General features: G+C 69.1%; 55 protein-coding genes and 1 tRNA gene (2 of these 56 cut by a window edge). 14 read left to right on the top strand and 42 right to left on the bottom strand.

Features of this window, described 5'->3' with window-relative positions; all coding sequences use genetic code 11:
* The 9 genes from KZC51_RS01265 to KZC51_RS01305 form a co-directional block, all read right to left on the bottom strand.
* Nucleotides 1-293, bottom strand: partial view of a tripartite tricarboxylate transporter permease gene (locus KZC51_RS01265; protein WP_247628210.1) — the beginning only. Its footprint begins 1,363 nt before the window's first position; the window shows 293 of its 1,656 coding nt (coding positions 1-293); the start codon lies at nucleotides 291-293; its stop codon lies off the left edge, out of view.
* Nucleotides 290-829 carry a tripartite tricarboxylate transporter TctB family protein gene (locus KZC51_RS01270; protein WP_247628211.1) on the bottom strand — a complete coding sequence of 180 codons (540 nt, stop codon included), beginning with the start codon at nucleotides 827-829 and terminating at the stop codon, nucleotides 290-292. Before KZC51_RS01270 ends, KZC51_RS01265 begins: the two co-directional genes overlap by 4 nt.
* 82 nt (nucleotides 830-911) lie before the next feature.
* Entirely contained in the window at nucleotides 912-1,880 is a 969-nt protein-coding gene (locus KZC51_RS01275) for a tripartite tricarboxylate transporter substrate binding protein (RefSeq protein WP_247628212.1), read from the bottom strand.
* Between the two features lie 79 nt (nucleotides 1,881-1,959).
* Entirely contained in the window at nucleotides 1,960-2,628 is a 669-nt protein-coding gene (locus tag KZC51_RS01280; RefSeq protein WP_247628213.1) for a GntR family transcriptional regulator, read from the bottom strand.
* A gap of 62 nt (nucleotides 2,629-2,690) precedes the next feature.
* Complete coding sequence (locus KZC51_RS01285) at nucleotides 2,691-3,119, bottom strand: heat shock protein transcriptional repressor HspR (RefSeq protein WP_247628214.1); 429 nt, start codon at nucleotides 3,117-3,119, stop codon at nucleotides 2,691-2,693.
* A 33-nt stretch (nucleotides 3,120-3,152) separates the two neighbouring features.
* The gene (locus tag KZC51_RS01290) at nucleotides 3,153-4,136 is read right to left on the bottom strand and encodes a DnaJ C-terminal domain-containing protein (protein WP_247628215.1); all 984 of its coding nucleotides are present in this window, start codon (nucleotides 4,134-4,136) and stop codon (nucleotides 3,153-3,155) included.
* A 7-nt stretch (nucleotides 4,137-4,143) separates the two neighbouring features.
* On the bottom strand, nucleotides 4,144-4,782 hold the full coding sequence (locus tag KZC51_RS01295; protein WP_247628216.1) for a nucleotide exchange factor GrpE: 639 nt from the start codon (nucleotides 4,780-4,782) through the stop codon (nucleotides 4,144-4,146).
* 2 nt (nucleotides 4,783-4,784) lie between these two features.
* Nucleotides 4,785-6,650, bottom strand: coding sequence for a molecular chaperone DnaK (gene dnaK / locus KZC51_RS01300; protein ID WP_247628217.1), 1,866 nt, complete (start codon nucleotides 6,648-6,650; stop codon nucleotides 4,785-4,787).
* 135 nt (nucleotides 6,651-6,785) lie between these two features.
* Nucleotides 6,786-8,096 (bottom strand): HNH endonuclease signature motif containing protein, encoded by a 1,311-nt coding sequence (locus tag KZC51_RS01305; RefSeq protein WP_247628218.1) that lies wholly within the window; start codon nucleotides 8,094-8,096, stop codon nucleotides 6,786-6,788.
* Between the two features lie 394 nt (nucleotides 8,097-8,490).
* Here KZC51_RS01305 and KZC51_RS01310 point away from each other — a divergent pair, with 394 nt between their 5' ends.
* The 4 genes from KZC51_RS01310 to KZC51_RS01325 all read left to right on the top strand — a co-directional run bounded on the left by KZC51_RS01310 (nucleotide 8,491) and on the right by KZC51_RS01325 (nucleotide 11,794).
* Nucleotides 8,491-9,246 (top strand): sirohydrochlorin chelatase, encoded by a 756-nt coding sequence (locus tag KZC51_RS01310; RefSeq protein ID WP_247628219.1) that lies wholly within the window; start codon nucleotides 8,491-8,493, stop codon nucleotides 9,244-9,246.
* Complete coding sequence (cobA, locus tag KZC51_RS01315) at nucleotides 9,246-10,007, top strand: uroporphyrinogen-III C-methyltransferase (RefSeq protein ID WP_247628220.1); 762 nt, start codon at nucleotides 9,246-9,248, stop codon at nucleotides 10,005-10,007. Before KZC51_RS01310 ends, cobA begins: the two co-directional genes overlap by 1 nt.
* A 110-nt stretch (nucleotides 10,008-10,117) precedes the next feature.
* Complete coding sequence (locus KZC51_RS01320) at nucleotides 10,118-11,047, top strand: NAD(P)/FAD-dependent oxidoreductase (protein ID WP_247628221.1); 930 nt, start codon at nucleotides 10,118-10,120, stop codon at nucleotides 11,045-11,047.
* A 72-nt stretch (nucleotides 11,048-11,119) separates the two neighbouring features.
* Nucleotides 11,120-11,794, top strand: coding sequence for a hypothetical protein (locus KZC51_RS01325; protein ID WP_247628222.1), 675 nt, complete (start codon nucleotides 11,120-11,122; stop codon nucleotides 11,792-11,794).
* Nucleotides 11,795-11,819: 25 nt separating this feature from the next.
* Here KZC51_RS01325 and KZC51_RS01330 read toward each other — a convergent pair whose 3' ends face one another.
* Complete coding sequence (locus tag KZC51_RS01330) at nucleotides 11,820-12,281, bottom strand: DUF3817 domain-containing protein (RefSeq protein ID WP_247628223.1); 462 nt, start codon at nucleotides 12,279-12,281, stop codon at nucleotides 11,820-11,822.
* Nucleotides 12,282-12,381: 100 nt separating this feature from the next.
* Between KZC51_RS01330 and KZC51_RS01335 the strand changes: the two genes are divergently transcribed.
* Nucleotides 12,382-13,293, top strand: coding sequence for a helix-turn-helix domain-containing protein (locus KZC51_RS01335; protein ID WP_247628224.1), 912 nt, complete (start codon nucleotides 12,382-12,384; stop codon nucleotides 13,291-13,293).
* 20 nt (nucleotides 13,294-13,313) lie between these two features.
* Here the strand turns inward: KZC51_RS01335 and KZC51_RS01340 are convergent, their stop codons facing one another.
* The gene (locus tag KZC51_RS01340) at nucleotides 13,314-14,501 is read right to left on the bottom strand and encodes an MFS transporter (RefSeq protein WP_247628225.1); all 1,188 of its coding nucleotides are present in this window, start codon (nucleotides 14,499-14,501) and stop codon (nucleotides 13,314-13,316) included.
* Between the two features lie 260 nt (nucleotides 14,502-14,761).
* Between KZC51_RS01340 and KZC51_RS01345 the strand changes: the two genes are divergently transcribed.
* Nucleotides 14,762-16,168, top strand: a complete 1,407-nt coding sequence (locus tag KZC51_RS01345) for an MFS transporter (protein ID WP_247628226.1) — start codon at nucleotides 14,762-14,764, stop codon at nucleotides 16,166-16,168.
* Nucleotides 16,169-16,332: 164 nt separating this feature from the next.
* Here the strand turns inward: KZC51_RS01345 and KZC51_RS01350 are convergent, their stop codons facing one another.
* Entirely contained in the window at nucleotides 16,333-16,887 is a 555-nt protein-coding gene (locus KZC51_RS01350) for a MarR family winged helix-turn-helix transcriptional regulator (RefSeq protein WP_247628227.1), read from the bottom strand.
* 103 nt (nucleotides 16,888-16,990) lie between these two features.
* On the opposite strand from KZC51_RS01350, the gene KZC51_RS01355 reads away from it, so the two are divergent.
* Nucleotides 16,991-17,725, top strand: coding sequence for a winged helix DNA-binding protein (locus tag KZC51_RS01355; protein WP_247628228.1), 735 nt, complete (start codon nucleotides 16,991-16,993; stop codon nucleotides 17,723-17,725).
* 61 nt (nucleotides 17,726-17,786) lie between these two features.
* Here the strand turns inward: KZC51_RS01355 and KZC51_RS01360 are convergent, their stop codons facing one another.
* From KZC51_RS01360 to dcd, 3 genes are read right to left on the bottom strand one after another with little or no spacing between them, the layout of a single operon-like run.
* Nucleotides 17,787-18,218 carry a GNAT family N-acetyltransferase gene (locus KZC51_RS01360; protein ID WP_247628229.1) on the bottom strand — a complete coding sequence of 144 codons (432 nt, stop codon included), beginning with the start codon at nucleotides 18,216-18,218 and terminating at the stop codon, nucleotides 17,787-17,789.
* Between the two features lie 8 nt (nucleotides 18,219-18,226).
* Nucleotides 18,227-19,228: a hypothetical protein gene (locus tag KZC51_RS01365; RefSeq protein ID WP_247628230.1), complete on the bottom strand. Its 1,002-nt coding sequence runs from the start codon at nucleotides 19,226-19,228 to the stop codon at nucleotides 18,227-18,229.
* Nucleotide 19,229: 1 nt separating this feature from the next.
* A complete protein-coding gene (gene dcd / locus KZC51_RS01370; RefSeq protein WP_247628231.1) occupies nucleotides 19,230-19,835 on the bottom strand; it encodes a dCTP deaminase in 606 nt (201 codons plus the stop codon).
* A gap of 95 nt (nucleotides 19,836-19,930) precedes the next feature.
* On the opposite strand from dcd, the gene KZC51_RS01375 reads away from it, so the two are divergent.
* Nucleotides 19,931-20,004, top strand: a tRNA-Gly gene (locus KZC51_RS01375).
* Between the two features lie 99 nt (nucleotides 20,005-20,103).
* On the opposite strand, the gene KZC51_RS01380 is transcribed toward KZC51_RS01375, so the two are convergent.
* Nucleotides 20,104-20,730 carry a TetR/AcrR family transcriptional regulator gene (locus KZC51_RS01380; protein WP_247628232.1) on the bottom strand — a complete coding sequence of 209 codons (627 nt, stop codon included), beginning with the start codon at nucleotides 20,728-20,730 and terminating at the stop codon, nucleotides 20,104-20,106.
* Between the two features lie 15 nt (nucleotides 20,731-20,745).
* Between KZC51_RS01380 and KZC51_RS01385 the strand changes: the two genes are divergently transcribed.
* Nucleotides 20,746-21,879, top strand: a complete 1,134-nt coding sequence (locus KZC51_RS01385) for a zinc-binding alcohol dehydrogenase family protein (protein WP_247628233.1) — start codon at nucleotides 20,746-20,748, stop codon at nucleotides 21,877-21,879.
* Nucleotides 21,880-21,930: 51 nt separating this feature from the next.
* Here the strand turns inward: KZC51_RS01385 and KZC51_RS01390 are convergent, their stop codons facing one another.
* Nucleotides 21,931-22,197 (bottom strand): hypothetical protein, encoded by a 267-nt coding sequence (locus KZC51_RS01390; RefSeq protein ID WP_247628234.1) that lies wholly within the window; start codon nucleotides 22,195-22,197, stop codon nucleotides 21,931-21,933.
* A gap of 175 nt (nucleotides 22,198-22,372) precedes the next feature.
* Here KZC51_RS01390 and KZC51_RS01395 point away from each other — a divergent pair, with 175 nt between their 5' ends.
* Nucleotides 22,373-24,232, top strand: coding sequence for an AMP-dependent synthetase/ligase (locus tag KZC51_RS01395; protein WP_247628235.1), 1,860 nt, complete (start codon nucleotides 22,373-22,375; stop codon nucleotides 24,230-24,232).
* Nucleotides 24,233-24,248: 16 nt separating this feature from the next.
* Nucleotides 24,249-25,175, top strand: coding sequence for a DUF1295 domain-containing protein (locus KZC51_RS01400; protein ID WP_247628236.1), 927 nt, complete (start codon nucleotides 24,249-24,251; stop codon nucleotides 25,173-25,175).
* Between the two features lie 178 nt (nucleotides 25,176-25,353).
* On the opposite strand, the gene KZC51_RS01405 is transcribed toward KZC51_RS01400, so the two are convergent.
* Nucleotides 25,354-25,557, bottom strand: coding sequence for a hypothetical protein (locus tag KZC51_RS01405; RefSeq protein ID WP_247628237.1), 204 nt, complete (start codon nucleotides 25,555-25,557; stop codon nucleotides 25,354-25,356).
* Between the two features lie 125 nt (nucleotides 25,558-25,682).
* Here KZC51_RS01405 and KZC51_RS01410 point away from each other — a divergent pair, with 125 nt between their 5' ends.
* Nucleotides 25,683-27,644 carry a hypothetical protein gene (locus tag KZC51_RS01410; RefSeq protein WP_247628238.1) on the top strand — a complete coding sequence of 654 codons (1,962 nt, stop codon included), beginning with the start codon at nucleotides 25,683-25,685 and terminating at the stop codon, nucleotides 27,642-27,644.
* Between the two features lie 304 nt (nucleotides 27,645-27,948).
* On the opposite strand, the gene KZC51_RS01415 is transcribed toward KZC51_RS01410, so the two are convergent.
* Genes KZC51_RS01415 through KZC51_RS01425 form a run of 3 tightly spaced genes read right to left on the bottom strand, consistent with a single transcriptional unit; the run spans nucleotide 27,949 to nucleotide 30,462 of the window.
* Nucleotides 27,949-28,410: a hypothetical protein gene (locus tag KZC51_RS01415; RefSeq protein ID WP_247628239.1), complete on the bottom strand. Its 462-nt coding sequence runs from the start codon at nucleotides 28,408-28,410 to the stop codon at nucleotides 27,949-27,951.
* A 51-nt stretch (nucleotides 28,411-28,461) separates the two neighbouring features.
* Complete coding sequence (locus tag KZC51_RS01420; protein WP_247628240.1) at nucleotides 28,462-29,262, bottom strand: GAP family protein; 801 nt, start codon at nucleotides 29,260-29,262, stop codon at nucleotides 28,462-28,464.
* A gap of 27 nt (nucleotides 29,263-29,289) precedes the next feature.
* Nucleotides 29,290-30,462, bottom strand: coding sequence for a MalY/PatB family protein (locus KZC51_RS01425; protein ID WP_247628241.1), 1,173 nt, complete (start codon nucleotides 30,460-30,462; stop codon nucleotides 29,290-29,292).
* Nucleotides 30,463-30,569: 107 nt separating this feature from the next.
* On the opposite strand from KZC51_RS01425, the gene KZC51_RS01430 reads away from it, so the two are divergent.
* Nucleotides 30,570-31,253: an SGNH/GDSL hydrolase family protein gene (locus KZC51_RS01430; RefSeq protein ID WP_247628242.1), complete on the top strand. Its 684-nt coding sequence runs from the start codon at nucleotides 30,570-30,572 to the stop codon at nucleotides 31,251-31,253.
* Nucleotides 31,254-31,265: 12 nt separating this feature from the next.
* On the opposite strand, the gene KZC51_RS01435 is transcribed toward KZC51_RS01430, so the two are convergent.
* The 7 genes from KZC51_RS01435 to KZC51_RS01465 all read right to left on the bottom strand — a co-directional run bounded on the left by KZC51_RS01435 (nucleotide 31,266) and on the right by KZC51_RS01465 (nucleotide 42,961).
* Complete coding sequence (locus KZC51_RS01435; RefSeq protein WP_247628243.1) at nucleotides 31,266-33,701, bottom strand: DUF6923 family protein; 2,436 nt, start codon at nucleotides 33,699-33,701, stop codon at nucleotides 31,266-31,268.
* Between the two features lie 254 nt (nucleotides 33,702-33,955).
* Nucleotides 33,956-35,671: a sigma-70 family RNA polymerase sigma factor gene (locus tag KZC51_RS01440; protein ID WP_247628244.1), complete on the bottom strand. Its 1,716-nt coding sequence runs from the start codon at nucleotides 35,669-35,671 to the stop codon at nucleotides 33,956-33,958.
* Between the two features lie 141 nt (nucleotides 35,672-35,812).
* On the bottom strand, nucleotides 35,813-39,226 hold the full coding sequence (locus tag KZC51_RS01445; protein ID WP_247628245.1) for a CLIPPER-2 domain-containing protein: 3,414 nt from the start codon (nucleotides 39,224-39,226) through the stop codon (nucleotides 35,813-35,815).
* Nucleotides 39,227-39,353: 127 nt separating this feature from the next.
* Nucleotides 39,354-40,346 carry a class C sortase gene (locus KZC51_RS01450; protein ID WP_247628246.1) on the bottom strand — a complete coding sequence of 331 codons (993 nt, stop codon included), beginning with the start codon at nucleotides 40,344-40,346 and terminating at the stop codon, nucleotides 39,354-39,356.
* A 78-nt stretch (nucleotides 40,347-40,424) separates the two neighbouring features.
* Nucleotides 40,425-41,945: a SpaH/EbpB family LPXTG-anchored major pilin gene (locus KZC51_RS01455; protein WP_247628247.1), complete on the bottom strand. Its 1,521-nt coding sequence runs from the start codon at nucleotides 41,943-41,945 to the stop codon at nucleotides 40,425-40,427.
* Between the two features lie 312 nt (nucleotides 41,946-42,257).
* Complete coding sequence (locus tag KZC51_RS01460; RefSeq protein ID WP_247628248.1) at nucleotides 42,258-42,704, bottom strand: BLUF domain-containing protein; 447 nt, start codon at nucleotides 42,702-42,704, stop codon at nucleotides 42,258-42,260.
* Nucleotides 42,701-42,961, bottom strand: coding sequence for a hypothetical protein (locus tag KZC51_RS01465; RefSeq protein ID WP_247628249.1), 261 nt, complete (start codon nucleotides 42,959-42,961; stop codon nucleotides 42,701-42,703). Before KZC51_RS01465 ends, KZC51_RS01460 begins: the two co-directional genes overlap by 4 nt.
* Before the next feature lie 99 nt (nucleotides 42,962-43,060).
* Here KZC51_RS01465 and KZC51_RS01470 point away from each other — a divergent pair, with 99 nt between their 5' ends.
* Nucleotides 43,061-43,891, top strand: a complete 831-nt coding sequence (locus KZC51_RS01470; protein WP_247628250.1) for an SDR family NAD(P)-dependent oxidoreductase — start codon at nucleotides 43,061-43,063, stop codon at nucleotides 43,889-43,891.
* On the opposite strand, the gene KZC51_RS01475 is transcribed toward KZC51_RS01470, so the two are convergent.
* The 14 genes from KZC51_RS01475 to KZC51_RS01540 form a co-directional block, all read right to left on the bottom strand.
* A complete protein-coding gene (locus tag KZC51_RS01475) occupies nucleotides 43,860-44,693 on the bottom strand; it encodes a sugar nucleotide-binding protein (protein WP_247628251.1) in 834 nt (277 codons plus the stop codon). The genes KZC51_RS01470 and KZC51_RS01475 overlap by 32 nt on opposite strands.
* Before the next feature lie 69 nt (nucleotides 44,694-44,762).
* Nucleotides 44,763-45,542, bottom strand: coding sequence for an amino acid ABC transporter ATP-binding protein (locus KZC51_RS01480; RefSeq protein WP_247628252.1), 780 nt, complete (start codon nucleotides 45,540-45,542; stop codon nucleotides 44,763-44,765).
* Entirely contained in the window at nucleotides 45,535-46,479 is a 945-nt protein-coding gene (locus tag KZC51_RS01485; protein WP_247628253.1) for an amino acid ABC transporter permease, read from the bottom strand. Before KZC51_RS01485 ends, KZC51_RS01480 begins: the two co-directional genes overlap by 8 nt.
* 61 nt (nucleotides 46,480-46,540) lie before the next feature.
* Complete coding sequence (locus KZC51_RS01490; protein ID WP_247628254.1) at nucleotides 46,541-47,479, bottom strand: ABC transporter substrate-binding protein; 939 nt, start codon at nucleotides 47,477-47,479, stop codon at nucleotides 46,541-46,543.
* Between the two features lie 30 nt (nucleotides 47,480-47,509).
* Nucleotides 47,510-48,712 (bottom strand): cysteine desulfurase-like protein, encoded by a 1,203-nt coding sequence (locus KZC51_RS01495; protein WP_247628255.1) that lies wholly within the window; start codon nucleotides 48,710-48,712, stop codon nucleotides 47,510-47,512.
* A gap of 438 nt (nucleotides 48,713-49,150) precedes the next feature.
* Nucleotides 49,151-50,239, bottom strand: coding sequence for a zinc-binding dehydrogenase (locus KZC51_RS01500; RefSeq protein ID WP_247628256.1), 1,089 nt, complete (start codon nucleotides 50,237-50,239; stop codon nucleotides 49,151-49,153).
* Nucleotides 50,236-50,904, bottom strand: coding sequence for a TetR/AcrR family transcriptional regulator (locus KZC51_RS01505; protein ID WP_247628257.1), 669 nt, complete (start codon nucleotides 50,902-50,904; stop codon nucleotides 50,236-50,238). Before KZC51_RS01505 ends, KZC51_RS01500 begins: the two co-directional genes overlap by 4 nt.
* Nucleotides 50,905-50,972: 68 nt before the next feature.
* Entirely contained in the window at nucleotides 50,973-51,248 is a 276-nt protein-coding gene (locus tag KZC51_RS01510; RefSeq protein WP_247628258.1) for a DUF6510 family protein, read from the bottom strand.
* Nucleotides 51,248-51,994: a ferredoxin reductase gene (locus KZC51_RS01515; protein ID WP_247628259.1), complete on the bottom strand. Its 747-nt coding sequence runs from the start codon at nucleotides 51,992-51,994 to the stop codon at nucleotides 51,248-51,250. The genes KZC51_RS01510 and KZC51_RS01515 overlap by 1 nt, the downstream gene beginning before the upstream one ends.
* Complete coding sequence (locus KZC51_RS01520; protein ID WP_247628260.1) at nucleotides 51,970-52,563, bottom strand: sulfite oxidase-like oxidoreductase; 594 nt, start codon at nucleotides 52,561-52,563, stop codon at nucleotides 51,970-51,972. Before KZC51_RS01520 ends, KZC51_RS01515 begins: the two co-directional genes overlap by 25 nt.
* Nucleotides 52,564-52,672: 109 nt before the next feature.
* On the bottom strand, nucleotides 52,673-53,344 hold the full coding sequence (locus KZC51_RS01525; RefSeq protein WP_247628261.1) for a GOLPH3/VPS74 family protein: 672 nt from the start codon (nucleotides 53,342-53,344) through the stop codon (nucleotides 52,673-52,675).
* 125 nt (nucleotides 53,345-53,469) lie between these two features.
* On the bottom strand, nucleotides 53,470-54,120 hold the full coding sequence (locus KZC51_RS01530; protein WP_247628262.1) for an MIP/aquaporin family protein: 651 nt from the start codon (nucleotides 54,118-54,120) through the stop codon (nucleotides 53,470-53,472).
* A gap of 214 nt (nucleotides 54,121-54,334) precedes the next feature.
* Nucleotides 54,335-55,351, bottom strand: a complete 1,017-nt coding sequence (corA, locus tag KZC51_RS01535; RefSeq protein ID WP_247628263.1) for a magnesium/cobalt transporter CorA — start codon at nucleotides 55,349-55,351, stop codon at nucleotides 54,335-54,337.
* 39 nt (nucleotides 55,352-55,390) lie between these two features.
* A protein-coding gene (locus tag KZC51_RS01540; protein ID WP_247628264.1) for a serine hydrolase domain-containing protein crosses the window boundary here: on the bottom strand, nucleotides 55,391-55,751 show its 3' end. Its footprint extends 920 nt past the window's final position; only the last 361 of its 1,281 coding nucleotides appear in the window; the start codon falls outside the window, past its right edge; its stop codon occupies nucleotides 55,391-55,393.

The following is a 55,751-nucleotide window of genomic DNA, read 5'->3' on the forward strand; positions in this document are numbered from 1 at the left end:
GCCATGGGGTATCCGTCGAGGGTGGTCGCGATGGAGGCCGGAGTGCCCGGCGTGTTGATGAGGATCGAGGGCACCCGGTCGCCGAAGTTCGCGGCGACGTAGATCGTCAGCAGCACCGCGAGGCCCTGCACGGGTTCCAGTGTCATCGTGAAGCCGGCGGCGAGGGCGACCGCCATGGTCGCGGTGATGCCGGGGAAGGCTCCCACCATGAAGCCGAGCACGAGGCCGACCAGCATGTAGAGCAGGATCGAGATGTCGAGGAGCGAGTTCAGCCCCTCCATGAGCGCGTTCACAGGGGAATCCTCAGGAGCATGCCGAACACGACGTAGACGAACGCCGTGACGGAGGCGGAGTAGATGATCAGGCTCAGCCAGCGACGGTGGCCGTAGAGGAGCATGAGGGCGGCCATCAGGAGAGCGGCGGCGACGGGGAAGACCTCGATGCGGTAGCCGAAGAGGATGACGGTGCTGAGCGACCACACGGCGATGAAGGCGCCGGTGATGGCGAGCGTGGCGATGACGCGGACGTAGCCGCCCGGCTGGATGCGCTCGAGGTCTTCTCGGGTGGGCGCAGGGCGGGTGAGCGCGATGGCGAGCAGCGCGATCGCGACGACGACGCCGGTGATGCCGATCACGAGCGGCCAGAACCGGGCGTCGATCTGTCCGGGGGCTACTTCCCGGCGCAGCGAGATCTGCGTGGTGAGGAACAGGTAGCCGGCGGTGAACGCCAGCGCGACGACGGCGAAGGCGATCTCCAGGCGCCGCGAGGCGGGGGCGCCCTGGTACTGGTCCTGCCCTGCGGTCTCGACCGGGGTCTCGGAGGGGGACATGATGCTCCTTGCGTGAACGGAGTGCGAGTCGCGCTGCGGGGCCGGCGATGAGTCCGGCCCCGCAGCGTCGGAGTCTCGGCGCTCAGCCCAACAGGTCCTTGAACAGCGTGAACTGCTCGTCGACGAAGGTGGTCCACTCGGCGGAGTCGCGGTAGACGACCAGGTTGCCCGCGTCCTTCTGGAACTGCTGGTAGGTGTCGGACTCGACGGCTTCCTTGACGGCGGCCTCGAGCTCGCTCTTCACATCGTCCGGCAGACCCTTCGGGGCGTAGATGCCGCCCCAGCCGCCGAACACGACGTCTTCGCCGATGGCCTCGTCGACCGTGGGCACGTCTTCTGCGTCGGGGTGCCGCTCGTCGTTCATGACGGCGAGGATGCGCACGGCCTCGCCCTGCGCGAGCGCCTCGCCGAGTCCGGAGACGGCGGCGACGGTCTCGCCCGAGGCGGCAGCGGCGACCGCGGTCGCACCACCGTCGTAGGGGACGGGGGTGAAGGTGGCGTCGGTGGCGGTGCCGAGGCCGACGGTCGCGGCCTCCCAGATCGAGCCGGCGCCGGAGTTCGCGACCGTGACGGCTCCGGACTTCGCCTGAGCGACGAGGTCTTCCAACGACTCGATGCCACTGTTCGCACCGACCGTGATGACACCCGGCGCGAGCATGATCTGGCCGAGCAGGTCGAAGTCCTCGGGGAGCACGTTGGCGCCCTGCGTGGTGTTCAGCATCGCGATCTCGACGGGGGCGAAGCCGATGACGTAGCCGTCCGGGTCCTGCGCGCCGACGTACTCCATCGCGAGCGCGCCGGCGGCACCCGGCATGTTCTCGGGGATGATGCTGACGCCGAGGATCTTCTCGAGCTCGGTGGCCAGGGCACGCGACGAGAGGTCGGAGCCTCCGCCGGGGTTGGCCTGGATGATCAGGCGGATGTCGCTCTCGGGGAAGGTCGACGCGGCGTCCTCGCCCTCTTCGACCTTGGTGCAGGCCGAGACGATGAGAGCGGTGGCTGCGAGGGCGGCGATCGCGGCGGCCGCCCGGGTGATGCGCTTGCGGGGCATCTTTGCTCCTCTACGTGGGTCGACCGTGTTGTCGACACCGCGAGGCTATCAGTGTTGACTGTTAACAGTCAACACTGTCTCAGTGCGCGGGCCGGTCTTCGAGCTCGCTCAGCATCCGATCGCGCGCACCGTCGAGGTGCGCCGTGAGCACCTCCGCCGCCTGCTCCGGCGTGCCGCTGCGCATCACGTCCATGAGCTTCACGTGGTCGCCCGAGGACTCGTGCAGATCCTCATCGTGGTTGATGGTCACCTCGAGGAGTGCGGTGAACGTCGGCAGGTATTGCGCCCATGCGCCTTCCAGGCGCGGATGATCGGCGAGCGCATAGATCTGCGAGTGGAACTCGAGGTCGGCAGCCACGAACGCGGCGTGATCACCCGCGTCGGCCGCCGCCCCCATGCGCCCCACCGCAGCGGCCATCGGCGCCCAGCGCGCGGCATCGTCGACACGCATGGCCCGCGAGAGCGCGAGCTGCTCGAGCGCGCCGCGCAGGCTGTAGAGCTGATCGACGTCGTCCTGCGTGAGGCCGACGATGTACACACCGCGCGGACGCTGTACCTCGATCAGCTTCTCGAAGCTGAGCTGCGTGAGGGCGTCGCGGATCGGACCGCGGCTCACGGCGAACTCCTCGGCGAGCGCCTCCTCGGTGATACGGGCCCCCGGCGCGAGCTCTCCACGCACGATACGGTGCCTGAGCACCTGAGCCACTTGGGCTCCGAGGGATTCTCCGCGCTTGACAGTCTGCGTCACGGCGACCTCCTGTTGACTGTTGACAGGATACACACGTCGCCGCTGCGGGGCAGGATACGGGTTCAGCGACCGCCGCGCGGGCTCCAGAGCACGACCTCGGTCGAGCGGCGCAGACGTCGTCCGCTCGGCATCGGCACGACGCCGGATGAACCGGCGGCGAACACCCGCACGCCGGGACGGTTCTCCCGTTCGGAGCGCACGGCGGCTTCGAGCTCGGCGACGCGGCGGCGGAGCATCCGGTTCTCGTCTTCGAGGTCGAGCAGCCGCGCGATCGCGGGCAGGCTCACTCCCTCGGCCGAGAGCTGAGCGACCTGGCGCAGCTGCTCGATGTTGCGGGTGGAGTAGCGGCGCGAACCGCCCGACGTGCGACCGGGCACCACCAGCCCTATGCGGTCGTACTGGCGCAGGGTCTGCGGATGCATGCCCGCGAGCTCGGCCGCGGCGGCGATCGCGAACACCGGGGTGTCGGCATCCATGCGGCGTTCAGCCATGGCCCTCCACCTCCTGCCCCGGTGTCGCGTTCATCATCGCCGCGCCTTCGCCATCAGCTCGGCCCGCGGGTTCTCCGTGGGCTCGAGCGCCTGGTACTTCTCCAGCGCTTCCCGGGCGGCATCATCGAGGTGCGAAGGCACCGCGACCTGCAGCTCGGCGAGCAGATCGCCGGTGCCCTTCGAGGTCTTGACCCCGCGTCCCTTGACGCGGAGCACACGCCCGGAGGGGGTACCCGGTGCGACACGGAGCTTGACCGTGTCGCCACCGAGCGTGGGCACCTCGATCGTCGCGCCGAGGGCGGCCTCGGTGAAGGTCACCGGGACCGTCACCCGGAGGTTCAGCCCGTCACGGGTGAACACCGGATGCGGACGCACCGAGATCTGCACGACGATGTCGCCGTTGTCCCCGCCGTCTGGCGAGGGGCGACCCCGGCCGCGCAGACGGATCTTCTGCCCGTCGGCGACCCCCGCGGGGATCTTCACCTTGAACGGCTTGCCGTCGTCACCCTGCAGCGAGATGGTCTCCCCCTGCACGGCTGTGGCGAAGTCGAGCGTGGTGCGCGCGGTGACGTCGGCGCCGCGCTGCGGACCGCCGTATCCGCGGAATCCGCCGGACGTCTGCCCGAACCGACCGGAGCCGAAGGAACCGCCCTGACCCTGGTTGAACATCGCGAAGATGTCCTCGAAGTCAGCGGCCTGTCCGCCACGACTCTGACCGAAGCGGCTGAAGACGTCTTCGAACCCGCCGGCACCCGAGCCGCCCGCCGTGAAGCGGGCGCCAGAGCCCATCGCGCGGATCTCGTCGTACTCCTTGCGCTGGTCGGCGTCGGAGAGCACCGAATACGCCTCGCTGATCTCCTTGAACGTGGCCTCGGCCTTGGCATCACCCTGATTGGAGTCCGGGTGGTACTTGCGCGCGAGCTTGCGATACGCCTTCTTGAGCTCAGCCTCGCTGACGTCCTTCGAGACCCCGAGGGTCTTGTAGAAGTCCTTGTCGAACCAATCCTGGCTAGCCATTGATCACCTACTCTGCAGGGACAGCGACGACGACCTTCGCAGGACGCAGCTCGACGTCTCCGAGGCGGTAGCCCACCTCGATGACCTCGAGGATCGTGGTCTTCTCGGCGCCAGGGGTGGGCTGCTGGAAGATCGCCTCGTGGCGCTGAGGGTCGAATTCCTCACCCTTCTCGCCGTACGAGACCACACCGAGGCGCTCCACGACCGCTCGCACCTTCTCGGCGATCGCCGCGAAGGGGGTGCCCTCCACGAGATCGCCGTGCTGATCGGCACGATCGAGATCGTCGAGCACCGGCACCAGGCCCTTGGCCGCCTCGCCCTTCGCGCGCTCGACCTCCAGCTGACGCTGGTCCTCGGTGCGGCGACGGTAGTTGGCGTACTCGGCCTGGAGGCGCTTGAGGTCGTTCAGCAGCGTCGACTCGAGGTCGGCGAGCACGGCATCCTCCGCAGCGGCTTCACCGGTCTGCGTCGCGCCGAGGATGTCGTCGACCGTGAGGTCGTCGTCAGAGCCCTCGGCCGCAGCGGCCTCGGTGGAGTCGGGGTTCTGCGGCGCGGGGCCGGATGCCTGAGCATCCGACCCCTCACCGTGAACCCCGCCCGCGTGCTGATCCTTGTCAGGCACTTCGTCGAAGTTCTTGTCCGTCATGATTACTTCTTGTCTTCTTCGTCGTCGACGACCTCGGCGTCGATGACATCCTCCTCAGAGGAGGCGCCATCGGCCGCGGGAGCCTCGCCGTCAGCCGGAGCCCCGGCTGCGGCATCCGCCTGGGACTGCGCGTAGATCGCCTCGCCCAGCTTCGTCTGCGACTCGTTGAGCTTGTCGAACGCGGTCTTCACGGCGTCGTCGTCCTCGCCGGCGAGAGCCGTCTTGAGGGCGTCGACATCGGCCTGGACCGACTCCTTGACGTCGGAGGGGAGCTTGTCCTCGTTCTCCTTGATCAGCTTGTCGATCGAGTAGGCGAGGGTCTCGGCCTGGTTGCGGACCTCGGCGGCCTCACGGCGCTTCTTGTCCTCGGCCGCATTCTCCTCGGCCTCGCGCACCATGCGCTCGATGTCGTCCTTGGACAGCGAGGAGCCGCCCGTGATCGTCATCGACTGCTCCTTGCCGGTGCCCTTGTCCTTGGCGGACACGTGCACGATGCCGTTCGCGTCGATGTCGAAGGTGACCTCGACCTGCGGAATGCCCCGAGGAGCCGGCGCGATGCCGGTCAGCTCGAACGTACCCAGCGGCTTGTTGTCACGCGTGAACTCGCGCTCGCCCTGGAAGACCTGGATCGCGACGGACGGCTGGTTGTCGTCGGCCGTGGTGAAGGTCTCGCTGCGCTTGGTCGGGATCGCGGTGTTGCGCTCGATGAGCTTGGTCATCATGCCGCCCTTGGTCTCGATACCGAGGCTCAGCGGGGTGACGTCGATGAGCAGGACGTCCTTGCGCTCGCCCTTCAGCACACCGGCCTGGAGCGCAGCGCCGACCGCGACGACCTCATCGGGGTTGACCCCCTTGTTCGCGTCCTTGCCGGTCTCGCGCTTGACGAGCTCGGCGACGGCGGGCATACGGGTCGATCCACCCACGAGCACGATGTGGTCGATGTCGGCGACCTTGATGCCGGCTTCGCGGATGACATCCTCGAACGGCTTCTTGGTGCGGTCGAGCAGGTCCTTGGTCAGGTCCTCGAACTTCGCGCGGGTGATGGTCTCGCTGAGCGAGACGGGGCCGGAGTCGGTGAGCGACAGGTACGGCAGGTTGATGCTGGTGCTGGTGGAGCTCGAGAGCTCCTTCTTCGCCTGCTCCGCCGCTTCCTTCAGACGCTGCAGGGCGATCTTGTCACCCGAGACGTCGACGCCCGTGGTCTCCTTGAACTGCTTGATCAGGTAGTCGACGAGGCGCTGGTCCCAGTCATCTCCACCGAGACGGTTGTCACCGGCGGTCGAGCGCACCTGGATGGTCGAGAAGTCGTCGTCCTTGCCCACTTCGAGCAGGGAGACGTCGAACGTTCCACCACCGAGGTCGAAGACGAGGATGAGCTCGTCCTCCTTGCCGCGGTCGAGACCGTAGGCGAGCGCCGCAGCGGTGGGCTCGTTGATGATGCGGAGCACGTTGAGGCCCGCGATCTCGCCGGCTTCCTTCGTGGCCTGACGCTCGGCGTCGTTGAAGTACGCCGGGACGGTGATGACCGCGTCGGTCACGGTGTCACCCAGGTACGACTCGGCGTCGCGCTTCAGCTTCATGAGGATGCGCGCGGAGATCTCCTGCGGCGTCCACTTCTTGCCGTCGATGTCGAAGCTCCAGTCGGTGCCCATGTGGCGCTTGACGGAAGAGATCGTGCGGTCGACGTTGGTGACGGCCTGGCGCTTCGCGGTCTCGCCGACGAGCACCTCGCCGTCCTTCGTGAATGCGACCACCGACGGGGTCGTGCGGAAGCCTTCGGCGTTGGCGATGACCTTCGGCTCGCCACCCTCGAGGACGCTGACGACGGAGTTCGTCGTTCCGAGGTCGATTCCCACAGCACGTGCCATGTGTTTTCTCCTTTGTTGAGGACGTTTGATCGGTTCAGAAACTTGCGGCGATCAGGGAAACCTGAGTCGCGATGACTCAACTGTACTCCGACCCTCGGATGCTGTCAAACAAAGTTGATATGAATTGGCTCAACTTTAGAACGGAGGCGCGATCGAGTCCCGGAACCTCACGGTGTTCGGCGGCTGCGGCCTGTCGACATAGGTTCGTCCGGCGGGACTCGTCCACGACAGAACCCCGCCGTCGAGGCGCTCCACGTGCCACGGGGTGTGATGCTTCAGCATGTGGTGTCGGCGACACAGGTGCGCGAGGTTCTGTTCCTGCGTCGCCCCGCCGAGCGCCGCATCGTGCGTGTGGTCGATGTCGCTCTCACTCGGAGACCGCCCGCACCCCGGGAATCGGCATCGCTGATCCCTGGCTCGGAGGTGCCGCCGCAAGCGCGCACTCGGTCGATAGCGATCCACCGCGAGGACGGATCCGTCGACAGGGTCGGTGAGCACCCGATCCCACCCGGATGCCGCACCCGCCAGCCGCCGCGCGGTGTCGATGTCGATCGGCACGCATCCGTCGAGTTCGGCGGCGACATCGTCACGCCCCACCATCGTCATCACGGGAATCGTCACGGAGATGTGAGCCGCGATGGCACTGAGCGCCCCCGCGTGCCCGTCATGTCCGGCAGGAGCACCGGTGAGCAACAGGTCGAGCGCGAGGTCGGCCCGGACCTGATCCACCGTGCGCCCGTCGACCGTCGCAGCGAGCGCATCGGGCTCAGCGGAACGACCGCCATCACGATCCGCGGCGTTCGCAGCCTTCACCGCGTCGGCCATGCCCGTCAGCCGATCGAACACCCCGTGCACCAGCGCGGCCGGGCCCAGCAGCCCCAGCTTCGCCATGCCGTCGGCCGCGTCCGTCACCCAGACGCCGCGCTGCTCGCGCGCATCGCGATGACGCTCGTCGAGCGACCGCGGCTGGAAGCGCTCGGCAGCGCGACGAGCCATCCGCCCCAGCCGGTTCGGGGACTCCACCTCGGCGAGGGCGATCATCTGAGTCGAGTAGGCGTCGCGATCATCCGCCGCATCGAGGTGCTCGGCCGCGTCGACGATCACCCTCGCATGAGCCGCACTGATGCGCCCGGAGCCCTGCGCCGCCCAGACCAGCGGAAAGCGGGTCACCAGCCAGTCGGCGTCGACCATGCGCCGCTGGATCGTGCGGTCGCTCATGCGCAGAGCAGTGGCCATCTCAGCCGCCACGGAGCGCGCCGTCATATCCGCTGCGTCGGGATGCTGCGCCTGATCGGCGACCTCGACCGCCCACCGCGAGCCCAGCGAGAGGATCCCATCTCGAGCCGCCTGCAGACTGCTGATCGTGCGCTCGACGGACTGCAGCAGGTCGACCAGCTCATCGAGCGTGGACACCTGCTCGCTCGTCGCATCCATCAGTGCCGTCATGCCCTCAGTACAGCAGGGGCCACCGACATTGGAATCCCTGATCAGAGAGCAAATCCGAAATACTGGCATACGGTTCGGAGTTCGGCGTCCTGCAGGTGTCGGAGGTCGACATCGATACCGTGGCGGACGAGGCATGCGGCCGTGCCGTTCGCCCCGCGGAACAATGGCCCCATGATCCGTGCCGTGCTCGTCGACCTCGACGGAGTGATCCGCCACGTCGCCCACGATCCCGGCCCATTCGTTCACAACTCCTCAAGAAGCCGGGCGCAGCCCCGGATCAGCCGCGTCCACCCGTCGCACACACGACAGCGGACCCCGGATCTTGAGGAGTTGTGAACCGACATCTCACACGCCCGAAACATCCCGGTCACAGACCGCGCCTACAGTCGCCTTCATGGCCCACCCCACGTTGCTCGCCGTGTCGCACGGCACCGATGACGTCGAAGGTGCCCGCGCGATCGCCGACCTCGTCGTCCAGGTCGCGGCTCGCCTGCCGGACGTGGAGGTGCGCAGCGCCTTCGTCGACGTGCAGCAGCCCGACGCCCCCGGCGCCCTCGCGGCGATCGAGGGGCCGGTCGTGGTGGTGCCCCTGCTGCTGTCGTCGGGGTTCCACGTGCACCACGACCTGCACGGCATGGTGGCCGACCGGATCGACGCGGTCGTCGCCGACCCGCTCGGCCCCGACCCGAGGCTCGCGCAGGTGCTGGCGCAGCGCCTGTCCGGGGCGTCCGACCTTCCGGTGATCCTGGCGGTGGCCGGGTCGCGCGACCCCCGGTCGCTGACCGACGCCGAGGGCATGGCCACCCAGCTCCATGCACGTCTGGGCCGCCCCGTGCATCTCGCCTACCTGGCCGCCCGCGAGCCCGACCTGCCGACCGCCCTGGCGGCCCACCCCGACGCGGTCGTGTCGACCTACCTGCTCGCCCGGGGCTACTTCTTCGACCTCGCCGTGCGGCATTCCGCGGGCCGCAGCCTGACGCTCCCGCTCCTGAACGGCATCAGCGTGCCGGAGCCCCTCATCGCACTCGTGGTCGCGCGCTATGAAGAGGCCGCGGCCGAGCTCGAGGGTGAGGCCGTGCAGGCGGGGCACACGACGCAGGCAGGGCACCCCATGCACGCCGCGCAGCCCTGCGGCGCCGGGGCCGTCTGATGACCGGACGGGTGACCCTGGTCGGCGCCGGCCCTGGTAACGCGGGCCTGCTCACCCTTCACGGCCTGCGCGCCCTGCAGCAGGCCGATGTGATCGTCGCCGATCGACTGGGCGCGCGATCCGTGCTCACCCAGCTCGCCGCCGACGGCATCGCCCTCACGGCCGAGGTGATCGATGTCGGCAAGCTCCCCGGTCACCATCCCGTGCCCCAGGACGGCATCAACGCGCTGCTCGTGCAGCTCGCGCGCGAAGGACGCGACGTCGTGCGCTTGAAGGGCGGGGACCCCTTCGTCTTCGGGCGCGGCCGGGAGGAGCAGCTGTTCTGCGAAGCGGCAGGGGTACCGGTCGACGTCGTCCCCGGCATCACCAGCGCGATCGCGGTGCCCGCGGTGGCGGGCATCCCGCTCACCCACATCGGCATCGCCACAGCCTTCACCGTCGTCACCGGGCATGACCAGATCGAGGAGCTCCCCGGCGGACGCGATCACACCGTCGTGCTGCTCATGGGCGTCACCACGCTCGGCCACTCGGCGCACGTGCTCGCCGCGACCCGGGGCGTCGACTGCCCGGTGGCGATCATCGAAGACGGCTACGGCGAGCGCCAGCGCGTCACGATCGGAACCTTGGGAACCATCGCCGGGGTCGCCGCGACCCGGCAGGTACGCTCCCCCGCCGTGATCGTGATCGGCGATGTCGTGGCACTCGGTGCACGCGAAGAGCCGGGAAGCGCACCCACCCGCATCGCAGAACTGGCAGGATAGGGGTTAGGCGAGCCTTACTCCCGTATGCGGCTCGCCCGGCGGCGCCGCCATGATCGCCGCTCCCGCGCGCGCTCCCCCACGTCGCCGCCCTTGCCCGCAGGAGGATGCGCATGACGGATGAGGCTCCCTACGACGTGCTGATCATCGGCGGAGGCCCGGCCGGCCTCTCCGCCGCACTCAACCTCGGCCGCTCCCTGATGCGTGTGCTGGTGGTCGACGCCGACCGGCCCCGCAACGCCGCGACACTGCAGTCCCACGGCTTCCTGACACGAGACGGCCTGCCGCCGCACGAGCTGCGCCGGCTGGCCCGCGCGGAACTCGCCGCCTACCCGAACATCGAGATCCGCTCGCGCCAACGCGTCTTCGCCCTCCGCACGACGGATGCCGGGTTCACCGCCGAGGTCGGGCGGCGTGAGCCGGCCACTTCGGTCATCGCGCGCTCCGTGCTGCTGGCCACCGGTCTGCGCGAGACCCTGCCCGACGTGCCGAACCTGCGCGGCTTCTACGGCATCAGCCTGTTCAGCTGCGCCGCGTGCGACGCATGGGAGCTGCGCGACCGCCGCCTCGCCCTCATCGGCGAGTCCGCCGATCTCGCCGACCGCGCGCGGCTCATCGCCCGGTGGACCGACAGCCTCACGGTGTTCACGCTCGGATCGGATGCCGTGACCGCCGCACAGCAGGCCGAGCTGGAGGCCGCGGGGGTCGCGGTGCAGCGGCATCCGATCACCGAGCTCGTGGGCGAGCGCGGCGCACTGGAAGCCGTCCGGCTGGCCGACGGCACCGAGGTCGCGCTCGATGGCGGCTTCGTGCGGCCGGAGTGGCAGACCGAGCTGTCGTTCCTCGACGGGATCGCTCCGGCGCTCGACGGCGACGGCAACCTCATCACCGACCGCTCCGGACGCACCGACGTGCACGGTCTCTACGCCGCGGGTGATGCCGCGATCCCCGGCCCGCAGCAGCTCATCGTCGCGGCCGGGGCGGGCGCCAGGGTGGCCGCCGTCATGGTCCACGACGCGGTCGGCGTCGCGACCGCCCACTGATCGGCGCACACCGATCCACAGGGAAGAAGTCCCCATCGAGCCGGACGGCCCTCGAGGGTTAGGCTGACCGGCATGACGCGCTCCCGCTCGACCAGACCGCTCCTCCACCTCGCTGCGACCGCGATCGTGGCCGTGTCGGTCATCCCGCTCAGCGGATGCCTGTACGCCCAGATCCCGTCAGACGGCCCCGGAGCCGCGGAGCCGTCGCCGACCGCGTCGGATGCGCCGATCGACGAGCCCACCGGCGATCTCCCCGCCGAGCTGACGTTCGAGGCAGGACAGGATCTCCCGGCCACCACCTACATCGAATGGGGTGACGGGTTCATGACCGCCGACGGGTGGGAGACCGTCACGCCCGACGACGGCAATGGCGGCTGGACCTACGGCACGACCGACGGCATGTGCACGGCGAAGTTCTGGCAGGGGCTCACTCCCGACGTCCCCGTGGTCCCCGGCGACGACAGCGCGTCGTCGGACGCGATCCTGGGAGCCCTGCTGCAGTCGACGACCGAGGAGGTCACAGCTCTCGCCACCACCGGCGAGTTCAGCTACCAGGTCGGCGGCTCGGGAGGTGTCGAGAACCGGCAGGTCACCGGCGAGGACGGCGAGCGCACCTGGATCATCGCGGCGCGCGCCTTCACCGCGACCGGGGTCGGGCTGTACGTGATCGTCGACTGCACCGGAGGCGATGCGAACGGCATCCTGGCCGAGGTCGTCGAACGCAACGCGGTCGTCGTCACGCCCTGACGGATCTCGCCCGGCGACCGGGCGGTCACTTGCCGCCGGGCGGCCCCACGAGCAGCAGGATGACGTAGAGCGCCACGATCCCGCCGGCGAGCAGCACCGCGAGCACCCACGGACGACGCAGGAACCAGCGCATCAGCCGGTCGTACCAGCGTCCGTCGCGGGGATCGTCCGTGGCGTCGAGACGCCAGGCTCCGTCGAGGCGCCCGGTGCGGTGCAACCAGATCTCGGTGGGGATCGTGGCGTAGGGGATCACGGCGCTGACCACGGCGAGCGCCGCGACACCGACATGCCAGCGCTGGTTCAGCGCGACCAGCACGGCGGTGGCGGCATAGGCGAGGAACACGAAGCCGTGGATGCCGCCGCCGATCGTGACGACGACTCCCGGTGCTCCCACCGCCCTGGCGATGATCGCGGAGATCAGGATCGTCCAGGTGATCGCCTCCGCGATCGCGAGAACTCGGAACAGGCGGTCGGGTGAGCGGAACACGGGACTCCTCGGGTGGGTTCCTCCCAGCGTATCGGGGCCGTCGATGCCGGTCCTGTGCCGACGGCGGAATACCGGGCCCGGAAGCGGCGTTGCCGAAGGCATGACGATCGTGGACGCGGATGCACTGTCGCAGGTGCTCAACGCCGTCGACCTCCAGGTCGGTGTCGCACGCCGCGTCTCCCTCCCCGTCGGCGGGCTGCTTCCGCTGGCCGCCGGCGCCGTGACCCTCGTCTACGTCGCCGGCGGCAGCGTGCAGGGGCATCCGCCGCTCACCTCCGCCTGCAGCCTCAGCGTCGACCGCACTTCCCAGAGCCTCGCGGTCACGACCGGATCCGACCGCCTGCGCGCCGGCGACGCGTTCCTGACCCTGGGAGACACCGCGTTCCTGCTGCAGGCGGATGCCGGGGCGAGCGTCATGGTCGTCGACCTCGTCCTGGCAGACACCACCTCCCGGCTCAGCGCCGTGCTCCCCGACGTCATCACCGTGACCGGGTTCGACGCGCTCGAGCCCGCCGCCGCCGCGCTGGCCGAGAACATGGGGCTGGTCGATCCGGCCGCGTGCCCCGTGCGCCAGGGCGATCCGCTGATCTGCCGGATGATGGCCACGACCGTCCTGCTCTCCGTCATCCGGGCCTGGGCGGCGAACGGCTGCGCGCCAGCCGGATGGCCGTCGATGTCGAACGATCCGTTCCTCGACCGCGTGGTCGATGCGATCCACGAGGAACCGGGTCGGGAGTGGACCGTCGAGCGACTCGCGAGCGTCGGCGCCATGTCGCGTTCGGCGTTCGCGGCGCGCTTCCGCTCGGCCCTGGGCCGCTCCCCCGCCGACTACGTCACCGAGGTGCGCATCGATGCAGCCAAGCGGATGCTCGACGAGGGCCGTTCGGTCTCGGAGACCTCACGCGAGCTGGGCTACGCCTCGGACGAGGGCTTCAGCCGCGCCTTCCGCCGCCGCACGGGCATGACCCCCTCGGCGTGGCGCCAGGCGCAGCGCACCCCCGTCTCCGCGTAACCCGAGGGCTCAGGTCGGGCTCAGGTCCGCACGCGGTTCGAGGCCCCGAAGAACGCCGCTCCCGCAAGCAGCGATGCGGCGCCGATCACGTAGACCAGCTCGATGCTGAGGGTGTCGACGAGCAGACCGCCCACCCCCGCGGCGATCGTGATCGCGCCCTGGAACCCCACGACGACCAGGCTGCCGCCGGCCTCGAGCCGGTCCGGCATCCGGTGCCCGACCCAGGTGTTCGCGACGATCAGCCACGACGAGAAGAAGAAGCCCCACACGAGCACCACGATCGCGACGCCGATCACGGTGCCGAACAACAGGATCATCGAGATCACGGCGGCCGCGATCACGAGCGGGGCGAAGACGGCGAAGAACGCGAAGGAGCGGTCGATGACCAAGCCGATCGTGATGTTGCCGGCCAGACCTCCGAGGCCGAACAGGGCGAGCAGCACCACGATCGTCGACGCGTCGACATCCGGAATGCGCTCGAGCGCGAGGCGCACGTAGGTGTAGGCCGAGAAGTGTCCGAGCACCACGAGCATGTGGCCGATCATGCCGAGGCCGATGCCCGGACGACGCAGCGTGTCGACCAGCAGCCGCAGGCTCGAGGCCTGAGCCGCCGGAACCGAGGGCAGCGACAGCCGCAGGGCTGCGGCGAGCAGCACCATCAGCACACCCGCGATCGCGAAGACCATCCGCCAGTCCACGAGCTCGCTCAGCATCACGCCGAGCGGAACACCGGCGACGGTTGCGAGCGAGACACCCGCGGAGGTGAACATGACGCCCCTGCCCAGGTGCTCCGGACCGGCGAGCCGGGCGGCGACCGTGATCGACATCGCCCAGAAGGCACTGATCGCCGCGCCCAGCAGAAAGCGTGCGAGCAGGATGATGATGAGGTTCGGCGCGATCGCCACGACCAGGTTCGATACGGCGGCGGCCAGCGCCATCCACACCAGCAGGGAGCGGCGGTCGAGCCGGGGGAACATCAGCCCCACGGTCGGGGCGACGATCAGGCCGACCAGCGCGGTCACCGTGACGGTCTGCCCCGCCTGGCCCGGGGTGACGCCGAGCGCCTCGGCCATCTCGGTGAGCACCCCGTTGGGCAGGAACTCCGCCGTGACGAGCAGGAAGCCCATGAGCATGAGCACGATGAGAGCGCCGTAGCGGATGCGCTCCGCACGCGGGACGGCCGTCGGGATGGGCGCGGTTGTTGTCATGTTCCCAGCCTCGCGGCATCCGCCGGTCGTCGCCCGACCAGGCGTCCGCGGCATCCGACCATTCGTCCGCGGCCACCCTGGCCGGCCTCAACTTCTGCGGCCACCCGGCCGGTGCTCCACTTCTGCGGCCAACCGCACGTTCTGCGGCCTCACGCGCGCATCCGCGCCGCAGAAGGTGAAGGTGGCCGCAGAACATGAAGCGGGCTGCGCGCGCGGCGCGCCGTCACCGCGCGTTCACCCGGCACCGCCAGACTGCGAGCATGAGCGAACCCGATTCTCGCCCCGCCGTTCCCGAGCCCCCGGCGATCGCGAACAGCGGCGCCGTCGGCGTGGTCGGCCTCGACCTCCGCGGCGAGACACCGGCGCCGAAGAAGCAGGTCTACTCGTGGGCGCTGTGGGACTGGGCGACGCAGCCCTTCAACACCGTCATCCTCACGTTCGTCTTCACCGCGCTCTACCTGGTGGGCACCGGGTTCCTGCCGCCGGAGATCGCCGCGCTCGGCGAGGACGACCCGGTGCGCCTCGCGGCCGAGGCCGACCTCGCCTCCGGCCTCGGGCTCGGCTCGACCATCGCCGCGTTCGGCATCCTGCTGCTCGCCCCGGTGCTCGGACAGCGGGCGGATGCCGCAGGGCGCCAGAAGCTCTGGCTCGGCATCGGCACCGGCGCGCTGGTGTTCTGCATGCTCGGACTCTGGTTCGTCACCCCGACCCCGAGCCTGTTCTGGCTCGGCGTCGCCCTGATCTCGGCGGCCACGGTGTTCCAGGAGATCGCCGCCGTCAACTCCAACGCCATGCTGATCGGCATCGCGACCCCGAAGAACGTCGGCCGCATCTCGGGCCTCGGGTGGGGCTTCGGGTATCTCGGCGGCATCATCGCCCTGGTGATCGTGGTGGTGCTCGACAGCTTCGACTGGTTCGGGATGTCGACCGACAACGGTCTCGCGTACCGTTTGATCGCGGTCGGCTGCGCTGTGTGGGCCATCGTCTTCAGCATCCCGATCTTCCTCAACGTGCCGGAGCCGTCGCTGGGCCGCCCCGAGCGCAAGGTCGGGTTCTTCCGGTCGTACGTGCTGCTGGTCACCGATATCCGCGGGCTCTACCGCGACCCCGAGACCCGCCCCACGTTCTGGTATCTGCTCTCGAGTGCCGTGTTCCGCGACGGCCTCGGCGGCGTGTTCGCCTTCGGTGCGATCATCGGCACCGCGGTGTTCAAGTTCGGCACGCAGGACATCATCATCTTCGGCATCGTGGCGAACCTGATCGCCGGCGTCTCGACCATCCTCGCGGGGCGCCTCGACGACCGGCTCGGGCCGAAGCGCATCATCCTCGCCTCGATCGGGTCGATGATCGTCGCCGGCCTCGCGGTGTTCCTGCTGCGCGACGGCGGGGCGATGGTGTTCTGGGTCGGCGGACTCATCCTGTGCGCGTTCGTGGGTCCGGCGCAGGCGGCGGCGCGCTCGTTCCTGGCCAGAGTCACCCCGGCCGGGCGCGAAGGCGAGATCTTCGGTCTCTACGCCACCACCGGTCGTGCGGCGAGCTGGATGGCCTCGGGCGCCTGGACGCTGCTGATCGTGCTGACCAGCCAGACCGCCTACGGCATCCTGGGCATCATGATCGTGCTGATCGCCGGCTTCCTGCTGCTGCTTCCGGTCAAGGCTCCGCGCTGAGCTGAACCCCGGCCCGGCCCGGCCCGGGGTTCGGGCCGGACACGACTTCGGATGCCGCGCGCGACACGCCGTCGGAGCATCCGCCGCCGCGGGGTGTCGAACACGATCTCCGAAGTTGTGCGCGGGCGCTGGGCGCACGCGCTCCGCGCACCAACAGCTGAGCGTCAGCGCTGCCAGTTGTCGGCGAGCTTGTTGAGCAGGCGGGCGAGTTCGGCGCTCTCTTCAGGGGTGAAAGCCGCCAGCGCACGACCGAGCATCTCGCGGCGCTCGCCCCGCATCCCACTGGCGACCTTGCGCCCCTCATCGGTCAGCGCGATACGCGTACGCCGGGCGTCATCGGGGTCGGCCTCTCGGCGCACGTAGCCGCGATCGACGCCCTGCTGCACGAGTCGTGAGGCGCGGGGCTGATCGACGCCGATCGCCTCACCCAGCGCACTCACGCTGAGGGGAGCGGATGCCGCAGCCAGCGCCTCGAGCATCCGCATGCGTGCCGGCCCTCCGAGGCGCCCGGAGGGGTCCGCCATCCACGGCGGCATGCCGGGGTGGCCGTGACCGAAGGGGTCGCCGTGCCCGCGCTCATGTGCGTGCGGCCCGCCGGGCCAGCCGTGGGGCCCGCCGTGCCCGCGCCCTCCGCCGCCGCGGTCGCCGGGTCGCCGACCGCGCAGACGGGACAGCGCCTGGGCGATGGCTTCGGACGGGTCGATCTCTTCGGAGGTCACGCCTCGATTTTACATGCGACTTGACATGCATTCAGATCGCATGTCACACTACATGTACATGCACTCTGACATACACATGCACACTGACAACTAAGGACTTCTCATGAACACCTCTGAATCACAGAACCCCGCTCACACCTCCCGCCCCTTCGGCTACTGGCTGAAGGCCGCCGACCGCCTGATGGCGGCCGAGTTCGCCACCGCCTTCGAGGGCGAGCACGCGAGTCGCCGCGACTGGCGCCTGCTCAACGTCGTCGACGGCACCGTCCCGGCCCGCCGCCCCCTGAACGACCACAAGCTGCATCGCCTCATCGCGCGCGGCTGGGTCACATCCGAAGGCGAGGGCTGGACCCTCACCGACGACGGACGCGCCGCGAAGGATCGCCTCGGTGCGATCGTCGACGGCATCCGCGCGAAGGTCACCGACGCCGTCTCCGAAGAAGAGATGGCGACCACCCTCGCCTCGCTCGAGAAGATCGCGCGGGCGTTCGGCTGGGACGAGGAGACCCCTCTCCCCCGCGGACGCCGGCACGGTTTCGGCGAGCGTGGGCACGGACGCGGACACGGTTTCCCGCGCGGCTTCGGTCGCCCGTTCGGTCCGGATGCTCATGATGGCGAATGCCGCCGCGAGCGCGGCTTCGGTCGTCGGCACGGTTTCGATCCCCGGCACGGCTTCGGCTCGCGCGGCGACGCCGGACACGAGCACGGCGAGCGCGGTCACCACGAGCGCGACCACCACGAGCGCGGCCACCACGGCCCGCAGCGCGCGGTCCGCTTCGCGCAGCACGCGTACGAGCGCGGTTTCGACGCGGGCTACTCCCGCGGACGCGACGCCTGACGCACCCGGTGCACAGACGATGAGAGGGACGGATGCTTCGGCATCCGTCCCTCTTCTCGTCTCAGCGTGCGGGCCGCGTCAAGAACATGTCGACCGGGTCCTCGCTGTCGAGCAGGAAGCCGGCACGGAGATACAGCCGGAGCGCGGGGCTGCCCTGCAGCACGTTGAGCCGGAACGTCTGACCCGCAGCATCCGACAGCACCCGCTCCAGCACGGCACCGCCGATGCCTCTCCCCTGCAGCGCCGGGTCGAGGTAGAAGTGCTCGATCCACTGCACGTCGTCGTCGGACCGCACCGCGATCGACCCCGCGTCCGCCCCGTCGACCACGATCACCCGGGTCGCCTCCGCGCGGAAGGAGTCGAGGAAGCGCTGCCGCACGCGCACCTCATCGAACCGACCGAGCCGCGTGAGGTCATCACGCAGCACGACAGCACGTAGTTCGGCGATCCAGGCGGCATCCGCGGGCGCGCTCGGGCGCAGCGTCCATTCCATGGCCGCGCTCAGATCGGCAGCGCGAGGTAGAACTGCCGCACCGCGTCGTCGTCGCCCTGCACCTGCAGCACCCATGGCTGCGATTCGTCGCCCGTGACGATCCACAGCACCGTCGTGGAGGTGTCGTCCTGGTAGGTGTTCTGCGTGCCGCGGCCGTCGTCGTACACGGAGTTCGAGTTCGAAGGCTCGCCGAGCCCGTCTTCGGCGATGGCGAATGCGACCTCGGCCGTCGCGTCATCCGTGAATCGCCACACCATGAACGAGAGGGAGCCGGCCTCCGACTCGTAGGTGGCCGCCGTCGCCTCCTCGGCGGGCAGTGCAGCCGACTCGGCGGCGGTCCAGGGATGCATGAGCTGCCACTCGATCGCTCCGTCCGCGCCGATCACCGACGAACCGACCTGCCCGGCGATCTCGGCGCAGAAAGCGGTGCACGGGTCAGCGGTGAGCGCTTCCGTCGACACGGTCGACGCATCGCCCTCGGTCGTGGTCGCGCCCGAGGGCGCACTGACCGGAGACTCCTCGCCGAACGTGGGGAACTCGAGACGCGTGCTCGTGGCGAGATAGACGACCAGCGCGATCGCGCCCGCGAAGAGCACGAGCAGGAACACGAAGATCGCCGCCGTCAGCCCGCGGTAGCCGCCCGACGACACCTCGGGCGTCATCGTCGGCTGCGACCACTCCTCCGACACCGCGGCCGGTGCGTCAGCGGGGTTGGCGGGCCGCGTGCTGCGCCGGGACGGGACCATCGCCTCGGGCGGAGGCGGAGGGATCACGGAATCGGCCGATGGGATGTCGAGCGGCGGGGGCGGGATCACCGCGTCCGGCGCGTTGGAGGAGGCCGACGGAAGGAGTCCGTCCGGGATCGGGATCTCGGGCGGGGGCGGAGGGATCACCGGCTCCGGGGTCGCGAGAGGCGAGTCAGCGGGTGACGGCGCATCAGCGGGCGACGGCGCGTCCGCCGGTGCCGGCGGGGTCTCCGGGTCGTGCGGGGTGGCGCTGTCGTCGCTCATGTCAGCCTCCGACGGCTCCGACGTCTGTCGTGCCGACATCCGTCCGGTGGAAGTTCTGGAAGGAGCGGGATGCCGTCGGGCCCCGCTGCCCCTGGTAGCGGTTGCCGTAGGGACCGGAACCGTAGGGGTTCTCGGTCGGCGAGGTCAGACGGAAGAAGCAGAGCTGCCCGATCTTCATGCCCGGCCACAGCTTGATCGGCAGGGTCGCGACGTTCGCGAGCTCGAGGGTCACGTGCCCCGTGAAGCCCGGGTCGATGAACCCGGCCGTCGAGTGCGTGATGAGCCCCAGGCGCCCGAGCGAGGACTTGCCCTCCAGTCGCGCGGCGACGTCGTCGGGCAGGGTGACCTGCTCGAACGTCGCCCCGAGCGCGAACTCGCCGGGGTGCAGGATGAACGGCTCATCGGGATCGACCTCGATCAGCCGCGTGAGCTCCGGCTGATCGACCGAGGGATCGATGAACGGATACTTGTGGTTGTCGAACAACCGGAAGTACCGGTCGAGACGCACGTCGATGCTCGAAGGTTGGATCATCTCCGGCGCGTGCGGTTCCAGGCCGATACGGCCCGATGCGAGTTCTGCCCTGATGTCGCGGTCGCTGAGAAGCACGGGTTCAGCCTAGTTGCCCCGGCCGAGTCGGCGCTTTTGCCATACGGCGGTCGGCAGGTAGGCTGGCGTTCACCTGTTCCTCCCGGCGCAGGTTCGGGACTGTAGTTCAATGGCAGAACTTCTGCTTCCCAAGCAGATAGCGCGGGTTCGATTCCCGTCAGTCCCTCCACTTTCGCTCGCAGAGCTGTTCCGGGCTCCTGGCTCACCTCGTGACTGCAGCTCGGACGAGAACTTCCCTCGATGCCCTACGGGCGGCGCGATCGCCCTGTCATTCGTTGATCCATCCCTGTAAGTCTGTCCACACCGCCGTCAGGGCATCCTCGAACGAGAGGTCGGAGGGCCCTTCCAGCCATCTGTCCATCGCGAGGTCGAAACAGGTCACGGCGAGGGCTGCCAAGGTGTGTGCGTGCACAGGGTCGATGCCCCGTTGGCCCAATGCGCCTTCGATGGCGAGCGCGAGGTGATGACTGCGCAGAAGATCACGCTCGTGCAGCGCGGGTTCGCTGCGGATGATGCGGCGCCGCCGTGCGATCTGCTCTCGCCAGCCCTGGATGCCTCGGCATGCGGCTGCCAGGCCTGCGCGCACGGTGGCCGTTCCGCCGCAATCTTGTGGGATGGACGCCATGAAGTCGCCCACCGCTTGGGGGAGCTCGCGATCTCGGAGGAACAGCACATCGCGTTTGTCGGAGAAGTGGCGAAAGAACGTCCGTGTGGTCAACCCCGCTGCCTCGGCGATCTGGGGAACCGTGGTTCCCGCGTATCCCTGCTCCGCGAACAGGGTCATCGCGGCAGCTTCCAACCGCAACGCGGCATCCGGGGACCAACGAGGCATAGCTCCATGATGACACGAACTGTCATAAGATGAGTGGTGATGACACGAGATGTCATCAGGCACAGAGAACGGATGCTGATGAGCGACAACATGGCGGCGTGGATCGATTCTCCCTATGCGGACCTGACGATCCGAGAGGCTCCGATGCCGAAGCCGGGGCCGAGGCAGCTGGTGATCGAGGTGCGCGCGGTGGCGGTGAATCCGCTCGATGCGATCATCCAGTCCAACGGCACCGTCATGTACGGCTGGCTGCGTTACCCGGTGATCCTCGGGGAGGACGTCGCGGGCGTCGTCGTCGACACCGGTGCCGGCGTCGACGACTTCGCCATCGGAGACCGGGTCGTGGCGTACGCAATGGGCTTGGAGAAGGGCCGGGACGCCGTCTCGGAGAGCGGCTTCCAGTCCCACGCCGCGGTCGACGCGAGCCTGGCCGCCATTCTGCCGGCCACGACCGCGTTCGAGGATGCCGCCGTCCTGCCGCTGGCGATATCGACGGCGGCGGCCGGCTTGTTCGAGAAGGAGCTGCTGGGACTGGACTACTCCCGTCTCGGAAGCGCGGCACCTCGCGACGAGGTCGTCGTGATCTGGGGAGGTGCGACGGCGGTCGGAGGCAATGCGATCCAACTCGCCCGGGCCGCCGGCTATCGCGTCATCACGACAGCATCTGCGAAGAACCACCAACGGATGAGGCAGCTGGGAGCGGAAGCCGTCTTCGACTACCACGAGCCGCAGACTCCGAATCGGATCATCGAAGCGGTCGGCGGCTCCGCGGTGGCGGGGATCCTCGCCGTCGCGGTGGGATCGGCCGAGCCCTGTCTGCGGATCGCGCGCGCCACCGGTGCCACGCAGATCGCGATGGCGAGCCCTCCCGTGTCTTTCTACGAACAACCGCGCCTTCGCGGCCTCTCCCTCGCCCGCATCCGCCTCTTCCTGAAGCTCGGAACGCGCACGGCGCTTCTGCAGGTGCGCAGTCGCGCCCGCGGCATCAGAGCGACATTCATCTGGGGGAGCGCCATCGCCACTTCTCCCGTGGGCCCGGCCGTCTGGGCCGGGTATCTCCCTGCCGCCCTCGCCTCGGGCAGCCACCGTCTCTACCCCGAAGCCCACATCACAGGGCACGGACTTCGGGCGATCCAGGAGGCCATCGACGACCTTCGCCGCGGCGTATCGGCGCGGAAACTCGTCATCACCCTCGAGCACGAAGCGAAGTAGCTCAAGGACGTCCGGAAGGGCTCTGGACCTGACAACAGAGTCATCACCAGATCATGGCGTGTTTCCGGGACGCTTCGGCGGTTGCGCTGACAGCGAGTTCAGCGAGCTGGACCTCGCCACGAGCCGTCGGTTATTGCGCCGGATGCGGAGGATGCTCAGGACCTGCGAGACCGCGAGCAGGATCATCGCCGCGGCGGTCCACCATACGGTCGATCCGAGGACACCGGCCAGAAGCAGGATCACGAGGACGACGGCGAACGTCCCGACGATTCCGAGCGCCCACCAGTAGGAGGTCGTGCTGCGTATCTGTGGGATCATCTCCCCCACGATTCCAGCTGCCGAGCGCCCGGACAATCCCTTCTCCCGCCGAGACATCCCGACATCACCTCTCGTCGAAATGAATGCCATCCGAATCCGCATCGGCTCCGAACAAAGCAGAGAGGGCGGTACTCGCGCGCCCGCGACCTGGCCCCATGACCCGAGAGGAGCCCCGATGATCGAGTCATCGACGCCCCCGCTTGCCGACCTCGACGGCTACCGCAACGTCACCGATCTGCTGGTCGCGCGCGTGCACACGGCTCCCGATCATGTCGCCTTCGAGGTCGAGGGAGCGGATGCCGCCTCCTCGGGCAGCTGGCATCCGGTCACCACGGCCGTGTTCGCGGACTCGGTGCGGGCCCTCGCGAAGGGGTTCATCGCCCAGGGGATCGAGGCGGGCGATGCGATCGCGATCATGGCGCCGACGCGCTACGAATGGGCCGTCGCCGACCTGGCCGCCTGGTACGCCGGAGCGGTCGTCGTGCCGATCTACGACACCTCCTCGCCTTCTCAGGTGGACGCGATCGTCGCCGACGCCGAGGTGCGTCTCGGCATCGGCGGCACTTGGAGGCACGCGTCCCTCCTGCAGGCAGCCCTCGCGCAGACGCCGGGGGTCACTCTCGGCGCGTGGACGATGGATGCCGGAGACTCCCCCGACACGGGCGCCGCGGCATCCGGCTCTCTCCTCGACCTGGTGACACGAGGCGCCGACGTCTCCGACGAGGAGCTCGAGGCCCGCCGAGCATCCGCTTCCCAGGACGATCCCGCGACCATCGTCTACACCTCGGGCACCACCGGCGAACCCAAGGGCGTCGTGCTCACGCACCGGAACTTCCTCGGCCAGGTGCTGAACATCGCCGCCGCGTATCGCGAGATCGTGAACGAAGACGGCAACACCGTCATCTTCCTGCCGCTCGCGCATGTGCTGGCACGCGGGCTGCAGCTGATCTGCCTGGCCAGCGGCATGCGCATCGCGCACCTGTCCGACCCGTCGACGGTCGTCGCCACCCTCGACACCCTGCGCCCGACCTTCCTGGTCGTCGTGCCGCGAGTGCTCGAGAAGATCCAGGCGGCCGCCGCCTCCAAGGCCGCCGACAAGGGTCTGACCCGCGTGTGGACCGCCGCCCGATCGACGGCCGTCGCGTGGGGCCGTCGCGCCGAGCGGATCGACGCCGGGCGCCGTGTCCGCAGAGACCTCGGGCTCCGCCTGCGCCACCGTCTCTTCGAGGCGCTGTTCTTCGGGCGACTGCGCACCGTGATGGGCGGGCGCGTCGGGTACATCCTGTCGGGCGGCGCCGCCCTCGACCCGGAGCTCTCGCTCTTCTTCCGCGGCATCGGAGTGCCCGTCATCGAGGGCTACGGGCTGACCGAGACGACCGCACCGCTCACCGGCAACCTGCCCGGCCGCATCACCTCGGGGACCGTCGGGTCACCGCTCCCGGGACTCACCGTGCGCATCAGCGACGACGGCGAGGTGCTCGCCCGCGGCATCGGGGTCTTCGGCGGCTATCGCAACCCCGCGCACGACGAGGACGCCTTCATCGACGGCTTCTTCCGCACCGGCGACCTCGGACGACTCGACGAGCAGGGCAAGCTCATCCTCGACGGCCGACTGAAAGACGTGATCGTCACCTCGAACGGCAAGACGATCGTGCCCACCCGCTGGGAGAGCGCGGTGGAAGCGGATCCGCTCGTGTCGCATGCCGTCATGGTCGGCGAGGGAAAGCCGTACCTCTCCGCACTCCTGGTGCTCGACCCGGAGCAGACCAGGGAGTGGGCGACCGCCGAGGGCATCATCATTCCCCTGTCGGTGCAGCCCGACATCCGCGCCGTGACCGATCCGACGCTGCGCGCCCACCTGCAGAAAGCGGTCGACGCCGCCAACGCGCTCGTCGCGCGCAGCGAACAGGTGCGCCGCTTCAGCGTCGTCTTCGCCGACCTCGAGGACCGCACGCTCGTCACCCCCACCATGAAGCTCAAGCGGAGCGTCGTGCTGGATCGCGCGGCCGTCACCGTCGAAGACCTGTACCTCTGAGAACAGAAAGAACACCATGTCCTCCCCGACGCCCACCAGCCCCACGTCCTCGCGCTCGTCGCTCATCGCGATCATCGCCGCCCTCGTGATCGGAGCCCTCGTCGCCCTCGCCGGCAGCCAGAACAGCGCGACGCTCGGCGGCATCCCCCTGTTCGCCCTCGCCGTCGCCGCGGCGTTCGCGATCCAGATCATCGCGTTCATCCCGGCAATGATCCTGCGCACCGAGCGGTTCTTCGACCTCACCGGCAGCCTCACCTTCTTCGCGATCTCGGCTGCCCTCGTGCTGCTGACCCCGATGCCCGATGCGCGCAGCTGGATCCTCGCGGCGATGGTGATGCTGTGGGCCGTGCGTCTCGGTTCCTTCCTGGCGCTGCGCGTGCACAAGGCCGGATCCGACGGACGATTCGACGAGATCAAGCGGTCGCCCCTGCGGTTCCTGCAGGTGTGGGTGATCCAGGGCGCGTGGGTGTCGCTGACCGCTGCGGCGGCGTGGATCGCGATCAGCACGGATGCCAGTGCCCGCGCCCCGCTCGGCTGGCTGAGCATCGTGGGAATCGTCGTGTGGGTGGTCGGCATGGTGATCGAGATCGTCGCCGATGCGCAGAAGTCGGCGTTCCGCGCCGACCCGCGCAACAAGGACGAGTTCATCCGCACCGGACTGTGGTCGCGCTCACGCCACCCCAACTACTTCGGCGAGATCGTGATCTGGGTGGGCGTGTTCCTCACCGCCGCCCCGGTGCTCGTCGGATGGCAGTGGGTCGCTGTGCTCTCGCCGCTGTTCGTCATCCTGCTGCTCACGCGGGTCAGCGGCATCCCGCTGCTGGAGGCCCGCGCCGAGAAGAAGTGGGGCGATCGCGCCGACTACATCGCGTACCGCGAGAGCACGCCGGCGCTGATCCCTCGGCTCACGCGGGCGACGGTGCGGGAGCGCTCCGCGTCCTGACCGGCGCCCCGATACCGGCCCCGCGACGCTGAGGAGTCGACACCTGACGCTGAGGGGTCAAGACACGCCGGGCCGCGCGCCTCGGGGACGGCGTGTCTTGACCCCTCACCTGTGGGCGAGGCGCCGTACACACGGCGGAAGCGGCACTTCGCCCTCTCGTGCGGGCGAGCCGGGCGGCTCATCCGCGCGAAACCAGGGCGCTGCGCACGAGGGCGATGACGGCCTCGTTCCCGTGGTGCGTGACCCAGGCGTCGGCCAAGGTCTTCCCGCCGATTCGCAAGGCCTGGCGCAGCCCTTCCTTGACGGCGGGGTCGGATGCGATGTCCGTAAAGACTGAGCGGAGGCTCGGGGCGTGGATCGCAGGTGCGGGGGTGATGGTCATCGTCTTCTCCTTCACGTGGCCGCCGACTCTCGGGGCCGTAATCATCGTGATGCGCTCGCGAAGGAGACAGAAGTTCCGCGCTGTCTGGACAGCGCGCCAGTCTGTCCGGATGACAAGATCAGTCCATGACAGGCGAGATCCAGCTCACGATCAGCAGCGCGCTGTGGGCTGCCCTCCCTCCCGACGTGAGGGAGGGGTCAGATCCGAAAGCTCTGCAGATCATGGTGATCGCGAGCTACCTCGATCTGCTGTCCGAGGACTACGGCATGTCGGACGAGTACGACGATGCGCTCCTCGAACGCTCACGACGGCCGACTCGTCTGCTGCCATTCCTGCGCCCTCACTTCTTTCCCGACGAGGCGGCGCCTCATGACGCCGAGCACCTCCGCGATTCCCTCTATCGAGCACTGTCGGACATCGCCGACATACCCCTGTCGACCGAGTCCGCTGAAGCACTGCTCACGGTCGCCCAGGTCTTCTGGGCCCTCTCGCGCGACACCACGACACGACCGGACCTGCCGCTGAAGGGAGGACAACCGATCGACGTCTCCTCTGCATCCGCCGGAGCAATACGTCAACAGGCGTGGATCGGTCTCGACGGTCACGAGGTCGATTTCGCTCGCCTCAAGCGTTCCGTGCGCGCCAACCGGGCGAAGGGGGTCGCCGCGACGTCCGGACGGGGTCTTCTGCTGAGGGGTGGGGAGATCACCGCCGCAGTCGCGCGGCAGATGGTCCAGCAGACGCCGGCGAGTGCATCGGAAGTGGGTCCCGTCTCGCTTCGACTGCGCGAGGAGAACGGCGTATCGACACGGGAGATCGTCTGGCACGATCACGGCGCGGCACCCCGGCCACAGTCGGGCGGGGCCCGCGAGCCACTCCGCGCGATGAGTCGGGTGGCTGACGGGTTGCGGGAGTCCGTCGACCGTCTGAAGTTCCTCTCCGAAGCCCTCCCCATCGAGCATGAAGCCGCCCTCTCTGCCGCCGCGCTCACCGCCGGCTTCGCCTTCGTCGAGGCGGGAAGATTCGCGGATGCGCGGGAGCACTTCTCCACTACCGCGAAGATCACCGAGATGCTGAGCGTCCTGTACCCGCATGAGGACGCGCACGAAGTGCGTCTCGTCACGGCGTTGCTCATGAGCGCCCTGATGACACTTGCGTCGGGGTCGCCCGATACGACAGATCTGCTCGCGCGAGCAGCATCCCTGTCGCAGAGCCTGGCCGATCGAGACGACGACCATGTCGACCTGGTGACGGTCTCCCTCACACTTCAGGGCATGCTCCTCCTGCAGTGCGGCGACGCCACGAGTGCTCGCTCCGCCATGACACGCGCCGTCAGGATCTCGACGAGGATCATGCGCCGCGATCAGCAGGACGCCGGGTCTCGCCTGCTCCTGAGCAACTCGCTCTTCGGACTCGCAACCGTGGATCTGTCCGAGGGGCGCGCACACGATGCCCTGGCAGGCGCCACGCAGAGCGCAGAGCTCGCCGCGACGCTGAGCGCGGGCTCCTCGGACGAGCTCGCCGCCCGCACGCTGCAGATCGGCGCCCTCCAGATGTCAAGCGGTGCACTCGACGTCCTGGGGAGAACCCCCGAAGCCCTGGACGTCATGACTGACGCGGTGACACTCGCGCAGGATCTGGTGCGCGATGAGCCGGCAGACCAGCGCGTACGACACCTGCTCGCGCTCTCGCTGTACCTGCAGGGAACCCTCCGCCTCAGCCTCGACCGTGATGTAGAGGCCATCGAATCGATGTCGAGTGCGGTGACGCAATTCGAGCGGCTCTCCTCGGAGATGGGCATCGGCCAGGCTGCACATCTGGTAGCGGGACCCGATGAGATGCACGTCACCGCGCTCTTCGTTCAAGGCGCGCTCCTCGCAGACCTGGGAGAGCACCGACGCGCGGAATCCGCTCTGCTCCGAGCGGTGGGGCTGCTGGACGGCGCCGTCGACCGCGAGAGGCGAGACCGACTCGTCCTCGCTCTCGAAGCGCTCGGGGAGATGTATCGAGAGCAGGGGCGCGACGCCGATGCCGCGTACGCCGAGTACCGCGCGGCCCACGCTCGAGGCGATGTCGGACCCCTCTGAGATCCTGCTCGACTGCCTTCTACCCGGCAGATCTCTTCAGCGACGCAGAAGCCCTCGGCATCGTCAGCATCCTTCGGGATGTGCGTCAGCGCGCCGTCCCGGCCTGATCGCGCCGTCCTGGCGGGGCAGCCCTACGTTGCCCCCCGCCCCCGCGATGCCGAGGGGTCAAGAAACGCCGCGACCCGCGGTGTGGGCGCGGCGTGTCGTGACCCCTCACGGCGTGCGAGAATCTCGGGCCGCGGTCGAGCAGCACGACGACCACATCACGTCGTGGGAGTGCGATGCCGCGCGGAGAGACCGCACGTCACTCTGACGCAGCCAAGCCGATCGCGCGTCGGGTGAGGAGCGCGACCGGGATATGGCCGGCGGCGAGCACGACGGCGGCGAGCGCGATCCACGGATTGCCGAGCCACGCTGCGGCGCTGAGGAAGACGACGACCGGCGTGACCGCCATCGGCACCGGAACACGCCAGAGCGAGGCGTAGAGCAGAGCCTGATCGCGACCGGCGAGGAGGTACCGCCCCCACAGTCCGTAATAGGTCGCCAGCGCGACAGCGGCGGGTGCCACCCACCACCACACGATCGCACCGGGCTGCGTGATCGCCGGCACCACGAGGCACAGCGCCTGACCCGCCCGCTCGACCCATCCGAGGGGTTGCGGCACCGGCGCGACGATGTTCCGCCCGCGCGGGGGGAACCGCAGCAGCAGCAGGTTGGGAGCGAGCACGACGATGCTCACGATCAGTCCGAACACCGAGAATCCCACGCTCGAAGGCTACCGAGGCTCACCGGTCGCCGGCGACCCGCCACGGTGCGCTCAGAGGGAGCCGATGCCCTTGCCGACCATGATCACGGCGATCACGACGAGCAGCACGGTCGTGATCACCACGTTCTCGCGGGCGAGCCAGCCGTGGAACCTCTCCATCGGCGCGCGGAGCTGGTCGGCGGCGAACAGGAAGGCCACGACAGGGATCACGACCGTCGAGACCGCGCATCCGATGAAGACGGCGGCCGCGATGGCCTGCGACGACGGAGACAGTCCGGCCCCTCCGATCAGCATGCCCGCGCTGGCGGCGACCAGGAGGTTCTTCGGGCGAGGGGCCGAGAGCAGCAGCCCGAGTCCGAGAGCGCGCCCGAACGTGAAGGAGTCGATCGCCGCCATCCACTTCGGAAGAGCCGGGTCCTCCCCCGGGGCCGGTCGCCCCCGCCACTGCTTCACGGCGAGCAGGAGCAGCAGCGCCGCGAGCACGAACTGCACGATCGCACGCACGACGTCAGGGCCACCGGACTCGCCCCCGGCCGGAAGAGACCCGGCGATGAACACGAACACGACCACCGGGACGCTGATCCCGACAACCCATCCGATCAGGAACCCCGGGCCGGTGCGGCGCGCGTTCGGGGACAGCAGCATGAGGATGATCGCGACGATCGTCAGCGGACTGATGGCGATGGCGAGCGTGAGGGGAAGCGTCTCCCCGATGACCGAACCCGGAATGGTCTCGTTCCTCTCTGACGCAGCGCCGCGGCAGGCCGCGAGCTCTCGGTGACGAAGGGCCGCGGTTCGGCATCCTCCACCGCCATGCTCACCGATCGCGCGCCCGAGGAGCGCGGCTCTCATCCTCCGCGGATGATCTGCGGAGCCTCCTCACGCCCGCCGGCGAGCGAGCGCGTCCGCCATCCGATCGACCGCTTGCTCGATGATCGGCCGCGGGGTCGCGAACACGAAGCGCAGGAATCCCACGCCCACGAGGCCGGTCGCCGCCCCGTCGGTCATCGCGACGCCCGCGTGCTCACGGAAGAAGTCGGCGGGCTGTGCGCCGAGGTCGAGGGCGCGCGCGTCGAGCCAGCCGATGTAGGTGCCCTCGGGTGCGCGATAGGCGATCTCGGGGATCCGGGCGGCGAGGGCGTCGCCGAGGAACCGACGATTGCCGTCGAGGTACTGCACGACCTCGGCGAGCCACTCCCGGTCGTCACGATAGGCGGCGGTGTTGGCGATCACGCCCAGGTTGCTCGCTCCGTGGGACGCCATCATGCCGATGCGCTCCCAGACCTCGCGGTCCGCGTCGTTCGTGATGACGATCTGCGCGGTCTTCAGACCGGGCAGGTTCCACGCCTTGGAGGCCGACATCGCCGTGACGGTGTGGGAGGCGGCGGCATCCGAGATCGAGGCGTACGGGATGTGGGCGGCCGGCGCATAGACCAGCGGGGCGTGGATCTCGTCGGAGAACACGCGTCCGCCGTGCCGCTCCACGACCTCGCTGACGGCGAGCAGCTCATCGCGATCGAACACCCGGCCGACCGGGTTGTACGGGTTGCAGAGCACGAGCAGGTTCGCACCCGCCCGGAAGGCGGCGTCGATGCCGTCGAGGTCGAGCGAGTACCGACCGTCGACCACGGTCATCGGCACCTGGATGACCTCCCGTCCTGCCGCCGGCGGCACCGAGAGGAAGGGCATGTACGCGGGCGTCGGAACGATGACGGGGCTCCCGGCACGGGAGAAGTGGGTCATCGCCAGTTCGAGCGCGTGGATGACGTCGGCGATCGGATGCACATCGGATGCCGGCACTCCCCAGCCGTACGCATCGCGCAGCCATCCGGATGCCGCCTCGGACATCTCTGCGGAGACGGAGGCGGGGAGATAGCCGAAGGCACCCCGGTCCACGGCCTCGTGCAGGGCGCGGGAGATGCCCGGCGCCACCCCGAAGTCCATCTCGGCGACGAACGCACCCAGGGTGTCGGGGAAGGCCGACCACTTCAGGCCGCCGAGCCGGCGGAGATGGTCGACCTCGATCGCGTCGAAGGTGGCGGCGAGAGACATCCGGGCTCCTGTCATCGGGGACTGCGGGGGCATCCCTCCATCATCACCCGGGATCACCCACCCCGGGGCGGTCCCATCCATCGCGGGGTCTGCATCGAACAAGCACCATGCGCCGTCTCCGCTCTCTCGCGTCCGTGGTCGCCCTCGCCCTGGGGCTCACCGGCTGCAGCACCGCGCCCGCTCCCGACACCGAGGCCACGCCGGGAGCCGGTCCGCTGGTCGCCTTCTACGGCGACTCCTACACGCTCGGCACGGGGGCCAGCGACCCGTCGTTGCGCTGGTCCACCCTCATCAGCGAAGAGCGAGGCTGGAACGAGTTCAACCCGAGCGTGAACGGACTCGGATTCGTGAATCACCGCGCCGACTTCGGCGAGAACGACCTCCCCGCACTCGTCATCGCGCAACGCCCCGACATCGTCTTCGTGACGATGGGCCTGAACGACAACTTCAGCTTCCCCGGTCGCGCCGACCTGATCCACGAGACCATCACGGCGGATCTCACCCGCCTCCGCGACGCTCTGCCCACCGCGCGGATCATCGTGGTCGAACCGTTCTGGTACACCGACGAGCGCCCCGACTCCGTCGCGACGATCATCGACTGGACCGCGGATGCCGCCGCAGCGATCGATGCGGACTGGATACCCGGCGCGAGCCGCTGGCTCGACGGGCACTACGCCGGAGCCGACGAGAGCTGGATGGCAGCCGACGGCATCCACCCCTCCGACATCGGGTACCGGCACCTGGCCGCGCAGATGGATGCCGCGCTCGCACGCCTCGATCCGGCGCTGTGACCGGCGCTCGCTCTAGCCCTGCCGCACGGCGCGGCGGCGGACGGTGAACCACAGCCCCGCTCCGAGAAGCACCGCGCCGAGCACGCCACCTCCGATCCACGCGGCGCCTCCTGTCGCGGCGAGACCCGAGGGGAACACCGTGGTCACGGCTACACAATCCTCGTCGAGCGAGCCCGCCGGGCAGTTCGCCCCGGCTCCCTTCGGAGTCGTCACGACGTTGCGGAGCTCCCCGGCTCGCTCCACGGTCACCGCGTACGTCACGGTCGCCGTCTCGCCCACGTCCAATGCGCCCGCCCAGGACAGCACCGGCTCGTCGTAGTCGGCACCCCCGCTGGCGAAGCCGTCGTACGTGCCGAGGCGGAGCACACCGGTCAGGTCGTCGGTGAACGACGCGGGCGTGTCCGCCGTGTAGGGCACGTCGCCGGTGTTCGTCACGGTGATCGTGAAGCGCACGGTGTCGCCGACGGCGGCGCGCTCGACCGACGCCTGTTTGCGCACCTCGTAGCTCGCCACCGACGTCTCGGTGCGGCAGGCGCCGGGCTCCGCGCACGTGCCACCGGGCCCATCGGCGACGACGGTGTTCCGCAGGATCCGATCGCCGTTCTCCGACCGGTCGACGGTCACGGAGTACGTCACCGTGACGGATTCACCGATGCCGAGCGCCCCGCTCCACGACAGCTCGTCTCCGATCACGACAGCACCGGCGGAGGCATCGCCGTTGTAGGTCGCGTCATCCAAGACCCCGGAGAGATCGTCGATGAATGACGCCGGCGCGTCCGCGGTGTACGGGACCTGCCCGATGTTGGTCACCGTGACCTCGTAGCCGACCTCTCCTCCGCCCACCACATCCTGCACGTCCGCCGTCTTCTCGACCGAGTACGCCGCAACCGCGGTATCGGTGCCGCACCCGTCATCGACGCACGCCCCGCCGACCGCCGCGGGAGTGACCACGTTGCGCAGCGAGAAGTCGCCGCCGACGGGGTCGTCCACCGTCACCGAGTAGGTCACCTGAAGCGTCTCGCCCACGTCGAGCGGTCCGGCCCACGTGAGCAGGTCGCCATCGACCGCCCCACCCGCGGAGACATCGTCGTTGTACACGGCGTCATCGAGCACATCGGAGAGGTCGTCGGCGAAAGACGCAGGATCATCGTCGGTGTAGGCGACCTCCCCGGTGTTCTCGACCGTGATGTTGTAGGTCACGACATCGCCGGGGCGTGCCACCTCGGGCTCGACCGACTTCTCGATGGCGAACGACGCGACCGGCAGCGCAGGCACGCATGTGACGGCCGTCGCCGCGTCGTTGCCCGCCACGGGATCCTGCTCGTTGCCGAGGACCGTCGCGGTGTTCGACAGGCAGGAACCGACGGGCGCGGCGGAGTCGGCCTCGATCTGGAAGGAGGTCGACTCCCCCGGGTCGAGACGACCACCGCTGACGGTCACCGTGTTCCCGCTCACGTCGACCGTGAAGCCGCCGACCACCGCGGGGTTGCTGAGCCCGGCGGGGAGTGTGTCGGACACCGTCCAGCCACTCGATTCCCCCGCACCGTTGTTGGTGACCGTGATCTCATAGCTGATGCGCTCGCCCGATTCATGCGTCGCCGGGACCTCCTTGGCGATCGCGAGATCGGTGGGCAGTCCCGGAATGGCCGTACCGTCGTTGAAGTCGGATCCGGGGCCCGGCACGGTCGAGATGATCTGGAAGCCGGGCGTCGTGGTGGCGCCGTCGGTGATCTCGAGCTGGGTGACATCGCCCGTCGCATTCGCGGAGAAGCCCAGATTGCCGTTTCCGAAGTTCCACACCCCGCCGTACCCGTCGGTCGCGGCCGGCATCACCCCGGGAAAGACCGTGATGCTGCCCGTCGCCACGTCGATGCGGCGCAGATCGCCGGCGTTGTTCGCGCCCCACGCGAACCCGTCCTTGAAGGCGAAGTCCTGCACGCCCGGCTGCACGCCGAGGTCGATGGTGCTCACGACGGCCCCGGTGGCCACGTCCAGTGCGTGCACCGTGGTGTTGGGGCCGAAATCGGAGATGTAGAACAAGCCGTCGGCGGGGTTGAACGCCCCGGAGAAGAAGCGGGTCGAGCCGGTCGCCGGATGCGTGTACACCGCCGTGCCGACACGCGTGACGGTGCCCCCCTGCCCGACACGGACCAGCGATCCGAGCGGGATACCCGGGGTCGCATTGCCGGTGACCATCGCGTAGATGAAGTTGTCCGCCTCGTTGAAGCCGATCGCGTTGTAGCCGACCGGAGCCGTCCCGCCCTCATCGCTGAACACGAAGGAACCGTCCTCGAGCGTCTGCGAACGCTGAAGCTGCGATGGGCTGTTCTGCGCGATGAAGATCGCAGGGGCGGTCGGATCGAATGCGTCGCCCGGAGCGGCCGACGCGGGAACCGGCCCCGCCACGGGATTCACCGCCGTCAAGAGTCCGGCGGCGACGGCCAGCACTGCGCCGAAGGTCGCGGCCGGTCGCGGCCGCCTGCCGCGCTGAGCGTGAGAACGGAACCCTCGGGGAAACAGTTCGGTGATCCGCGTCACGAAAGCGCTACGCCGGAGTCCTGATGTGTACAGGTTCCCCACCACCTGACCGACCCAGGTCGGATGCTCCCGGTCTCCCCAGGCCGGGAGGGGGGACGGGCCGCGAACGCCGCCCTCCCCCGATTCCCCACCTCCGGCCCGCGCATCGCAGCGCGGGCCGGAGTTCATTCCGCGGTGAAGTTCCATGTCGTCCACGGCCCGTAATCTCCCGTCGCCGGGTTCGCGTAGCGGAGGCGTATCGAGTGCGAGCCTGGCGCCACTGAGAGGTATTCATTCCATGCGCCGCTGCGCGGTACTCGGATGGTCTGGATGGGCGTCGCGCCGACGATCTGCCGCTGGAGGACCGTGCCCGCCTCCGCCGTGAACGCGAAGCGGAACCGGGTGGCGGTCACCGTCGTGCCGGATACCGGCGTCGCCGCGGGCGGCGGTGACGACAGGGTGTAGGTGAGCGGTGCACTCGCGGGCGAGGTCCGGCCCGAGACGATCTGTCGCGCGGTGACGGATCGCGTGCCGGCGTCGGCGGACGTCAGATGCGCGGTCCAGGTACCGTCCGCTCCGGCGACTGTGTTCGCGATCGTCGCACCCCCGCTGTCGAGGATCTCGACCACCGCGCGCGGCGCCGCATCATCGCCCGAGACCTTCGGATACATCCGGGAGTCGAGCTGAGCGATCGCGGCTCCGGGCGCCGCCGGAGTCGACGGGGTCTCGCCCTGCCCTGGCGGACCCTGGTCGGGACGTCCTGCTCCGCCCGCTCCGGGAGCCGCGGAGGGCTCTGCACCCGGCAGGAACGGGAGAGACGAGACCTGCGGCGATGGGAGCGGCGACGGGGTCGCGCCCGGAGACGGGGAAGCCGGCGGGGTGGAGCCTGCCGGTCCGGGCGAGGGTGCCGGTTGCGCGGTCGACGGCTGCGCCCCGGCATCCGACGGCGACGGCGAGGTGAGCGCGGCATAGGCGCCGAACGCCCCGAGGGCGAGCAGGAGCAGCAGCAGAGCGAGGAGGACGAGCCTGCGCCGCCGCGACGACGCGTTCGTGCCCGCGGGCGCGTCCGAGACCAGGGCTTCGGCCCCCGATGCCATCGCCACCGAGAGCGGAGGCGGCCCGAGGGTGGAGACGTAGCCCGCAGCACCCGAGACCCCCGCCACTGCGGGGAGCACCGACATGGTCAGGTTCGAGAGGTTCTTCGCCTCCTCCAGCGCCTGAGGACACGTGGGGCACGAAGACAGGTGCGACTCGAGCGTGGCGCGCGCCCGTGCGGACAGCCCATCACGCGTGTGCGCTCCCATGCCCTTCAGCGCTTCGCGGCACTCCGGCGTCCTCGCCCCGGAGAGCTGTGCGGTGATCCATCCATCGCGCAGACCCCGCTTCGCACGCACGATCAGAGCCGACACGGCGTTGGGGGCCATCCCCAGGAGCACACTGATGTCGCGCGGCTTCATGCCGTCGACCTCGCTGTACCAGAGCACCTCCTGCCAACGGGTCGGCAGCCCGCGGAAGGCCTCCAGCGCCGCCCCTCCTTCGAAGCTCTCCACCGCGGAGAGCTCTCCCTCGGGAGCGGCCGGGTCGATGACGTACTCGAAATCGTCCACCGCGATGGAGGTCTCCTGCACGTACCACCGCCGCCCGACGTTGCGCACCGCCATGATGAGGTACGGACGGAACCCGGTCGTGGGGCCGCCGCCGGCCTTGATCGACCGCAGGACACGAGCGAATGCCTCCGAGACGATGTCATCGGCGTCGAGGTAGTCGAAGGTCCGCGCCACGGAGTACGCGGGACCGGCGTGACGCCGCCACAGCTCTGCGTAGGCCCCGGAGTCCTGCTCACGGACGCGCTGAACGAGGTCTTGATCAGAGAGGGAGTCGGGAGTCTCCCCTGCGCTCATCGTCGGCTTCCCTTCTCCGTGCGCCGCGGCCGCTCCACCCCCCGGAGAGCGTCATTTGATCGAGCATATTGGAATACTGTCTGCCCGACGAAGGGGTGCCGCTCGCCGCTGCGGCGAGTGGCACCCCTCGGGCAGCGGGGCTCAGCCGAGCACCCTCCGCCGCCGCTGCCACAGCAGACCCGCGCTCATCAGCGCGAGAAGCGCCCCGGAACCGACCCAGAAGCTGAAGCTTCCGACACCTCCGGTGAACGGTATCGACGGCACCTCGGAGAGCTCGTTCTCGATCGCCTCCGACAGAGCCGTCACACCCTGCACATCGACGAATCGCGGTGTCGGGTCGAGCTGGAAGCCCGCGGGAGCCCGTGTCTCCACCAGGCGGTAGCGGCCGTCCTCGAGCGGCTCCACTCGGATCAGACCCGCCTCGGGGTCCACGTCCGGTCCGGTGCACTCCGCAGGGTCACCCGCGACGCAGTCGACGACCGCGACGGATGCTCCGACGGGCTGGTCATCCGCGTCGACGGGGGTGAGCTCCCACTCGGAACCTTCGAGTCGAGTGCCGTTCTCGACGCTGACCTTCTCCCATGACAGGCTCGACGGCAGCACCTCGATACCGGCGGGGTCGCACGACTCCTCGACCGGTGCGGGCTCGCCCGGTGCCGGCGCCGGCGCATCCTCAGGGGCGACGCACGCGGTGTTGACGAGGTACCCGCCATCGGGCCGGTCGGTGAGGTCGACCTGGTACTCGATGGTCACCGCGTTCGCCTCACCCGGCAGCAGCTCGGGGAGCACCGCTCCCGCGGCGAGGCCGGCCGGAAGGGGATCGAGGGCGGCCAGATCGACACGGTCATCCGTGATCACGAGGTCGCGCAGCGTCTGGTCACCGGTGTTGGTGACCACCAGACGGTACGTGAGCGTCGATCCCGTATGGAACCGGGGGTAGTCGTCGACGTCGTTCGCGTCATGCCACTCCCCCTCCGCGTCCTGCACGTACTTCTTCAGCGCGACGGAGTTCACCGCGCCGATCTCGAAGCGACTCGAGGTGCGCATGGCCAGTTTCGTGCGATCGGATCGCGCCTCGGCCCGGTTGACGTAGACGTCCTCGAAGGTCGCGCCGCTCGTGACGACGGCGATCGTGAACTCCTGCATCGCCGACGGGGCGAGGGCGGGCCCGATCACGCGCACGGCCGTGGCGTTCGCCGCGAACGTCGTGGACCATCCGACCGTGTTCCCCGTGACGGTGCCGGCCGCGCCGTTCGACGCGTCCGCAGGATCGTCGACGAGGGTCGCAGGGTCAGCGGTCGTGTAGTACACCGTGGCTCCGGCGGCTGCCTGCACCGGTGCGCTCAGGACGTAGTCGCCGGTGAAGTCCGTGCCGCGTCCATCGCCGTTGTACGGGAGGATGTCGACGGTGTCGGTGAACGCCTGCGGGCGGGTGTCCTTCGACGAGATGCGCACGGTCCACGAGTCCTGGGCCACACCGTGGTCATGGGGGACCTTCGCCTGCGCGGCGGTCTTGGTGAGCATGGTGTAGCCGCCGTCGCGGATCTGCGTCGAGGCGCTCGAATCGACCGTGACGCCCCCGACCGACGCCGTTGCCGTGTTCGCGAACACGTCTCCGGGCTTCGCATCGGCGGGGATGCGTGCGCTGAACGTGATGACGAACTCCGTGTTCGTCGGCACGTTGCTCAAGGCCCACTCGATGTTCTGCCCGGTGATCGATGTCGGTGCGGTCGAGGCGCTGCCGGCCACGTACTCCATGCCCGCCGGCAGCAGATCTCGCACGGTCATCTGGCCGATGACCGCGTTCGACGGCGCCTCGGCACGATAGGTGAGCGTGTAGTTCACCGTCGCGCCGGGAATCGTCTCCTGCTGATCGACCACCTTCTGGATCGTCGGCGTCGCGGCGATGATGCGGAGCACATCGCGCCCACCGGCGGTGAAGGGATACCGCGAGTTCGGAGTCAGAACGCCGACTGCCGATACGTCCGCAGGGTTCATGGAACGGGTCTGGTTGGACCACGTCGTTCCACCGTCCAGCGTGTAGGAGGTCCACGTCCAGATGTCCTGGCCGACGGCCACGGTGGGCTTGATCACGGACTTCACGAACAGACGCGGGATCGCCTCGGAAATGGTCAGACCCACCGCCGGCGTGATGATCGCCTTCACGGCACGCACGGTGCTCATGTTGGCGGGACGTGTAGTCGTCCACCCCGTACCGTCGCACGTGAAGGTGTTGGGGTTGTAGTTGGCGTGCAGCGGGTTCATGTTGTTCGACGTTCCGTTGCCCGTGTAGTACTGGTACTGCACACCCGGGTAGGCAGTGACCTGCCCCGCCGATATGGTTCCCATCGCCGCGTCGGTGACGTCGATGTAGCGCGAATCGACGATCGTGCAGACCTGGGTGCTCCGCGTCGCCCCGGCCAGGGGAGGGCGCACTCCTGAGCTGGAGAGCGCCGGCTGACCGGCGAGCGTGCGGAAGGTGTCCGTCCAGACCGACCCCTTCGCCGGTGGGTCGAGGTTTCCCAGGCTCCACCCGCCCGTCCAGACTCCTCGCGTCGAGGCGACGCTGTTGGTGTTGTTCGACGCGTCGTCGACCGATGTCGTCCCGAGCTGGGACGTGTACGTGGGCACGCTCGCCTGGAACGAGGTCGACGTCGGGTCCGTGTAGGTGAACTGGATCTTGATGAGACCGGCGGCGACCACATCCCACTCAGCGGGAAGAGCCGTGCCGCCCGAGTCGAGACTCGGGCGCAGGGTCTTGGAGTAGTCGATACCCGTCAGGGTGAGACGCAAGCGGTTGGTGCTGAGAGCGGTGAGCGTGCACGTCGCAGGGAACGGCGCCGTCTCGGCCGCCGGGTGTCCCGTGCCCGAATACGGGTGCCCCGCCTGGGTGGAGCTCTGAACGACGCACCCCGGCGTCATCGCAGTGATCGTGTTGCCGGCGGTCGACGAGAAGGTGAGGTCGTAGCTGACGCTGTTCGGACCTGCCGCCGAACCAGGGGCGTGGCGCAGCGACCAGGGGAAGGAGAGTTCCTGCCGAGCGCCTGCCCCTGTGCTCGAGGGGCGGCCGGCATCGAACTTCATGTCCATCGCGAACGCGTTCAGGATGGGAATCTCCGGGAGTGCCGCCTGCACGCCGCCGACCGATCCGGAGATCGTCACGCCAGAGCCGGTGGCGCCATCGACTTTCAGCCCGGCCAGCATGAGCTCCGCGGTCCCCTGCTCGCGCGTCCCCAGGTTGCAGACGAGCGTGTGACCGTCGGCCGAGATCGACGAGATCGGATCCACGCCCTCGGTCAGACAGACGGACGGCAACGCGGTGAACTTCGCGTTCTGCGCGGTGAAGGTGACCGTGACGTTGTCCACGGGATCGTTCGTGGGCGCGGCCGAGTCATCGTTGATGTTGAACCGCCACTCGGAGACGAGCGCGTCCCCTGAAGAGACCTGTGCGGGCACCGGTTTCTGCCACTGCCCCTCGATCTCGTACACGGTCGCCGCCTGCGCAGCATCGCCGTACACGATGCCGAGGCTTCCGACGACAGCCAGAGTGGCCATGACCGCTCCGGCTCTCCGCGCCCATCCTCCGAACGCACGGCGCGAACGCCGCCGCCGCCCGAACATGCTCTTCTCCCGCATCTCTCCCCCTGTGGTGTGTGTCGTCATTGCGTCGTCTTCGCTGGACTCAGGCGCCATCGCCGTGAGTCTCCTTCGTGGTCTCATGTGTTGCCGTGTCGCGTGGCATCCGCATCCGCGCATCGGCGAAGCCCTGCCGGGCCACGTACGCCGCGACGAGAAGGGCCCCTCCGCCGCCGAGCACCGCCCACCAGGGGAAGCCCGGAATCACCGGGGCCTGTCCGGCTGCCGAGAGGTCGGCCTCCGGTGTGGGCGTGATCCGCTCCCCGGTGACGAGGATGCGGTGCGTGTTGATCCCCAACGGCGTGCAGGTGATCAGCGTCACCAGGTCTTCGCCCGGCTCGGCACGCAAGGTGTCGGTCTGGTCGGGCTCGATCACCTTGGTCTCCCTGACCCGATAGGTCAGCACCCGCCCGAAGGTCTCCACGGTGATGGTGTCGCCAACCTCGACCCGGTCGAGGTCGGTGAACATCGTCGCGTTGGCGAGACCGCGGTGCGCCGTGATCACCGAGCGCGTCCCGATCCCGCCGACGGGCAGGTGCGACCCTTCGAGGTGGCCGGCACCGCGGGCGAGGACGGCGTCGCTGGTGCCGTGGTAGACCGGCAGGTCCACATCGATACGAGGGATCTTCACCCGCGCCATCAGACCGGCCGCGTTCGCGCTGAGGATCTTGGTGTAGTCCAGCGAGTCGTCCGAGAGCGTGCCGTCACCGACCGGGATGTTCGCATTCTCGCCGAGCACGACTCCGGCGCTCAGGGCGTCGTTGTATTCCCGCGCCTGCCGCAGCTGCTCCTCTGCGCTGGGCTCGACATCGGCGATCGCCGTCTCGTAGCCGACCAGCACCCGCGACTGGTTGTAGGACGTGATCCATGCCGCCGTCATCGGGTAGAGTCCGGCGCCGAGCCCGCCGAGGGCGAGCACGGCGATGACGATGGTCAGCCCGCCGGGCCTCCACCGCCGGGCAGCCACTGCGCGGCGGTCGCCGCGCAGCGCGGTGCCGATGGCCGGCTCCGCCATCTCCGGCGCTTCCCGTGTCTGCATGCCGCTCTCTCCCCTTCTGTGCGCGAAGGTGTTCCGGGCTGAGGGCCTGAGTGCCCCTCAGCCCGGAACAGCTCGGTGTTACTCGCCGGCGACCACGCGACGGCGGTGCTTCATCAGCAGCAGTCCGACGGCCACGATGAGCGCACCCGCACCAGCGGTGATCAGGATGAGCTGACCGTTCGCACCCGTCAGAGGCAGCGGCGGCACCTCCTGCTGGGTGTTCACGATCTCGACGTTGTCGGAGGTGGTGGTCGCTCCGACCAGCACCGCCACCGAGGTGAACGGGTCAGCGGGCAGCACGTACCCGGACGGCGCGGCGATCTCCTTGAGCACGTAGCAGCGCTGCGTGGCGTCGATCGCCGGGTTGACGCTGTCGCTCACGAAGAGCCCGGCGATGGAGACGACTCCGGTGCCTGCCGAGGTGAACTCGGTCTGGCCGTTGACGGCGACGGGGTCACCGGCAGCCACGGCGGCCGAGCAGTCCTCGGCGTACGGGTCCGCGGCGTTGTACACCTCGAACGTCGCTCCGTTCAGGCGGCCCTCAGAGCCGGTGGTCCCGGCGCTGCGCTTCTGCACCTCGAGGTTTCCCCAGTAGGTCTGCACCTCGTTGGAGGGCACGGGCGGCTGACCGTCGGGGTCGAAGCCGGGGTTGTTCGGCCAGAGCTCGGCCTGGTTGGTGATCGCGCCGTCGCCGACCGCGACGACGGTTCCCGCGAACACGACCTTGATGGCGGTGCCGACGTGGGCGTTCGGGCCCTCGTTCAGCCAGGCGATGCCGGCCGCGGTGAAGTTCATCGTCACCTGCTGACCGACGACCGTGACCTCGTAGAACGACGGGTCGAGCGCCGCGCCACCCGCGGTGACCTCCACGTCAGCGGCGGCGATCGGCTCGAGACGGTCGTCCAGCGTGTCGCGGATCGCGAAGCCGGTCCACGTCTGCTGCATCGTGGGCACGGGCACCGTCACGGGGAAGCGGATCACCGCTCCGAGTCCGGTGTCCTGCTGCGGCTCGACCGTCTTCTCGACGACGCCCTCGCCGTTCTTCGGGTAGGCGTGCACGTCGTACACCCAGCCGCTCTCGTGCGGCATCGGAACGGTGAGGATGAACGGCGTCGCCCGATCGACGATGATCGCCGGAGCCGACGTCTCGCACACCTGGTAGACACCGACCGCGAGATCGATGCTCGCCGCGCCCTGGGCGTCCGTCGCGGGGAGCGTGATCGGCGCGCCGAGCGTGTAGCCCGCGGGCGCCGCGCACGCGGCACCGGCGGCGAGGTCGCTCAGATCGTTCCAGTTCTCCGGAACGCTCAGGTCGATCGGGGTGCCGCTCTCGAGCAGCGGGTACGCGGTGAAGACCACGCCCGCCACCGGGTCGGTGAAGTCACCCGCGGCCGGGGCCTGACTGATATCGCCCTCGACATCCCCGTCCTGGTGCAGATACTTGTGCACCGTGAGCGAACCCGTGCGATCGGGGTCGATGTTGCCGTAGTCCTGCGGAGCCGCGTATGCGGCCGTGCCTGCGCCCATCACTGCGCCCAGGCCGAGCGCCGTCACCCCCATGAGCGACAGCACCCGCCGTGTCTTGTTGCGTTCAGCCACCTGAACGTCTCCCTCCCTGTATGGCCGTGTGGCCCCCAATGGCACACCGGGGTTCTCGCCCACAGTGACCTCTTCGCCATACCGGACTCATGCCGACGGAGATCGTGACGCGGATTGCAGAAATACTTTTCGCGGCGCTGTCGACCCCGCTGATCGGCGCCGACTCGGACGATTCACGTCACGTTCTGGTCGCGAAGGGGTCATGCATGTGACGAGCGTCCTCCCCAGTCGCTCGTCGGGATGCGCGTGCATCCGCGGTGGGATCGGGGGCGCTATTCCCTCCCCGAAGAGGTTCCCGATCCCCCGTGTCGTTCAGCGGCGGGCGCGCACGCGGAACCAGAGCGACAGCTCGGAGAGCGCGCGCACCGTGCGGGAGCGGTCGGAGTCGACGTCGAGATCGGCGAACGAGTCCCGATACCCGTCCGGCCGCGGTTCCGTGAGTCGCGAGAGGCTCTGGTAGCCCATGGTCCAGTCCGGGAACTGGCGCGCCGAGATGCCCTCCAGCAGCAGGATCCTCATGCCGCGATGACGGCCGTCACGGGCGATCACAGCGGCGAGCGCGGTGACGACGCCCCGTGCCCCCTCCAGCACCTGGATGAAGCGGCCGTCGCGGTAGAGCAGCATCCCCGTCACGGCGCGGGCTCCGTTGGCGTCTCGCGACTGGGCGAGCAGGCCGGACAACGCGTCATCATCGAGGGGGCGCACCGCCGTGCTCGTGTAGACGAGGGAGACCAGGTCGTCTGCGGACACGGCGGTCACAGGACGACACCGTCCTTCTGGTCGCGCGCATCACCCGGCTGTGCGGGCGCGAAGTCGGACGAGCCGACGGCCGAGGTGGCGTCGTGCAGAGTGTCGAAGCGGCCGATGTTCTGCGCACGGGCGTCGAATGCCGCGTAGGAGCCGTCGGGCTGACGATCGACGTAGCCGAGGAACTCGCCGACGCGGCTTCCGACATGGAAGCCGTCTTCGACGCAGGCCCACAGCACATCAGGATGACGGTCGGAGGAGTCGTTCACGTGTGCAGCGTAGGGCGCGGATCGCGTTCCGTCTCGGGGCTTGCGCCGGTGAGGTCCGGTGCGCAAGAGGGCGGAGCGGAACCGGCGTACTGTGCTCTCATGACTGAAGTCGCACTGATCACCGGAACCTCCTCTGGCATGGGGCTGCACGCTGCCGTCGAACTCGCCCGCCACGGGCTGCATGTCGTCGCCACGATGCGCGACGTCGCCCGCGCCGACCGTCTGCACGCGGCCGCCTCCGCCGCGGGGGTGACGATCGATGTCCGCGCCCTCGACGTGGTGGACCACCCGGCAGCCGCCACCCTGGTCGCCGAGATCGAGGCCGAACTCGGCGGCATCGACGTGCTGCTGAACAACGCCGGGCGCGGGAGCGTGGCGACCGCGGAGCAGGCGAGCATGCAGCAGGTGCGCGATCAGCTCGAGGTCAACTACCTGGCGCCGGTCAACCTCGCCAAGCTCGTGCTGCCCGGCATGCGCGAGCGCGGCAGCGGGCAGATCCTCACGATCACGAGCGTGGGCGGCGCGGTCGGCCAGCCCTTCGCCGACACCTACTGCGGAGCGAAGTTCGCGGTCGAGGGATTCATGCAGTCGCTCGCCCCCGTCGCCGAGCGCTTCGGCATCCGCGTCAGCGTGATCGAGCCCGCCGCGGTCGCGAGCGACTTCGTCAGCAACGCCGAGCGCCCCGAGGCCGACGGCCCCTACGCCGCGCTGCTCGACGCGTACATCGCCCGCACCGCCGGGGCGTTCGCGAACGCGCAGACGGCGGAGTCCGCGGGAGCGGCCATCGCCGCGGCCGTGCTCTCGGACGAGTACCGGTTCCGGTGGCAGACCTCCGAAGGCGCCACCGCCTTCGTCAGCGCCTCACTCGCCGACACCGACGGCAGCCGTGTTCTCGGCTTCACACGGGGGTGGATCGCGGCGGGCTCGTGAGCATCGCGGCATACCCCGCCTCGTAGGTCGGGTACTCCAGCTCGCCCAGCACCGCACGCAGCAGCGAGCCGTCGAGCACCGTGCCGGTCGCCGCAGCCGAGGCGTCGTCCGGCGGCGCCTCGACGCCGAGGGTCTGCGCGATGAAGCCGACCACATCGCCGAGAGGAGCCGGTGCGGCGTCGACCGCGTGCAGCACGCGCGGCGGCTCCGGCATCCGCAGCAGCAGGTCGAGTGTGCGCACGAGGTCGGCGTCGTGGATGCGGTTCGTGCGACGGCGGTGGTTCACGGTCGCGTGCTCCCGCACCTGCCGGATCAGGAACTCGCGCCCCGGGCCGTAGATACCCGCCGGGCGCACGATGACGGCGTCGAAGAGCTCGACGGCCGCGCGCTCGCCGTCACGCAGCTCGCGCGCACGCTCGCTCGAGGGCGCGGGGTCGTCCTGTTCCGTGATCGGCCGTTCGGCTCCCCACCCCTCGAACACCCCGGTCGACGAGACGAAGACCGTGCGGGCGGGAACCGCAGGCAGCGCAGCGGCCAGGTGCGTCAACGCGGTGCGGTAGCCGGAGGGGCCGCGCGGCGGCAGCGTCACCACCATCGCCTCCACCGGCGGCAGCGGTTCGGGCAGCGGCGCCGAGAGATCGGCCCGGACTCCGGTGACGCCGGCGGGCAGCGCACCGTCGCTCCGCCGCAGCGCGAGGACCTCCCCGCCGCCGGCGTGCAGCCGCGGCGCCAGGAGCGCGCCGAGCTTGCCGTAGCCGACGAGGAGCGTGCGGGCGGGGGCGAGAGAGTGGGACGAAGTCATCCGTCCCAATCTCTCACGTCCGCCCGTGGGATGCGGCCTCGCCGCTCGCGCGACGGCGAGGCCCTCCCCTCACGCGCCCCGGGTCGAGCTCGCGATGAACTGCCTCGTTCGCTCGTGCTGCGGGTTCTCGAAGAAGTCCTTCGCGGACGCGTCCTCCACGATCTCGCCGCCGTGCATGAGTACGACGCGGTCTGCGACGTCGCGCGCGAAGTTCATCTCGTGCGTCACCACGATCATCGTCATCCCCTGGCGCGCGAGCTCGGTCATGACCTTCAGCACCTCGCCGACGAGTTCCGGATCCAGAGCGCTGGTCGGCTCGTCGAACAGCATGAGTTGCGGTTTCATCGCCAACGCTCTGGCGATCGCGACACGTTGCTGCTGTCCCCCCGACAGTTGCGCGGGATGATGGTCCAACTTGTCGCCGAGGCCGACGCTCACCAGCAATTCACGGGCTTCCTGCTTCGCCACCGCACTCGGCAGGTGCCGCACTGCGCGCGGCGCTTCCATCACGTTCTGCAGCGCCGTCATGTGCGGGAACAGGTTGAAGCGCTGGAAGACCATGCCGATGTGCGCGCGCTGGGTCGCCATCCCGCGTTCGGTGAGCTCCCGGACGCCGTCACGATAGGCCCCGAAGCCGACGAGCATGTCGTCGACCCAGATCTGTCCGGCATCGATCTTCTCCAGACGATTGATCGCTCGCAGCAGAGTGCTCTTGCCGGCGCCCGACGAGCCGAGGAGGCAGACGACTTCCCCCGCATGCACGTCCATCGTGATGTCACGGAGCACCGTGTTGTCCCCGAAGGACTTCTTGACCTGCCTGATGCGCACGAGCGCCGTGTTGTCATTCATCGATACCTCGTCGGGAGAAGGGCGGACGCACGAGGGCGTTGCGGATGGCCACTCGCAGAGTGCGCGGGCGTCCACGTCGGTTGCTGCCATCGAAGGCCCGCTCCAGATAGAACTGTCCGATGCTCGCGATCGTGACGATGATCATGTACCAGACCGCCGCGGCGAACAGGGTCTCCATCACTTCGAGGTTGCGGCTGGAGATGTTGGCAGCGGCCTTCACGAGCTCGAAGTACGTCACCACGGATGCCAGCGATGTCGTCTTCAGCATGTTGATGAAGTTGTTGCCGGTGGGCGGGATGATGATGCGCATCGCCTGCGGCAGGATGATCCGCGCCAGGGTGTGCATGGGGCTCATGCCGAGGGCGTGCGCCGCCTCGGTCTGCCCCGCGTCGACGCCCTTGAGCCCCCCACGGATGATCTCTGCCATGTACGCGCTCTCGTTGAGGGCGAGGCCGAGAAGCGCCGCGGTGAATGCGGTCATGATCGCGTTGGTCGGCTGGTCGATCAACGTCCAGTCGGTGAAGGGGACCCCGATCACGATGCGATCGATCACCAGGGCGAGGTTGTACCAGACGAGGATCTGCACCAGTACGGGGACTCCGCGGAAGATCCAGATGTATCCGGTCGCCACCGAGGTGGCCACCGGATTGCGGGAGATGCGCATGATCGCGATGATGACGCCGATGACGACGGCCACAAGCTGCGCGGCGACCGCGAGGACCACGGTGTTCCATGCAGCCTGGGCCATGGTGTCGAGGACCACGTACTGGAGCACGTGCGGCCACCGGATGCGCGCGCCGGCGAGGACGACGATGATTCCGGCGACCGCGCCGAGCACGACGAGAGCGCTGACCCATCGCCAGAAGTGGAGGCGTCGGTAGATTCTGGGTGCCGCCAGCGGAGTGCTGATCCGGGCGGTCGGGGGTGATGTCTTCACGGCTTCCTTTCGGGGAGGAGGAGCAGAAGCGGGGGACGGCCGGGACCGTCCCCCGCTCTCACTACTGCCCCGCGTTGATCTCGACCGTCTCGATGGCGCCGGCCTGGAGCCCCCAGGCCGCGAGGATCTCGCCGTAGGTGCCGTCATCGATGAGCGACTGCAGCGATGCGGCGAGCGCTGCGCGCAGCTCCGGCGTCTCCTTGTTGACCCCGATGCCGTACAGCGCACCTTCGAGCGGAGGCAGGTCGACGACCTCGAAGTCCTCCCCCGCGTTGGCGGTCTGCGCGACGTAGACCAGGTTGGCCAGGTCGTTGAGCTCGGCAGTCACTCGACCCGTCTTCACCGAGTTCAGACGCTGCTGGTCGCTGTTCACCGTGACGACGTCGATCGGCTCGGCCCCATCGGCGACGCACTCGTCACTCAGCGCGAGCGCCCAGGCCTCCTGTGAGCTGCCGACTCCCGCGGTCACTCCGTGCCCGCACAGATCGGCCGGCTCGGCGATGTCGTCGGGATTGCCCTTCGCGACGAGGATGCCGATGCCGGTCTTGAAGTAGTCGACGAAGTCGACCATCTCCTGTCGGTCAGGTCGATCGTTCATCCCCGCCATCGTGAAGTCGACCCGCTGCGACTGCAGGCTCGTGATGAGGTTCTCGAAAGGAGAGTCGTTGTATGCGACCTCGACTCCGAGCCGCTTCGCCATCGCGGTGGCGAGGTCGACCTCGTATCCGATGGGCGTGGTGCCGTCGGCCGCGTAGAAGTTGGCCGGAGGGAACTGCAGGTTCGAGCCGACCTGCAGCACACCGGCATCCGCGTACTGCGCAGGGAGCAACGCCTCGATCTCGACATCTGCCTCGACCGCCGCGACGATTGCCGCCGCCGGCTGATCCTCGGCGGCGGGCGCCGACGATTCCTCCGTATCGGTGGGGAGGGTCGACGTGCAGGCGGAGAGCGCGACGATGCCGACGAGCGAGAGGGCGAGGAGGGAAAGACGTGACTTCATTGTGTGTCCTTTCGGGTAGGGGTGGAACGTTCAGAAGGTGAGTGCGCGCACGGCGGCGAGAAGACGGTCGACGTCCTCGGACGAGGTGTACGGAGCGATGCCGGCGCGCACGGCGCCTTCGCCGAGATCGGCCCAGTCCTCGGCCTCGATCGCGTAGAAGGTGCCGCCCATCACTGCGACGTCTTCACGTCCGAGTGCGGCGCAGACATCCGCCGTGGTGCGACCTGCGACACGGAAGAGCACGGTAGGCACATGCGAGCGGGGAGAGCCGACGCGCTCGACCCCGTCGATCGCGGCGAGTCCGGTGACCAGGCGTTCGAAGAGGGCATCCTCGTGCGCGACGACCGCCGCGTAGGAGCGCGCCAGCCGCTCGCGACGTGTGCCGTCGCCGGGGATGATGTCGGCCAGGAACTCCACGGTCTCGGTCACACCCGCGAGGAACTCATAGGGCAGGGTGCCCAACTCGAATCGCTCGGGGATCTGCATGGTCGATGGGCGCAACTTATCGGGCACGAGCGCCTCCAGCTTCTCGATGCTGGAGGCGAGCACGCCGATGTGCGGACCACAGAACTTGTACGGCGAGCACACGATGTAGTCGGCCCCGAGGGCGGCGGCGTCGACGAGCGCGTGCGCGGTGTACGCCACGGCGTCGACGTAGATCTCGGCGCCGACGGCGTGCACGGCCTCCGCGATCGCCGCGATGTCGGGGGCGGTGCCGTAGAGGTTCGACGCCGCGGTCACCGCGACGAAGCGCGTGCGATCGCTCAGCACACGCTGCACGTCATCCACCAGGAGGTCCCCGGTCGCGCGGTCGAAGTCGATCCACTTCAGGGTCGCGCCCGAGAGCTCGGCGGCGAGAACCCAGGGCCGCACGTTCGCGTCGTGATCGAGACGGCTGGCCACGATCTCATCGCCGGGACCGAGGCGACGGGCGACGGCCCTGGCGACGTCGAAGGTGATCTGCGTCGCGCTGCGGCCGAAGAAGACCGCCCGCGGGTCGACGTTCAGCAGGTCGCCCATCGCGGCGCGGGCGCCGCGGACGATGCGGTCGGCGTTCTGCTCGCTGTAGTTGTTGCGTCCACGCTGCGAGACGGGGCTCAACATCGCGTCGCGGATGGCCTCAGCGACGCGGGTCGGCGTCTGGGTGCCACCTGGTGAGTCGAACAGGGCACTCCCTGTTCGCAGCGCGGGGAACTGCCGGCGGATACGGGAGAGGGGGTAGGTCGAGGGCATGATCGAACTCCAGGCAGAGACCGAGGCGGCGCGTCTACGCTCCGCGCGCTCCGGTCACTCCAGGAGCACGCGTATCACCTCAGTGATGACGGATGGGAGAGACGTCGGTGCACCGATTCATCGGCAGGATCGACAGAATCGCAGTCGCGATCGATCCGTTTTCTATAGCACCGTCGTACGGCGGGCGCATGATCCTCCGATGCGCCCATTGCGCCGCTGGCGGTTCTCGCCGTGCGCTCCGTACATGTGTTTCTCCATTGAATCATCGAGAGCGTTCACACTCTCTCCGGCACATGTTAGCACCGGAACGCTCATTCTGAAATCGGTTTCCCCGTCCCTGCCGCTCCCCCGCGCCGAAGCACGCAGAAACCCCGGACTCCCGGCGAGATCAACCGGGGTCCGGGGAGTCACAGCGAGCCCGCAGCGCGCCTCGACGGGTCAGAACGAGGTGATGACCACGCGCGTGATGTTCGGGTCTCGCAGCGAGTCGTAGCCCTCGTTCACCTCGTCGAGGGCGATCTCCTTCGACAGCAGCGAGTCGAGCTCGAAGCGACCCTCGAGGTAGAGCTTCGCGTACATCGGGATGTCGCGCTTGGCCGTGGTCGAGCCCATGTAGACGCCCTGGATGCGCTTCTGCGATCCGATCAGGCCGACCTGGTGCACGTCGATGTGCGATGTCGGGTCGATCACCCCGATCAGGTACAGCCCGCCACCGGGTGCCGCCATCTCGAGGCCCTGCTCGGCGACGGCCTTGGTGCCGACGAAATCGAACACGGCATCCGCACCGCGTCCGGTGATCTCGAGCACCGCGGCGACCGGGTCGACCTCCTTCGAGTTGACGACGTGGGTGGCGCCGAACTCCCGGGCCTTGTCGAGCTTGTCGTCGGCGATGTCGACCGCGATGATCGTGGTGGCCCCCGCGACGAGGGCGCCGTTGATGGCGTTGAGTCCCACACCGCCCGCACCGATCACGACGATCGCGTCGCCGGCCTGCACGTCGGCGGTGTTGAGCACCGAGCCCGCACCGGTGACGACACCGCAGCCGAGCAGCGCGGCCTGTGCGAACGGCACCTCGTCGGGCACCTTCACCAGCTGGTTCTCGTGCACCAGGGCCTGCTGCGCGAAGCCGCCCAGCCCGAAGGCCTGACCGACAGGGGCGCCTTTCTCGCTGAGGCGAGGAGCATCGCCCTCGGCACGCAGCGTCGTCTCCGGGTGCAGGCACTGGAACACCTTGCCCGACAGGCACTTCTCACAGGCGCCGCAGTACTGCACCAGGCAACCGACGACATGGTCGCCCACGGCGATCTCCGTCACGGCGGGTCCCACCTGCGTCACGACGCCGGCGAGCTCATGCCCGAAGACGCCGGGAAGGGCGTTGCCCAGGTCGTACTTCGACATCGTGAGGTCGGTGTGGCACAGGCCGGAGGCCTTGACATCGACGAGCACCTCGCGGCCGATCGGCGCGGCGATGTCGATGTCTGCGCTGACGAATCCTGCACCGATCTCGCGGACGAGCGTTGCCTTCATTGCTTCTCTCCTTCAGGACGTCGGCCATCGGCATCTCCGGTGACCGCGGGGATGCCGGTGTGCATCCAGCGGGGCATGAGCTGCGTCAGGTGGCGCGCGAGCTCATCCTCCGTCGCTTCGATCTCTCCCAGCACCCACGAGGCGATGACCCCGGTGGCAGCGTGGGCGATGTAGGTCGCGGCGATGTCGGTATCGATCCCCACGGGCGGCTGCGCGAAGCCGCGCAGGTGTGTGAGGATCTCGACCTTCATCAGCTCGGCGACGCGGGACTCGGCGCCGCGCGGCACCGCAACCGCGAAAGCCGCGGCGTAGAGAGAGCGGTAGGTGGCGTAGTGCGCGATCAGCGCACGCTGGGACCGTTCCATGAGAGTCGCATCGAGGGCGGCGCCATCCCTCGGCCTGGACTCCTCCGCGATGTCGTGGAACGCCTGCTCCTGCAGGTGCAGGGCGAGGTCGTCGATGCCGGAGAAATGCGTGTAGAAGGTGGCGCGGCTGACCCCTGCGCGCTCGGTGACACTGCGGACCGTGATCTCCGCGCCCTCCGCGGCGAGATCGCGGACCGCATCGAACAGGCGGCTGCGCGTGGCCGTCACACGGCGGTCGGACGAGGACCGGATCCCGTCGCGCACGGTCGCGAGGTCGGGGGTCGCGTCAGCGCGGGTCATGGTTCGATCCTACGCCCGTTTCTAGACAGGTGTCCAGAAATAGGCAGGCGCGCAGTGCCTCCCGGCTCTCAGCGGAGCTCGAGCCGCGCGAGGGCGCCGATCACGAGCTGCTCCCCGTCGCCTGAGCGCAGGCAGGTCAGCAGCATGCGGGAGCATCCACGGCAGAGCAGGATCACACCCGCGTCGTCCACCTCGGCGATCGCATCGGCGAGCTCCGCCACCCGGTCGCACTGCCCGCACTGCGCCCGGGCGGTCGTCATGTCACGACCGAACAGCTCCCACAGACGACCGCCCGCGGCGTTGCCGTCGACACGGGCGCGTCGACCAGGATGGATGCCGCTCATCAGGTTCCTCCGAAGCGCTCGGTGCGGATCCGCTCCGGCGGATGTCCCGCCGCCACGAGCAGATCCGCCACGGTCTCGACGAACCCCGTCGGGCCGCAGACGAACACCGTCGGCCGCTCGGCAGGGGCGATGGTCGACGCCGCGATGGTTGCGGCGTCGACCCTGCCCGCCGCACGCGAGAAGCCTTCGGGCGCCGTGCGCGTGTAGGCCCAGTCCAGCGTGAAGGCGTCGCCGGCCAGAGCGTCGAGCTCATCGGCGTAGAACGCATCCGCGGGGGCGCGCACCGAGTAGAGCAATCGCATCGGCACCGCGCTCGCAGAGCGCGCGTGGACTCTGGCCATGGCGATGAGGGGGACGATGCCGGAGCCGCCCGCGATCAGCTGCACCGGCCCCTCGCGCTCCGGAGTCCACACGAAGTAGCCCCCGATCGGTCCGCGCACCTCCAGCTGGTCGCCGGGGCGCACGTCTTCGACGAGGTAGGGCGACACCTCCCCGTCTGGCACCTCATCCACGGCGAGCTCGAGCGTGGTCGCGGTCCCCGCAGACGCCAGCGAATAGGAGCGAACAGCCTGATAGCCGTCCTCGGCGGTCAGGCGCACGTCGACATGCTGGCCGGCGAGGTTCCCCGGCCACTCCGAGACACGCAGGTGGAGTATCCGGCCGTGCGAGCCGGCCGGTCGCACCTCCACCACGGTGGCGGTCCGCCACGACGACCCGTCGGTCACCAGTACCGCTGCTCTTTCCACGGATCGCCGTACATGTTGTAGCCGTTCTGCTCCCAGAAGCCCGGCTCGTCGGTGGCCAGCAGGGTCAGCCCGCGCACCCACTTCGCGGACTTCCAGAAGTACAGGTGCGGGACCAGGAGCCGGGCAGGGCCACCATGCTCGGCGGCGAGAGGCTGCCCATCGAACTCGAACGCGATCCAGGCCTTCCCTCCCGTGAGGTCGGCCCTGGGCACGTTGGTCGTGTAGCCGCCGTACGAGTGCACCTGGGTGAAGGCGCCGTCCGCACCGACGCGTTCCAGCAGGTGGTCCACCGCGACGCCGCGCCACTGCGTGCCCAGCTTGGACCAGCGGGTGACGCAGTGGATGTCGGTGGTGATGGCGTCGACGGGGAGCGCCCGCAGTTCGTCCCACGACCAGGTGTACCGCTGGCCGTCGAGCCCGACGACCGCGAACTCCCAGTCGTCCGTCGACACGTGCGGCGTCGGCCCCGCCGACAGCACGGGGAAGTCCTCGGTGAGGTACTGGCCGGGAGGAAGCCGGTCGTTCGACTCTCTTCTGCGTGCGCCGAAACCGCGGGAGATCACACTCATGGGCGTCTTCTTTCGCTCGTCGAGCCCATTCCACCACATCGCCTTCGCGGGCGCTGCAGGAAGATCGTGCGCGGCGGGGTGACGACGACAGGCGCCCGGCGTCGACCGCTCAGGTGATGGTCGTCGCCACGATGACCGGGGTCATGACCGCCATCATGGTCGCGGCGATCGCCGAAGTCACGGCCAGCGACACGGCGTCGCCCGCGGGTGATCCGGTCGTGAGCGCTTCGATCCGCCTGCGCAGCTGACCGGCCGAGAGCTCTCCGACGTCGTGGCGGAGAAGCGGGTGGGCGGCATTGAGTCCCTGCAGGATGGCGAGCAGCGTGAGGTCGGCAGCAGTGGGCGCGGCCGTGCCGGCGATCACCGCGGCGAGCCGAGAGCGCAGCAGCGCCTCGGGGCCGGGATCGGACTCCGGAGTGCGCTGCGCACCCCAGCCGAAGAAGCCCCGTTCGCCGCGAGCGAGAACGCCCTGCGCGACCAGTGAGGCGACGACCTCGTCGAGCGGGTCGAGCTTCGAGGAGTGGACCAGCGATTGCAGGCGCTTGCCGCTCAGCGGGACCAATCGGGCGAGCACGGCGTCGAGCACGGGATGCCCGGTCGGGTCGGCCGAGACGACCTGCACCACGGACTTCTTCCCCTCGGTCACGATCACCCGACCGTGCAGCGTGAGGTCGACGAGCACAGCGGCGACCTCGCCGAACAGACGGTACGACGCCGCGGAGGTCTCCAGGCGACCGTCCGGGCGCAGCAGCAGCAGGTGGAGCTCTTCGACGATCAGCATGTCGCCACGGTACGACGCCGGGAACGCCAGGCGCATCCCCCGCAGGACGGACGCCGGATCCGCCCCGCAGACGCGAGAACGCCGCGCACCCCGGGTGGGATACGCGGCGTTCCGGAGAGAAGGAGTTACTCGCCGGCGGCGATCTTCTTCGCGTCCTCGGTGTTGAGCACGCGGAACAGGATCGCGGCGATCACGGCGCCGACGATCGGGGCGGCGAAGTAGAGCCACAGCGAGCTCCAGGCGAAGTGACCGCTGACGGAGAGGCCGAGCGCGACGGCCGGGTTGAAGCCACCGCCCGAGATCGAGCCGACCGTGGTCGCACCGACGAACACGACGCCACCGATCGCGAGACCGTAGAAGGAGTTGCCCGCGGTGTCCTTCGAGGTGGCGACGTTGAGCACGACGTACACGAGGATCAGGGTGAACAACGCCTCGACGAGGAAGGCAGGGCCGACCTCGATGACCATGGCCTTCTCACCGGCCGGCCACACGGTCAGGCTCACGAGAGCCGCGAGCACGCCACCGACGAGCTGGGCGATGAGATAGGCGATGAAGTCGGCGACGCTGAGGCCGCCGCGCAGGAAGACACCCACCGAGACGGCGGGGTTCAGGTGTGCACCCGAGATGTGGCCCGTCGCGTAGACGAGGACGGCGAGCGTGAAACCGATGGCCAGCGGGGTCAGCGGGTTGCCGCTGTTGACCGCGGCGATGATCGCGAGGACGAACAGGAAGGTCGCGAGCGCTTCGGCGAGCGCCTTGCGTGCGGTACCGGTCATGAGTGGGCTCATTTCTTGTGAGGTTGTGGAGCGATCCGCGTGATCGCCCGCGCACTCGGCCGGCTCTGCCGCCTCTCGCGCGACCACAATCTATCGACTCGGGGCCTCCTCCACGCGGGGGGCGCGCGGGGTTTCTGTGAGAATGCTGAACGTCGCGGATCGGAGAGAACCGCCCGAGGATCGAGGCGGAGATCACCGCTGCCACCGTGCGGAGCTAGAGCCAGCCCTTCCGCTTGAACGCGGCGTACAGCCCGAGACCCATCGCGAGCATCATCGCGATCGCCATCGGGTACCCCAGCACCCAGTGCAGCTCCGGCATGTGGTCGAAGTTCATGCCGTAGATCGTTCCGACCAGGGTGGGCGCGAACAGGATCGCCGCCCAGCCGGAGATCTTCTTGACCTCGTCGTTCTGGCGGATGCTCAGCTCGGTCATCCGCCGCATCTCCTCGTTCTGGCGGCGGGCGACGATCGTCGACTCCACCGTCAGGGCGTTGTCGAGCACCGTGCGGAAAGTGTTCGCCCGGTCGGCGACGCGCAGCGTGTGGTCGAGCACGTCACGCAGGTAGCGCTGCAACTCCTCGTCGACCAGGTACTTCTCGGAGCCGCGCAACAACGCCTCCAGCATCCCCGACAGCGGCTGCGTCGCGCGCTGGAAGTCGATGACCTCGCGACCGAGCTCGTAGATGCGCTGCGTCGCGTCCACGTCATCCTCGAACAGCTGACTCTCGATCTCGTCGATGTCGTTCTCGAGCCCCGCCAGCACGGGAGAGTACTCGTCGACCACCTCGTCGAGAATCGCGTACAGCACGGCCTCCGGCCCGCGCGCGAGCAGTGTCGGGTCGTCCTCGAGGCGGCGACGCACGCGTCCGAGATCCGGCGACTCGGCGTGACGGATCGTCACGACGAAGTCGGGTCCGACCACGACGTGCACTTCGCCGAACTCGACCTCCTCGGCCTCATCGAGATACCGCGCCGGTCGCAGCACCATGAAGAGCACATCGCCATAACGCTCGAGCTTGGAGCGCTGATGCCCGGCGAGCGCATCCTCCACGACGAGCGCGTGGATGCCGAACTCGTCCGCGACCTCACGGATCTCCTCTTCGCTGGGGCGGTACAGTCCGATCCAGCTCATGCCCTGCCGCTCGCGCATCCGCTCGAACGTCTCACTGAGACTCTGCGGGTTCTCCGTGCGGATGCCGTCGACGTAGATCGCGTTGTCGATGATCGTCATCGACGCTCCCTTCGGATGTCGCCGCAGGTCAGACCGGGATCACTCCGCGGGCGGGGGGACGCAGGTGAGGGCTGCTGCGCCGATCGCCTCGTGGTACTGCTCCGCGGTGAACGGCAGACCGAACTCGGGCGCCGTCTGGCCCTCGGCGGCGGGGGCCTTCGACGCGATCGCCGCGAGCTCCCAGGAGAGGTAGGCGGCGATGTTGCCGGCAGCGGTGGAGTCGTTGAGGACCACGGCCACCGTGAAGCCGGTCGTCGGGTCGGAGTAGGCGGCTGTGGCGTATCCGGGTGTCCACCCGTGCTGCCCGACGAGGGAGCCGACGAGGTAGGCACCTCCCGTGGCCTGGTACCACGATGGCGCGGAAGCGCTGACCGGGAGCGGGGAACCGAAGCGGTCCGGC

It is taken from the genome of Microbacterium croceum (assembly GCF_023091245.1).
Lineage (GTDB): Bacteria > Actinomycetota > Actinomycetes > Actinomycetales > Microbacteriaceae > Microbacterium > Microbacterium croceum.

What these genes read in the sequence shown, in the direction of transcription:
- KZC51_RS01270 (WP_247628211.1), bottom strand. Translation starts at nt 829, where the DNA reads ATGTCCCCCTCCGAGACCCCGGTCGAGACCGCAGGGCAGGACCAGTAC.
- KZC51_RS01275 (WP_247628212.1), bottom strand. Translation starts at nt 1,880, where the DNA reads ATGCCCCGCAAGCGCATCACCCGGGCGGCCGCCGCGATCGCCGCCCTC.
- KZC51_RS01285 (WP_247628214.1), bottom strand. Translation starts at nt 3,119, where the DNA reads ATGGCTGAACGCCGCATGGATGCCGACACCCCGGTGTTCGCGATCGCC.
- KZC51_RS01290 (WP_247628215.1), bottom strand. Translation starts at nt 4,136, where the DNA reads ATGGCTAGCCAGGATTGGTTCGACAAGGACTTCTACAAGACCCTCGGG.
- KZC51_RS01295 (WP_247628216.1), bottom strand. Translation starts at nt 4,782, where the DNA reads ATGACGGACAAGAACTTCGACGAAGTGCCTGACAAGGATCAGCACGCG.
- dnaK (WP_247628217.1), bottom strand. Translation starts at nt 6,650, where the DNA reads ATGGCACGTGCTGTGGGAATCGACCTCGGAACGACGAACTCCGTCGTC.
- KZC51_RS01305 (WP_247628218.1), bottom strand. Translation starts at nt 8,096, where the DNA reads ATGACGGCACTGATGGATGCGACGAGCGAGCAGGTGTCCACGCTCGAT.
- KZC51_RS01310 (WP_247628219.1), top strand. Translation starts at nt 8,491, where the DNA reads ATGGCCCACCCCACGTTGCTCGCCGTGTCGCACGGCACCGATGACGTC.
- cobA (WP_247628220.1), top strand. Translation starts at nt 9,246, where the DNA reads ATGACCGGACGGGTGACCCTGGTCGGCGCCGGCCCTGGTAACGCGGGC.
- KZC51_RS01320 (WP_247628221.1), top strand. Translation starts at nt 10,118, where the DNA reads ATGACGGATGAGGCTCCCTACGACGTGCTGATCATCGGCGGAGGCCCG.
- KZC51_RS01325 (WP_247628222.1), top strand. Translation starts at nt 11,120, where the DNA reads ATGACGCGCTCCCGCTCGACCAGACCGCTCCTCCACCTCGCTGCGACC.
- KZC51_RS01335 (WP_247628224.1), top strand. Translation starts at nt 12,382, where the DNA reads ATGACGATCGTGGACGCGGATGCACTGTCGCAGGTGCTCAACGCCGTC.
- KZC51_RS01340 (WP_247628225.1), bottom strand. Translation starts at nt 14,501, where the DNA reads ATGACAACAACCGCGCCCATCCCGACGGCCGTCCCGCGTGCGGAGCGC.
- KZC51_RS01345 (WP_247628226.1), top strand. Translation starts at nt 14,762, where the DNA reads ATGAGCGAACCCGATTCTCGCCCCGCCGTTCCCGAGCCCCCGGCGATC.
- KZC51_RS01355 (WP_247628228.1), top strand. Translation starts at nt 16,991, where the DNA reads ATGAACACCTCTGAATCACAGAACCCCGCTCACACCTCCCGCCCCTTC.
- KZC51_RS01360 (WP_247628229.1), bottom strand. Translation starts at nt 18,218, where the DNA reads ATGGAATGGACGCTGCGCCCGAGCGCGCCCGCGGATGCCGCCTGGATC.
- KZC51_RS01365 (WP_247628230.1), bottom strand. Translation starts at nt 19,228, where the DNA reads ATGAGCGACGACAGCGCCACCCCGCACGACCCGGAGACCCCGCCGGCA.
- KZC51_RS01385 (WP_247628233.1), top strand. Translation starts at nt 20,746, where the DNA reads ATGAGCGACAACATGGCGGCGTGGATCGATTCTCCCTATGCGGACCTG.
- KZC51_RS01390 (WP_247628234.1), bottom strand. Translation starts at nt 22,197, where the DNA reads ATGATCCCACAGATACGCAGCACGACCTCCTACTGGTGGGCGCTCGGA.
- KZC51_RS01395 (WP_247628235.1), top strand. Translation starts at nt 22,373, where the DNA reads ATGATCGAGTCATCGACGCCCCCGCTTGCCGACCTCGACGGCTACCGC.
- KZC51_RS01400 (WP_247628236.1), top strand. Translation starts at nt 24,249, where the DNA reads ATGTCCTCCCCGACGCCCACCAGCCCCACGTCCTCGCGCTCGTCGCTC.
- KZC51_RS01405 (WP_247628237.1), bottom strand. Translation starts at nt 25,557, where the DNA reads ATGACCATCACCCCCGCACCTGCGATCCACGCCCCGAGCCTCCGCTCA.
- KZC51_RS01410 (WP_247628238.1), top strand. Translation starts at nt 25,683, where the DNA reads ATGACAGGCGAGATCCAGCTCACGATCAGCAGCGCGCTGTGGGCTGCC.
- KZC51_RS01420 (WP_247628240.1), bottom strand. Translation starts at nt 29,262, where the DNA reads ATGAGAGCCGCGCTCCTCGGGCGCGCGATCGGTGAGCATGGCGGTGGA.
- KZC51_RS01425 (WP_247628241.1), bottom strand. Translation starts at nt 30,462, where the DNA reads ATGTCTCTCGCCGCCACCTTCGACGCGATCGAGGTCGACCATCTCCGC.
- KZC51_RS01430 (WP_247628242.1), top strand. Translation starts at nt 30,570, where the DNA reads ATGCGCCGTCTCCGCTCTCTCGCGTCCGTGGTCGCCCTCGCCCTGGGG.
- KZC51_RS01440 (WP_247628244.1), bottom strand. Translation starts at nt 35,671, where the DNA reads ATGAGCGCAGGGGAGACTCCCGACTCCCTCTCTGATCAAGACCTCGTT.
- KZC51_RS01445 (WP_247628245.1), bottom strand. Translation starts at nt 39,226, where the DNA reads ATGGCCACTCTGGCTGTCGTCGGAAGCCTCGGCATCGTGTACGGCGAT.
- KZC51_RS01450 (WP_247628246.1), bottom strand. Translation starts at nt 40,346, where the DNA reads ATGCAGACACGGGAAGCGCCGGAGATGGCGGAGCCGGCCATCGGCACC.
- KZC51_RS01470 (WP_247628250.1), top strand. Translation starts at nt 43,061, where the DNA reads ATGACTGAAGTCGCACTGATCACCGGAACCTCCTCTGGCATGGGGCTG.
- KZC51_RS01475 (WP_247628251.1), bottom strand. Translation starts at nt 44,693, where the DNA reads ATGACTTCGTCCCACTCTCTCGCCCCCGCCCGCACGCTCCTCGTCGGC.
- KZC51_RS01480 (WP_247628252.1), bottom strand. Translation starts at nt 45,542, where the DNA reads ATGAATGACAACACGGCGCTCGTGCGCATCAGGCAGGTCAAGAAGTCC.
- KZC51_RS01490 (WP_247628254.1), bottom strand. Translation starts at nt 47,479, where the DNA reads ATGAAGTCACGTCTTTCCCTCCTCGCCCTCTCGCTCGTCGGCATCGTC.
- KZC51_RS01495 (WP_247628255.1), bottom strand. Translation starts at nt 48,712, where the DNA reads ATGCCCTCGACCTACCCCCTCTCCCGTATCCGCCGGCAGTTCCCCGCG.
- KZC51_RS01500 (WP_247628256.1), bottom strand. Translation starts at nt 50,239, where the DNA reads ATGAAGGCAACGCTCGTCCGCGAGATCGGTGCAGGATTCGTCAGCGCA.
- KZC51_RS01505 (WP_247628257.1), bottom strand. Translation starts at nt 50,904, where the DNA reads ATGACCCGCGCTGACGCGACCCCCGACCTCGCGACCGTGCGCGACGGG.
- KZC51_RS01510 (WP_247628258.1), bottom strand. Translation starts at nt 51,248, where the DNA reads ATGAGCGGCATCCATCCTGGTCGACGCGCCCGTGTCGACGGCAACGCC.
- KZC51_RS01520 (WP_247628260.1), bottom strand. Translation starts at nt 52,563, where the DNA reads ATGAGTGTGATCTCCCGCGGTTTCGGCGCACGCAGAAGAGAGTCGAAC.
- KZC51_RS01525 (WP_247628261.1), bottom strand. Translation starts at nt 53,344, where the DNA reads ATGCTGATCGTCGAAGAGCTCCACCTGCTGCTGCTGCGCCCGGACGGT.
- KZC51_RS01530 (WP_247628262.1), bottom strand. Translation starts at nt 54,120, where the DNA reads ATGACCGGTACCGCACGCAAGGCGCTCGCCGAAGCGCTCGCGACCTTC.
- corA (WP_247628263.1), bottom strand. Translation starts at nt 55,351, where the DNA reads ATGACGATCATCGACAACGCGATCTACGTCGACGGCATCCGCACGGAG.